The 56,182-nt window shown below is 67.2% G+C and carries 52 protein-coding genes (2 of these 52 running past the window's edge); 34 read left to right on the top strand and 18 right to left on the bottom strand.

Going from position 1 to position 56,182, the window contains the following annotated elements; genetic code table 11:
• Together ACSQ2H_RS23170 and ACSQ2H_RS23165 are read right to left on the bottom strand one after the other, a co-directional pair.
• Positions 1–1,113: the 5' portion of a PQQ-dependent sugar dehydrogenase gene (locus ACSQ2H_RS23170; protein ID WP_436063805.1), read on the bottom strand. 198 nt of this gene lie to the left of the window's left edge; only the first 1,113 of its 1,311 coding nucleotides appear in the window; the start codon lies at positions 1,111–1,113; its stop codon lies off the left edge, out of view.
• A complete protein-coding gene (locus ACSQ2H_RS23165; RefSeq protein WP_436063804.1) occupies positions 1,110–1,610 on the bottom strand; it encodes a DUF2231 domain-containing protein in 501 nt (166 codons plus the stop codon). The genes ACSQ2H_RS23170 and ACSQ2H_RS23165 overlap by 4 nt, the downstream gene beginning before the upstream one ends.
• 83 nt (positions 1,611–1,693) lie before the next feature.
• On the opposite strand from ACSQ2H_RS23165, the gene ACSQ2H_RS23160 reads away from it, so the two are divergent.
• The 3 genes from ACSQ2H_RS23160 (at position 1,694) to ACSQ2H_RS23150 (ending at position 3,113) form a co-directional block, all read left to right on the top strand.
• Positions 1,694–2,146, top strand: coding sequence for a DUF4126 domain-containing protein (locus ACSQ2H_RS23160; protein ID WP_436063803.1), 453 nt, complete (start codon positions 1,694–1,696; stop codon positions 2,144–2,146).
• Between the two features lie 112 nt (positions 2,147–2,258).
• Positions 2,259–2,522, top strand: a complete 264-nt coding sequence (locus tag ACSQ2H_RS23155) for a DksA/TraR family C4-type zinc finger protein (protein ID WP_436063802.1) — start codon at positions 2,259–2,261, stop codon at positions 2,520–2,522.
• 18 nt (positions 2,523–2,540) lie between these two features.
• Positions 2,541–3,113 (top strand): alpha-ketoglutarate-dependent dioxygenase AlkB, encoded by a 573-nt coding sequence (locus ACSQ2H_RS23150; RefSeq protein ID WP_436063801.1) that lies wholly within the window; start codon positions 2,541–2,543, stop codon positions 3,111–3,113.
• A gap of 84 nt (positions 3,114–3,197) precedes the next feature.
• Here ACSQ2H_RS23150 and ACSQ2H_RS23145 read toward each other — a convergent pair whose 3' ends face one another.
• Together ACSQ2H_RS23145 and ACSQ2H_RS23140 are read right to left on the bottom strand one after the other, a co-directional pair.
• Positions 3,198–3,959: a hypothetical protein gene (locus ACSQ2H_RS23145; protein ID WP_436063800.1), complete on the bottom strand. Its 762-nt coding sequence runs from the start codon at positions 3,957–3,959 to the stop codon at positions 3,198–3,200.
• Positions 3,960–4,005: 46 nt separating this feature from the next.
• Positions 4,006–4,350 (bottom strand): hypothetical protein, encoded by a 345-nt coding sequence (locus ACSQ2H_RS23140; protein ID WP_436063799.1) that lies wholly within the window; start codon positions 4,348–4,350, stop codon positions 4,006–4,008.
• Positions 4,351–5,082: 732 nt separating this feature from the next.
• Here ACSQ2H_RS23140 and ACSQ2H_RS23135 point away from each other — a divergent pair.
• Positions 5,083–5,643, top strand: coding sequence for a DUF2239 family protein (locus tag ACSQ2H_RS23135; RefSeq protein ID WP_436063798.1), 561 nt, complete (start codon positions 5,083–5,085; stop codon positions 5,641–5,643).
• Positions 5,644–6,078: 435 nt separating this feature from the next.
• Here ACSQ2H_RS23135 and ACSQ2H_RS23130 read toward each other — a convergent pair whose 3' ends face one another.
• Both ACSQ2H_RS23130 and ACSQ2H_RS23125 read right to left on the bottom strand, forming a co-directional pair.
• The gene (locus tag ACSQ2H_RS23130) at positions 6,079–7,275 is read right to left on the bottom strand and encodes a zinc-dependent alcohol dehydrogenase (protein ID WP_436063797.1); all 1,197 of its coding nucleotides are present in this window, start codon (positions 7,273–7,275) and stop codon (positions 6,079–6,081) included.
• Entirely contained in the window at positions 7,272–7,856 is a 585-nt protein-coding gene (locus tag ACSQ2H_RS23125) for an SRPBCC family protein (protein ID WP_436063796.1), read from the bottom strand. Before ACSQ2H_RS23125 ends, ACSQ2H_RS23130 begins: the two co-directional genes overlap by 4 nt.
• Before the next feature lie 241 nt (positions 7,857–8,097).
• On the opposite strand from ACSQ2H_RS23125, the gene ACSQ2H_RS23120 reads away from it, so the two are divergent.
• The 3 genes from ACSQ2H_RS23120 (at position 8,098) to ACSQ2H_RS23110 (ending at position 11,819) form a co-directional block, all read left to right on the top strand.
• Positions 8,098–8,514 carry a DUF6766 family protein gene (locus ACSQ2H_RS23120; protein WP_436063795.1) on the top strand — a complete coding sequence of 139 codons (417 nt, stop codon included), beginning with the start codon at positions 8,098–8,100 and terminating at the stop codon, positions 8,512–8,514.
• 389 nt (positions 8,515–8,903) lie between these two features.
• On the top strand, positions 8,904–11,021 hold the full coding sequence (locus ACSQ2H_RS23115; RefSeq protein WP_436063794.1) for a glycoside hydrolase family 65 protein: 2,118 nt from the start codon (positions 8,904–8,906) through the stop codon (positions 11,019–11,021).
• A gap of 186 nt (positions 11,022–11,207) precedes the next feature.
• Positions 11,208–11,819, top strand: coding sequence for an isochorismatase family cysteine hydrolase (locus ACSQ2H_RS23110; protein ID WP_436063793.1), 612 nt, complete (start codon positions 11,208–11,210; stop codon positions 11,817–11,819).
• Here ACSQ2H_RS23110 and ACSQ2H_RS23105 read toward each other — a convergent pair.
• The 4 genes from ACSQ2H_RS23105 to ACSQ2H_RS23090 form a co-directional block, all read right to left on the bottom strand.
• On the bottom strand, positions 11,816–12,751 hold the full coding sequence (locus tag ACSQ2H_RS23105; protein WP_436063792.1) for an NAD(P)/FAD-dependent oxidoreductase: 936 nt from the start codon (positions 12,749–12,751) through the stop codon (positions 11,816–11,818). The two genes, ACSQ2H_RS23110 and ACSQ2H_RS23105, sit on opposite strands and share 4 nt — an antisense overlap.
• Before the next feature lies 1 nt (position 12,752).
• Positions 12,753–14,861, bottom strand: coding sequence for a catalase (locus tag ACSQ2H_RS23100; protein WP_436063791.1), 2,109 nt, complete (start codon positions 14,859–14,861; stop codon positions 12,753–12,755).
• Positions 14,862–15,056: 195 nt separating this feature from the next.
• The gene (locus ACSQ2H_RS23095; RefSeq protein ID WP_436063790.1) at positions 15,057–16,289 is read right to left on the bottom strand and encodes a DUF6880 family protein; all 1,233 of its coding nucleotides are present in this window, start codon (positions 16,287–16,289) and stop codon (positions 15,057–15,059) included.
• Complete coding sequence (locus ACSQ2H_RS23090; protein ID WP_436063789.1) at positions 16,286–17,095, bottom strand: exodeoxyribonuclease III; 810 nt, start codon at positions 17,093–17,095, stop codon at positions 16,286–16,288. The genes ACSQ2H_RS23095 and ACSQ2H_RS23090 overlap by 4 nt, the downstream gene beginning before the upstream one ends.
• 341 nt (positions 17,096–17,436) lie before the next feature.
• On the opposite strand from ACSQ2H_RS23090, the gene ACSQ2H_RS23085 reads away from it, so the two are divergent.
• The 9 genes from ACSQ2H_RS23085 to ACSQ2H_RS23045 all read left to right on the top strand — a co-directional run bounded on the left by ACSQ2H_RS23085 (position 17,437) and on the right by ACSQ2H_RS23045 (position 28,217).
• Positions 17,437–19,359 carry a methyl-accepting chemotaxis protein gene (locus ACSQ2H_RS23085; RefSeq protein WP_436063788.1) on the top strand — a complete coding sequence of 641 codons (1,923 nt, stop codon included), beginning with the start codon at positions 17,437–17,439 and terminating at the stop codon, positions 19,357–19,359.
• A gap of 2 nt (positions 19,360–19,361) precedes the next feature.
• Positions 19,362–20,759 carry a chemotaxis protein CheW gene (locus tag ACSQ2H_RS23080; RefSeq protein ID WP_436063787.1) on the top strand — a complete coding sequence of 466 codons (1,398 nt, stop codon included), beginning with the start codon at positions 19,362–19,364 and terminating at the stop codon, positions 20,757–20,759.
• On the top strand, positions 20,756–21,847 hold the full coding sequence (gene cheB / locus ACSQ2H_RS23075) for a chemotaxis-specific protein-glutamate methyltransferase CheB (protein ID WP_436063786.1): 1,092 nt from the start codon (positions 20,756–20,758) through the stop codon (positions 21,845–21,847). Before ACSQ2H_RS23080 ends, cheB begins: the two co-directional genes overlap by 4 nt.
• Positions 21,844–22,686: a CheR family methyltransferase gene (locus ACSQ2H_RS23070; protein ID WP_436063785.1), complete on the top strand. Its 843-nt coding sequence runs from the start codon at positions 21,844–21,846 to the stop codon at positions 22,684–22,686. The genes cheB and ACSQ2H_RS23070 overlap by 4 nt, the downstream gene beginning before the upstream one ends.
• Before the next feature lies 1 nt (position 22,687).
• Positions 22,688–24,592 carry a chemotaxis protein CheA gene (locus ACSQ2H_RS23065; protein WP_436063784.1) on the top strand — a complete coding sequence of 635 codons (1,905 nt, stop codon included), beginning with the start codon at positions 22,688–22,690 and terminating at the stop codon, positions 24,590–24,592.
• Positions 24,589–24,855 (top strand): hypothetical protein, encoded by a 267-nt coding sequence (locus ACSQ2H_RS23060; RefSeq protein WP_436063783.1) that lies wholly within the window; start codon positions 24,589–24,591, stop codon positions 24,853–24,855. The genes ACSQ2H_RS23065 and ACSQ2H_RS23060 overlap by 4 nt, the downstream gene beginning before the upstream one ends.
• A 5-nt stretch (positions 24,856–24,860) precedes the next feature.
• Positions 24,861–25,256, top strand: a complete 396-nt coding sequence (locus tag ACSQ2H_RS23055) for a response regulator transcription factor (RefSeq protein WP_436063782.1) — start codon at positions 24,861–24,863, stop codon at positions 25,254–25,256.
• A complete protein-coding gene (locus ACSQ2H_RS23050; protein ID WP_436063838.1) occupies positions 25,256–25,906 on the top strand; it encodes a chemotaxis protein CheX in 651 nt (216 codons plus the stop codon). Before ACSQ2H_RS23055 ends, ACSQ2H_RS23050 begins: the two co-directional genes overlap by 1 nt.
• Positions 25,907–26,015: 109 nt before the next feature.
• The gene (locus ACSQ2H_RS23045) at positions 26,016–28,217 is read left to right on the top strand and encodes a PAS domain-containing protein (protein WP_436063781.1); all 2,202 of its coding nucleotides are present in this window, start codon (positions 26,016–26,018) and stop codon (positions 28,215–28,217) included.
• A gap of 162 nt (positions 28,218–28,379) precedes the next feature.
• Here the strand turns inward: ACSQ2H_RS23045 and ACSQ2H_RS23040 are convergent, their stop codons facing one another.
• Positions 28,380–29,318 (bottom strand): universal stress protein, encoded by a 939-nt coding sequence (locus tag ACSQ2H_RS23040; RefSeq protein ID WP_436063780.1) that lies wholly within the window; start codon positions 29,316–29,318, stop codon positions 28,380–28,382.
• Positions 29,319–29,588: 270 nt separating this feature from the next.
• On the opposite strand from ACSQ2H_RS23040, the gene ACSQ2H_RS23035 reads away from it, so the two are divergent.
• From ACSQ2H_RS23035 to ACSQ2H_RS23015, 5 genes are all read left to right on the top strand, one after another.
• Positions 29,589–32,771: a DEAD/DEAH box helicase gene (locus ACSQ2H_RS23035; RefSeq protein ID WP_436063779.1), complete on the top strand. Its 3,183-nt coding sequence runs from the start codon at positions 29,589–29,591 to the stop codon at positions 32,769–32,771.
• 381 nt (positions 32,772–33,152) lie between these two features.
• Positions 33,153–33,470 (top strand): hypothetical protein, encoded by a 318-nt coding sequence (locus tag ACSQ2H_RS23030; RefSeq protein ID WP_436063778.1) that lies wholly within the window; start codon positions 33,153–33,155, stop codon positions 33,468–33,470.
• A complete protein-coding gene (locus tag ACSQ2H_RS23025; RefSeq protein ID WP_436063777.1) occupies positions 33,427–34,617 on the top strand; it encodes an SDR family oxidoreductase in 1,191 nt (396 codons plus the stop codon). Before ACSQ2H_RS23030 ends, ACSQ2H_RS23025 begins: the two co-directional genes overlap by 44 nt.
• 121 nt (positions 34,618–34,738) lie before the next feature.
• A complete protein-coding gene (locus ACSQ2H_RS23020) occupies positions 34,739–35,113 on the top strand; it encodes a sensory rhodopsin transducer (RefSeq protein WP_436063776.1) in 375 nt (124 codons plus the stop codon).
• Positions 35,114–35,180: 67 nt separating this feature from the next.
• A complete protein-coding gene (locus ACSQ2H_RS23015) occupies positions 35,181–37,016 on the top strand; it encodes a glycoside hydrolase family 15 protein (protein ID WP_436063775.1) in 1,836 nt (611 codons plus the stop codon).
• On the opposite strand, the gene ACSQ2H_RS23010 is transcribed toward ACSQ2H_RS23015, so the two are convergent.
• Together ACSQ2H_RS23010 and ACSQ2H_RS23005 are read right to left on the bottom strand one after the other, a co-directional pair.
• Positions 36,982–37,428: a TIGR02588 family protein gene (locus ACSQ2H_RS23010; protein WP_436063774.1), complete on the bottom strand. Its 447-nt coding sequence runs from the start codon at positions 37,426–37,428 to the stop codon at positions 36,982–36,984. The two genes, ACSQ2H_RS23015 and ACSQ2H_RS23010, sit on opposite strands and share 35 nt — an antisense overlap.
• A complete protein-coding gene (locus ACSQ2H_RS23005; protein WP_436063773.1) occupies positions 37,428–38,249 on the bottom strand; it encodes a TIGR02587 family membrane protein in 822 nt (273 codons plus the stop codon). The genes ACSQ2H_RS23010 and ACSQ2H_RS23005 overlap by 1 nt, the downstream gene beginning before the upstream one ends.
• Positions 38,250–38,411: 162 nt before the next feature.
• On the opposite strand from ACSQ2H_RS23005, the gene ACSQ2H_RS23000 reads away from it, so the two are divergent.
• From ACSQ2H_RS23000 to ACSQ2H_RS22980, 5 genes are all read left to right on the top strand, one after another.
• The gene (locus ACSQ2H_RS23000) at positions 38,412–39,407 is read left to right on the top strand and encodes a methyltransferase (protein ID WP_436063772.1); all 996 of its coding nucleotides are present in this window, start codon (positions 38,412–38,414) and stop codon (positions 39,405–39,407) included.
• Positions 39,408–39,627: 220 nt separating this feature from the next.
• Positions 39,628–39,807: a hypothetical protein gene (locus tag ACSQ2H_RS22995; protein ID WP_436063771.1), complete on the top strand. Its 180-nt coding sequence runs from the start codon at positions 39,628–39,630 to the stop codon at positions 39,805–39,807.
• On the top strand, positions 39,808–42,534 hold the full coding sequence (gene cphA, locus ACSQ2H_RS22990; protein ID WP_436063770.1) for a cyanophycin synthetase: 2,727 nt from the start codon (positions 39,808–39,810) through the stop codon (positions 42,532–42,534).
• Between the two features lie 172 nt (positions 42,535–42,706).
• Positions 42,707–43,636 carry an iron-containing redox enzyme family protein gene (locus ACSQ2H_RS22985; RefSeq protein WP_436063769.1) on the top strand — a complete coding sequence of 310 codons (930 nt, stop codon included), beginning with the start codon at positions 42,707–42,709 and terminating at the stop codon, positions 43,634–43,636.
• A gap of 141 nt (positions 43,637–43,777) precedes the next feature.
• Positions 43,778–44,044 carry a DUF2171 domain-containing protein gene (locus ACSQ2H_RS22980; RefSeq protein ID WP_436063768.1) on the top strand — a complete coding sequence of 89 codons (267 nt, stop codon included), beginning with the start codon at positions 43,778–43,780 and terminating at the stop codon, positions 44,042–44,044.
• 55 nt (positions 44,045–44,099) lie between these two features.
• Here ACSQ2H_RS22980 and ligD read toward each other — a convergent pair whose 3' ends face one another.
• On the bottom strand, positions 44,100–46,721 hold the full coding sequence (ligD, locus tag ACSQ2H_RS22975; protein WP_436063767.1) for a DNA ligase D: 2,622 nt from the start codon (positions 46,719–46,721) through the stop codon (positions 44,100–44,102).
• A 116-nt stretch (positions 46,722–46,837) separates the two neighbouring features.
• Between ligD and ACSQ2H_RS22970 the strand changes: the two genes are divergently transcribed.
• Entirely contained in the window at positions 46,838–47,080 is a 243-nt protein-coding gene (locus ACSQ2H_RS22970) for a DUF5961 family protein (protein WP_436063766.1), read from the top strand.
• A gap of 68 nt (positions 47,081–47,148) precedes the next feature.
• Positions 47,149–48,021, top strand: coding sequence for a Ku protein (locus ACSQ2H_RS22965; RefSeq protein ID WP_436063765.1), 873 nt, complete (start codon positions 47,149–47,151; stop codon positions 48,019–48,021).
• Here the strand turns inward: ACSQ2H_RS22965 and ACSQ2H_RS22960 are convergent, their stop codons facing one another.
• From ACSQ2H_RS22960 to ACSQ2H_RS22950, 3 genes are all read right to left on the bottom strand, one after another.
• Positions 48,022–48,564 (bottom strand): hypothetical protein, encoded by a 543-nt coding sequence (locus ACSQ2H_RS22960; RefSeq protein ID WP_436063764.1) that lies wholly within the window; start codon positions 48,562–48,564, stop codon positions 48,022–48,024.
• Position 48,565: 1 nt separating this feature from the next.
• Complete coding sequence (locus ACSQ2H_RS22955; RefSeq protein WP_436063763.1) at positions 48,566–48,745, bottom strand: hypothetical protein; 180 nt, start codon at positions 48,743–48,745, stop codon at positions 48,566–48,568.
• A gap of 89 nt (positions 48,746–48,834) precedes the next feature.
• Positions 48,835–51,570 carry a PAS domain S-box protein gene (locus tag ACSQ2H_RS22950; RefSeq protein WP_436063762.1) on the bottom strand — a complete coding sequence of 912 codons (2,736 nt, stop codon included), beginning with the start codon at positions 51,568–51,570 and terminating at the stop codon, positions 48,835–48,837.
• A 489-nt stretch (positions 51,571–52,059) separates the two neighbouring features.
• Between ACSQ2H_RS22950 and ACSQ2H_RS22945 the strand changes: the two genes are divergently transcribed.
• The 5 genes from ACSQ2H_RS22945 to ACSQ2H_RS22925 all read left to right on the top strand — a co-directional run bounded on the left by ACSQ2H_RS22945 (position 52,060) and on the right by ACSQ2H_RS22925 (position 54,680).
• A complete protein-coding gene (locus ACSQ2H_RS22945) occupies positions 52,060–52,659 on the top strand; it encodes a hypothetical protein (RefSeq protein ID WP_436063761.1) in 600 nt (199 codons plus the stop codon).
• Entirely contained in the window at positions 52,659–53,048 is a 390-nt protein-coding gene (locus ACSQ2H_RS22940) for a phage holin family protein (RefSeq protein ID WP_436063760.1), read from the top strand. The genes ACSQ2H_RS22945 and ACSQ2H_RS22940 overlap by 1 nt, the downstream gene beginning before the upstream one ends.
• Positions 53,045–53,893, top strand: a complete 849-nt coding sequence (locus ACSQ2H_RS22935; RefSeq protein ID WP_436063759.1) for a DUF3618 domain-containing protein — start codon at positions 53,045–53,047, stop codon at positions 53,891–53,893. Before ACSQ2H_RS22940 ends, ACSQ2H_RS22935 begins: the two co-directional genes overlap by 4 nt.
• 189 nt (positions 53,894–54,082) lie before the next feature.
• Complete coding sequence (locus tag ACSQ2H_RS22930; protein WP_436063758.1) at positions 54,083–54,358, top strand: HU family DNA-binding protein; 276 nt, start codon at positions 54,083–54,085, stop codon at positions 54,356–54,358.
• 145 nt (positions 54,359–54,503) lie between these two features.
• Entirely contained in the window at positions 54,504–54,680 is a 177-nt protein-coding gene (locus ACSQ2H_RS22925) for a hypothetical protein (protein WP_436063757.1), read from the top strand.
• A gap of 52 nt (positions 54,681–54,732) precedes the next feature.
• Here ACSQ2H_RS22925 and ACSQ2H_RS22920 read toward each other — a convergent pair whose 3' ends face one another.
• The gene (locus ACSQ2H_RS22920; RefSeq protein ID WP_436063756.1) at positions 54,733–55,206 is read right to left on the bottom strand and encodes a hypothetical protein; all 474 of its coding nucleotides are present in this window, start codon (positions 55,204–55,206) and stop codon (positions 54,733–54,735) included.
• 59 nt (positions 55,207–55,265) lie between these two features.
• On the opposite strand from ACSQ2H_RS22920, the gene ACSQ2H_RS22915 reads away from it, so the two are divergent.
• Positions 55,266–56,182: the 5' portion of a histidine phosphatase family protein gene (locus tag ACSQ2H_RS22915; RefSeq protein WP_436063755.1), read on the top strand. It continues 97 nt past the right edge of the window; the window shows 917 of its 1,014 coding nt (coding positions 1–917); the start codon lies at positions 55,266–55,268; the stop codon falls past the right edge of the window.

The raw sequence follows: 56,182 nt of genomic DNA, 5'->3' as shown, positions 1-56,182 counted from the left end.
CACGACCTTGTAGCCAGCCAGATCCTGGCGGTTCCAACTTCCATGCTGGCCGACGAAGGCGCCCTGCGTGAAGTTTCCGCCGAACCCGCCGTCGACGGCGAAACTCAGTCCGAGCGCGGCGACGTGCGAGCCCAGCGCGTAGTCGGGGGTCACCGCCGTGGCGACCAGGTCAGGCTTCTGGGGATGCACCCGCGGATCGACGTTGCGGCCCCAGTAGCTGTAGGGCCAGCCGTAGAATGCGCCTCCCCGGACCGAAGTCAGGTAGTCGGGTACGAGTTGAGGCCCAAGCTCGTCGCGTTCGTTGACCACCGCCCAGAGCGCGCCGCTGACCGGCTCGATGGCCAGGGCGGTCGGATTGCGGATGCCGGTTGCGATGGTGCGGCGCGCACCTGATGCGCGGTCGACTTCCCAGACGACCGCCCGCTCCTCTTCCACCGCCATTCCGCGTTCGCCGACATTGCTGTTGGAGCCGATGCCGACATAGAGCCGCGCGCCGTCGGCGCTGGCCACCAACGACTTCGTCCAATGGTGATTGAGTTGGGAGGGAAGCTCTGTCAGTTCCTCGCCCGCCGCCGAGATTTTGGTCTGGCCGTCCTGGTAAGGAAACCGCAGCAGCGCATCCTGGTTGGCGACGTACAGGGACCCATCGACGAGGGCGAGACCATAAGGGGCGTTCAGGTTGTCGATGAAGACGGAGCGCAGCTCGGCCCGGCCATCGCCATCGGCGTCCCGCAGGAGCGTGATGCGATCGCCTCCCTTCGCCTTGGTCTTTCCCAGGCTCTTGATGTAGCCGGCGATGACGTCCTTGGGGCGCAGCTTCGGCGCCGCCCCCCCTGAACCTTCGGCGACCAGAATGTCGCCGTTGGGCAGGACGAGCATCTGCCGCGGAATACGAAGGTCGCTGGCCAGCGGCGCGACGGTGAAGCCGGCTGGAACAGTCGGTAGACGCCCGTCCCACGGCGTCGGCCTGGCGATCTTCATCGGCGGCAGCAGGGTCTCGTCAATGCCCGGCAATTGGGGGCGCGGGCCGGTCTGGGCCAACTCGCCGTCGTTGCGCCCGCAGGCGCTCAACATCAGCACTGCGGCGAGCGTCGCCGTGAGGGCGCCTCTCATGCGCGCCTCCCGGCCGGTAGCGACGAGTAGCCCAGCCATGCCGCGATCACCGCGGCCAGAGCCGAAATCGATGAAAGCGTCACGCCGGTCGCGCCGACCGCGCTCCAGCCGTCGCGGCTATGTTGGAAGGCGTTGATCAGCCCGGAGCCCAACATGACCAGGACCGCAACGAGGTACAGCGCGCTTCGCGCCCGGCCGGCCCGCCGAAAGACCAGCAGCCCGGCCAGCGCCCAGATCAGCACCAGGGCGCCGACCACCAGGGCGCCGGTGATCAGCCAGGCCGAGAAATTGGACCATTGCAGCTCGGCGGTCCGCAGGTAAGCGATGTCGGTGGCGAGCGCGGCGGTGAATAACGCCAATGGAAAGGCGAGCAGCATCGCGTGCAGCGGGTGCAGCGCCGTCTTCCTCCCAGGCTCGGAACTGTAAGTCTGCCGCATCAGGCCTCCCTCAAGCGCCTGAAGCCAATTCCCGGGCCGCCATTCGGTTTCACCGGCCATCCACGCAGCGCTCGGCGCGGGATCGGCCCTGGGATCGAAAGACCCGCCCGGAGGTTACGGTTCGACCTTCAGGAGACACACCCGTGCTGCGTTCATTTCTCATCGGCCTGGTGGCCGGATCCCGCTCTCTCACCCCCCTGGCCACGGTCAGCGACGCCGCACGGCGCGGCGCCCTGCCCTCCGACAACGGCGCGCCCAGCTGGCTGGGACACCCTGCGGTCGCGGCGGCCGTCAAGCTGCTGGCCGCCGGCGAAATCTGGGGCGATAAGCTCGCCTCCGCGCCTGATCGGATCGTGCCCGCCGGCATCGCCGCACGTCTTGTGACCGGCGGGCTGGCCGGGGCGGCCCTCGCCCCGCGTCGTCACGCGGCGCTAGGCGCCTTTCTTGGCGCATCGGCCGCGGTCGGCGCGGCCTATCTGACGTTCAATGCGCGGATGGCCGCCATGCGGCGCGCGGGCCAGACCTCGACCGGGCTCGTAGAGGATGCGCTCACCCTAGGCGCCGCCCAGGCGATCACCCAAACCGCGCGTCGCTGAATAGGTGAGAAGCCGCCAGAGGCGGCTTCTTGCGCCCGGCGCGTCACCGATTGAAACGGATCCAACTATCCCTATCTAACCGACTGAGATTGCAAATTATTCTGGAGACTTCATGGCCAACGGCTGGGCGCAGGACGGCGCCGTGCTCGACCAAATCATGGACACCGTGACGGACGGGGTGTCGACTGCGCGCGCCCGAATGCCCTCTGGCGAGGGCACACCCGTCTGCGTGGATTGCGGAGACGAAATACCGATCTCCCGGCGCCAGGCCCTGCCGGGGGCCCGAACCTGCGTGGCCTGCCAATCAGAGCGCGATGGACGCGTTGTCCTCGTCGGCATCAATCGTCGCGGCAGCAAGGACAGCCAGCTGCGCTAGCGCGCGGGGCATATGTCTATGCAGCCGAGCCTGTTCGACCTGCCCCAAGCTTCGCCCCCGGAGCTTCCGCCAGGCCTTCGCTATCAGCCAGAAGTCGTGACCGCGGGGCAGGAGCGCGCCCTGAGGGCCGAAATCGAGCGATTGCCGTTCGCACCGTTCGAGTTTCAGGGATATCTCGGCCATCGGCGCGTCGTCTCATTCGGCTGGCGCTATAACTTTTCTCGCCGCCGCCTTGAGCGGGCAGCGCCTATCCCTGACTTTCTGCTAAGTCTGCGAGACGACGTCGCCCGCTTCACGGGACATGGTCCCGAGGCCTTCGAACAGGCGCTGGTTCTGGAATACCGGCCAGGCGCAGGAATCGGATGGCACCGCGACCGGCCGCAATTTGGCGACGTCGCCGGCGTTTCGTTGCTGGCGCCCTGCCCGTTCCGCCTGCGGCGTCGGCGAGGCGCCGGCTGGGACCGCGCGACGCTCCAGGCCGCGCCCCGCTCGGCTTACCTGCTCAGCGGCGCCGCGCGCAGCGAGTGGGAGCACTCCATTCCACCGGTTACAGCTCTGCGGTACTCGGTGACGTTCCGAACCATGAGCTAAGCCGAACGAAGCGCCGCGCAGCAGGGAGAGCCCGCGCGGCGCCTCGCCAGCCAAGCTAAGGCAAGGCTGGGCCTTCGCTGGTCCTTAGACCGGCCGGTTCAGGCCAGCCCCGCCGATCGGACGCGGGGCGTCCAGTCCGTCATCGCCGCTCCTGTCCGTAGGCTCCATGCCACCGAAAGACCGGGTTTCGCCGAGATAGCGGGCCCGCTCGCGAGCGATCTCTTCCACGCCGTAGGGGTCCGCGCTGGCGTCGAACTGCGACCAGCCGCTCTGGCGGTAGATGTCGCCGCGCGACGCGGCGGTGACGCCGCGCTGCCCATCCAGGATCGCCTCGACCTGCGGAACCTCGGCGTCATGCGCGCGCACGCTCACCAGGGTGCCGCCGCGTCGCACGCCCTCCGAGTACACATTGGCCTCGTCATCCGAGTGACCAGCTTCCTTGAGCATGCCCAGAAGCCCGCCGGTCGCGCCGCCGGCCGCGGCGCCGACCGCCGCGCCGAGCGCGGTCGAGGCCAGCCAACCCGCGGCCACCACCGGGCCGAGGCCAGGGATGGCGAGCATTCCGAGCCCGGCCAGCAGACCGGCGCCGCCGCCCAGCAGGCCGCCCGTCGTGGCGCCCTTGCCGGCGCCCTCGGCCACGTCGTTCTCGCCGTCGCCGTTGCGATCGCCAAGCGCACCGGCTCGCTCGCCCGCGCCCCCGGCATGCCGGTGGCCTTCATGCCAGTTGTCGGCATTGTTGGAGACGATGCTGATCTTGTCCTCGTCGATCCCGGCGCGTTCGAGGTCGCCGACCGCGGCGAGCGCCAGGGTGTGATTGTCGAAGAGGCGGGTAATCGTCTTACTCATCTGAGTTCAGTCCCTGATTGCATTGTACGGATGTGCGACAGGCCGATCAGGACGCGCTGACGGCGCCCTTGTAGTCGACCGAGACCTTGGTCTGGACGCCGTCCTTGGCGGCGGTCCCCGACCAGACGCCGTTGGCGTCCTGCGTGAGCGCCCCCACACCGGTGTAGCCCGCCGCTTCGATCGCGCTGCGGGCCTGAGCTTCGGTGAAGGAATTGGCGCCCGGCGTCAGAGTGGCGGCGTCCTGGGTCGGCGTCGTGTCCACCGCTTCGTTGCGGGGGGCTTCCGAACTGGACACCACCGGACCCTCGGTGCGGTCGGCTTCGGTGGATTTTTGGCCGCAAGCGGCCAGTAGCGTCGCGACAGCCGCGACGCCCACTATCGTCTTGATCATGTTAGGTTCTCACACTTGCGTGGCAGTGAAAGACCTGAGGCGGGCCCTGGTTCCAGCGCCACCAGTGGGTTTCCGATCACGCGGCCTTTTAACCGGCGCCACGCACCGACGCCCCGCCCCGCTCTGGCGCATGGGCAGTCGCCGCAGCAGCTTAAGTGTGGCGCAGGACCCGCGCGAGTTCCGCAAGAGCGAGGTGCTCGCGCCAGGCTGCCGAGTCCGCCCAGGCCGCGATCCGTCATCCCGCCGCGCGCCCCTGGTCAGCAAGCGGAATGACGGGCTTTGCGAGTTCGCTGCTCAGTCGGTGCTGGTGTTGTGGCCGACCCTGGCCGGACCTCCCGCTGCAATCCACGGCTGAGTTCGGCCACGCGATCAGGATCGGGCGAACAAAGGGGAGCGGCCACGGCCGTGAGATCCTCGAGCGCCTTTTTCCCGAATTGGCGTTTCAGCACGCCGGACGCTTCGGCCACCCGCTCCTGCTCCGACAAAGGTGGCCGATTGAACACCCAGGCGAACGCCCACGACGAGTGAAACCACGGCCACGCCGGAGTTCGTTGTGCCCAGATGGGAATACGACCCTTCGCGGGTCAAGGCGGCGCGCAAACCCGATCTGCACGATCCCCTGCGACCTGGAAGCTCTAGTTCAGTCCGTTCGCGGGCTCTCTCCTTTTATCCGGGTAGATTGACAAGCTGGGCCCCCTGGTCGAAGGCCTGATCACCACAACGAGGCCCGCCATGACGTCGACCTATACCGCGTTTGTTGGAACCGGCCGTCTGGCGGCAGGCGATCTGGAGACCGTAGCGCTCGCGGCGCACCAGGTCCGCGACAGCCAGCGCGAGATGCCTATCGTCTTCGAAGACGCCAGCGGGAGCGTGGTCGATCTGGACCTGCGCGGCGACGCGCGGGACGTCGTTCAGCGGCTCCGCACCTCCGCACCGGCCCCCACCGATGGGCCTCGCGGGCGGGGTCGCCCCAAGCTCGGCGTGACGGCGCGCGAAATCACACTCTTGCCGAGGCACTGGAGCTGGCTCCAGGAGCAGCCTGGCGGCGCATCAGCAGCGCTGAGGCGGCTTGTGGAGCAGGCTCAGCAGGACGGCGCCGAAACTGACAAGGCTCGCCGGGCCCAGACGGCGACCTACCGCGTAATGCACGCGCTCGCAGGCCACCTACCGGGGTATGAGGACGCCCTGCGCGCCCTCTACGCCGGCGATGCTGACGCATTCAACAACCGCCTTGCCGCTTGGCCGAACGACATCGCCGGATATGTTCGAGGTCTCGCCAAAGCCGCGCTCTAAAGCTCCAACGAAGATTGGCCTTTCCGGTAGCGCTCCAAACAGCTGACCAGGTCGCGTCGCTGCCCGCGGAACGCCATCCCGCTCCACGAGCGGGGGCCGCCGCCCAAGCCGGCGCCGCCTCAAGGACGTCGAAGCGACACGGGCGACTAAAGCGCCCGAGGTCAGGAACACAGCTCTGCGAAAACGCCTTCTAGGATCGAGACTGTTCGACGAGGCACGAGAACGAACCTCCAGATCGTCCTCGCTGGCGCTTGCGCGGCGGTATTCGGCGGCGGCCGGTGCAGCACGAACTGCGGTCGGCAGCCCTGGCGGCACGATGGGAGGCGAACGCGGCCGACCAGCAAACCGGCCCGTCCCGACCTTCCGGCCGCGCGAGCGCTCCGCGTCGCCTGCGCGCTATTGCTGACGACGCAAACCGTCCCGCGCAGCAGTTGATCAGTTCGCTGTGCTACCCGGCTCCCAGTTTGGCTTGAGCACGACCTTGGTCGTCTCGTTCTGTTCCTCTTTGAACATCTTGTAGCCTAACGGGGCCTCTTCCAGCGGGAGCCGGTGACTGATCAGGAAGGTGGTGTCTATCCGCCCCTCACCGATCATCTCCAGCAGCGGCTGCAGGTAGCGCTGCACGTGCGTCTGACCAGTCCGGATCTGCAGGCCCTTCTGCATCATGGCGCCGATGGGGATCTTGTCGCCCATCCCGCCGTAAACGCCAGGGATAGAGACGCGCCCGCCCTTGCGGCAGGCGAGCAACACCTCGCGCAGCACATGCGGCCGGTCCGTGCCCAGCCGCGTGACGGCTTTGACCGCATCGATGCTGTTGTCGAGGGTAAAGCCGTGGCTCTCCATCCCGACGGCGTCGATGCAGGCGTCCGGGCCAATGCCGCCGGTCATTTCCATCAACGCTTCGCGAACTTTGACGTCATGGTAGTCGATGACCTCGGCTCCCATTGACCGGGCCAGTTCCAGCCGATGCGGATAGTGGTCTATCGCGATGACGCGATGTGCGCCCATGAGCAGCGCGCTCTGGATGGAGAACAGCCCGACCGGACCGCACCCCCAGACGGCCACGGTGTCGCCGGGCTGGATTTCACAGTTTTCAGCCGCCATCCAGCCCGTCGGAAGAATGTCCGAGAGGAACAGCACCTTGTCGTCCTCCAGCCCGTCGGGAATGACGATCGGGCCGATGTCCGAGAACGGCACCCGCACATACTCCGCCTGGCCGCCGGGATAGCCGCCGGTCATGTGCGAGTAGCCGAACAGCCCGCTCATCGACTGGCCATAGGCGACTTCAGAGATGTCGGCCTTGTCAGCCGGATTGGAGTTGTCACAGGCGGAGAACTGCTGCTGTCCGCAGTGGAAACACTTGCCGCATGCGATGACGAACGGCACCACAACGCGTTGGCCTTTCTGAAGCGTCGTGGACCGACCGACCTCCACCACTTCTCCCATGAATTCATGGCCAAGGATGTCCCCCGGCTTCATGGTTGGGATGAAGCTGTCATAGAGGTGCAGGTCGGAGCCGCAGATCGCCGTCGAGGTGATCTTGATGATCGCGTCGCGCGGATTGACGATCTCGGGATCGGGCGTCGTCTCCATCCGGACGTCGTGTTTGCCGTGCCAGGTCAGAGCCCTCATGACGTGGCCTCCTCGTCGCGCCGGTTTCGCGAGGTCGCGACCTCGCCGGTTTCAAGGAACTGCTTGAGGCGTCGCAGATCCCGCCGGGCCTGGATCTTGGGCTCCTCCTGGAACAGCTTGGCGATCATCTGCCCAAGCCGGCCGGCCGGGGCCTCGTAGGCGATGGTCGCGGTGACGACGGTGCCGCGCCCTGGCGGGGCGTCGCGAAATTCGACGCGGCCTGCATTCTTGACCTCGGCGTCCTCGACAGAAGACCAGGCGATCAGCTCACCTGGGACGTCTTCATTCAGCAGCGCGTCCCACTCGACCGTGTCGCCTCCCGGCGCCTGCACCACCCAGTGCGAGCGCCGGTCGTCTTCGATGCGCACAGCCTCGATGTTCTCCATGAAAGACGGGAAGTTCTGGAAATCCCGCCAGAAGGCATAGACCTGCTCACGCGGAAGATTCACCGTGATCGAGCGCCCGACCACGGCGGCGTGATCCCAGCCGAGCGCTTCTGCCGTCTCCTTGGCCAACTCGCTCTGATCGACATGGGCGGTCAGTGGCGCATCACTGCGTATGTGTTCGGTCTGCGACGTCATCTGCGTCTCCTGCTGATGCGGAAGCCCGGCTCGTCGCCGTCCGGCGCAGTACACGCCCGCCTTCCGCCCGACATAAACTTCAAATGATGCCAAGGGTTCAGATAATTTTGCGCATTTCTACGCGCGTAATAAGTATCTCCAAGGTCTAGATTGCAACAAATGTTAATCTAGCGCGACCCACTAGAACCAATCTTCGCCCGACGTGTTCAAACTGAAGATTACTTTCAGGGCGAGAACTCCCATGAAAAAGTACGCTTACGGGTGGTTGACCGCAATCTTCTTCCTGGTTTCGATCGCGGGCCACTGGGTGTTCGGCTGGTACGCCTACCTGGATGAGCAGTCCGCGCTCCACGCGGCGCCGGCGGTGTCTGGCTACGCAGTGGAGATGGCGCGCGACACGTTTGAAAACTGGCAGTCGGAATTCCTGCAGTTGATCTGGCAGGTCGTCGGCTTGGCCTACTTCCTCTACGTCGGCTCGCCCGCTTCCAAGGAGAACGACGATCGCAGCGAAGCCAAGCTCGACGAACTGATCAAGCTGATGGACACCAAGGGCGGGCAGGCCCGGATCGACAAGATCGACCGCCGCTTCCTGCGCCACGGCGGTCATGCAAGGCCTCACGACCACGACGTCGCCTATCCGGGCGGCGCGGGCGATTGAGACGCACGCCTGAGGCGTGCCTGGAGAGCGCCCGCCCGCACCGCGGTGAGTTGCGCACGGGCGCCGCTGCGCCATCCCACGCCGCTTAACATTTGATATTTCTGAAATTCTTGAGCCTGAGCAGCGGAACGAAGCGTCGCGGGATTCCGTTGGCCCTCCACTCCGATCCCGATCGTCAGGAAGCCCATGAGCTTGACCGCCGGTCCGACCGCCTCGCTTTCACGCTCGACCCCACCGGATCACGCGGCGCCCGCGGACGCCTTGTCCGGGACTTATCCGTCCCTCCGCAGTCGTGACGCTTGGGCCGCGCGCGTTACGTGCTTGTTCGGCGCCTCCACGATCCTGCGCGAACGGACGCTTGGTCCGGCGAACCGCAAAGGAGCCTGCTGATGTCCACGCCCATCAGCCCTACGCCCTGCAAGGGGCCGCTCGGCGGCGACCTTCCGGCTTTTGTCTCCAACGGCCTTGTGGGCCTGAGGGTTCGCGATGTGCCGATGATCTCCGGGATGTCGATGCTGGCCGGCTTTTGCGGCGAACACCCGATCCGCAAGATCGAAGCGGCGGCCGCCACACCTTATCCGCTGTTTACTGAGATCACAGTCAATGGCGCGGTGCTGTCAGCTGTGGGCGGCGGTCTGGAGCCGCTCGAGCAATCTTACGACTTTTCGAACGGCGAGCTGACCAGCCGATTGCGCCTCGTTGCAGCAGACGCGGTCCTGGCGCTCACGGTCACCACCTTCGCCAGTCGCCCCGACCCCGCCGTCGTCTGCCAGGAAATCCAGATAGAGGTCGAGAAAGGCCCCGCCGAGCTAGAGCTTTCGGCCGGGCTCGATGGAGGGGGCATCGAGGGCCGCGCCATCGCCCAGCTTCGCGATCTGCCAGGAGAGGATCAGTCGCCCTTGGACGGCTGTCTGCACTGGGAGGGCGCGGGCGCCCTGTCCTCATGCGGGGTGGCGTATTGCACCGAGTTGCTGGGCGCCGAGGCCGAGCGCGACCGCCCTTCGATGCAGAACACGCGGCTGGCCACCTCCTACAAGCTTAGGCTGGACGCGGGGCAGGCGGTCACTTTGCGTCAGATCGCCGCCCTGATCCCAAGCGTCACGCACCATCGTCCCGACCAGCAGGCGGTGCGCCATGTCTGCCTGGCCGCGAAGAAAGGGTTCGACGCGCTTCGTCGAGCGAACCGTGACGAGTGGGCGGAGCTCTGGAAGGGCCGCGTCGTGATCCACGGGGCTGACGAGCAATGCCAGAGGCTGGCCGACGCCGCCTTCTTCTATCTGATGAGCTCGACCCATGCGGGATCGCCAGCCTCAACCTCGATGTTCGGCTTGGCCGCCTGGCGCACCTATAACTATTACTACGGCCAGGTGATGTGGGACGTAGAGACCTTCTGCCTGCCGCTGATCACGCTGATCCAGCCGGAGGCGGCCCGGAGCCTGCTCGCGTTCCGCTACAGGACGCTCGAGAGCGCCGAAAACAACGCACGCGTTCACGGTCGTGCGGGAGCCCAGTATCCTTGGCAGAGCGGCCCTGTGAACGGCCAGGAGTCGGGTCCCCTGCCGGGCAGGGCGTCCTGGTACGAAGACCACGTCTCGGCCGACATCGCGATCGCCTTCATCGCGTTCTGCAGGATGACCAGCGACGAGGTCTTCAAGCGGCAGAAGGCGTGGCCGGTCGTCTCCGCCGTCGCCGACTGGCTATGCGACCGGGCCGAACCGACGGCGCGGGGCTTTGAGATCTTCAAATCAATGGGCGTGGCTGAACGCGCCGAGGCGGTCGACAATCCGGCCTACATGAACCTCACCGCTAGACTTGCCCTCGAAGGCGCCCTGGAGATGGCGGGAGACCTTGGCCTGCCGCCGGGCCGCGCCTGGCAGGAGGTCGCCGAAGGCCTTGTTCTCCCGCTCGACGATGGCAAACTGGTGGGCCACGACGACTTCGATCCGGACGGCGAGAAGGCGGCGACGCCAGATCCGCTCACTGCGCTCTACCCGCTAGGTATGGAGCTGGCGAGCGATGTCGCCGCCGCAACCCTCGCCTACTACCTGTCACGGGCCGAGGAGTATGTCGGCTCCCCCATGCTCTCGGCCCTGTATGGCGTATGGGCTTGCCAGGCCGACGATCCAGACCTCAGCCTGCGTATGCTTTCGGAAGGTTACGGCGCCTTCGACGCGGGACGCTTCAATCAGATTCTCGAATACCGCCCCGACCGGTTCCCCGATCAACCACGGGCCGGGCCCTTCTTCGCGAATATGGGCGGCTTTCTCGGTTCTATCGTCTTCGGTTTCTGCGGCTTGGAGCTCGGCCTGGGGGTTCCTCGCCGGCGCCCGGCCGGCCCTGTCCTGCTTCCGAGAGGCTGGGAGAGCATCGAGATTGAACGGCTGTGGCTTCGCGGCGCGCCCCATCGCCTGGTCGCCCGGGCCGGGTCGCCAGCGCAGCTCATCCCGGTCGCGGAAACGGGCGCCCCGGCCGACCATGAACCTCAGGAGATCGGCCGACGCGCCTGACGCGCCGCCGCGTCCGCTCGTGCGCTCGACGGCCTAGGAAATCCAGCATGTCCCCGTTCCGCACCGCCGCCCCCATCGAAACCGCAATCTGGACCATGACCAGGGAAGCTTCCCGTCAGCCGTCTTCGCGCCGCCAGACGAGCGCGGCGCGATCAGATGTCAGCTCCACGGAGAGGACCGTTTAAAATGGCGTCGGCGGCCAGCGAACATGCAGCCCACGCCGGTCCTGCGCCCGGCGCGACCGCGCTTCTGATCGTCGATATGGTCAACGACTTCGACTTCCCGGACGGGGACGAGCTGCTGGCCCGAGCCCAGACAATCACCTCGTCCATACTTGCCTTGCGCAACGAGGCCGACCGGCTGGGCGTCCCCACCTTCTACGTCAACGACAACTATGGCCATTGGCGCTCCGAGCGCTCCGCCATTGTCGAAGCCTGCGCGCGCGAGCCACGGGCCCGGGACCTTGTCTTGCGAATGGCGCCCCGAGACCACGACTACTTCGTGATCAAGCCGAGGTTCTCCGGGTTCTACGCGACAAACCTGCCCGTGCTGCTGCCCCAGCTCGGCGTTTCACATCTGGTGCTGACAGGGGTCGCCGCCGACATTTGCGTACTCTTCACGGCCGCGGACGCGCATATGCGCGACTATCGACTTTGGATTCCCGAAGATGCGGTGGCGAGCGACAATGACGAGCGGAAGGCCTGGGCGCTCCGCATCATGAGCAACAGCATGGGCGCAGACACTTCCTCGACCGAGGCGCTGAGCCTGCAGGCCTGGGGCTCGCACCCCTCGCCCTAACCTGCCGCCGCGGCGCGTAGGTGGTTGTGCGCCGTCGTCGCCGCGATTGCGCCATGCCCGACCGCGACGCTGACCTGGTCCAGCGCCTCGACGACATCGCCGGCCGCGAACAGGCCTTTGATGCTGGTCTGCTGGCGTGCGTCGGTCGGCACGCATCCAGCTGCGGTGACCTGGGCGCCCAGATGCTTCACCAGTTCCGAGCGCGGCGCGCAGCCGAGGGCGGGATAGAGGATGTCGAACTCCAGGGCCGCGCCATGCTGCAGAACCACACGCATGCAGCCTGGAGCGGGCTGAAGCGTCGCGATCGGCTCCGCCACCACGCCTATGCCAGCCTCGCGCAATTCGCCGCGCTGAGCAGGTTCGAGCTCCATGCTTGTGCGGGTCAGCAGGGTCACATCGCTGCTGAATCCCCGCAGAAACAGCGCCTCCTTCGCGCCGTGTCGATCAGCGCCCAGCACCGCAATACGCTTGCCGGTCGCTTCGAAGCCGTCGCAGATCGGGCAGTATCTCAACGTGCCCGCCGCCATGGCGGCTTCGTGAGCGTCAGGGTCGAGCTCGACCTCGAAGAGCCGCACGCCGCTCGCAAGGATGACCGTTCTGGCCTTAAGGTCCATCTCAGGGACCAGAAACCTCGCGCCGTCGCGGACGAGACGCGAAACGCGCCCCGCCCGCAGCTCGGCGCCGTACCGCTCGGCCTGCTCCGTCAGCCGTCCGATCAGTTCGGGGCCGGCTATTCCCTGGGGAAAGCCGGGTACGTTATGCGCCAGCGGAATGCGCTGGGCGCGACTTTCCCCGTCGTGGACCACGACGACACGGCGGCGATACCGCGCAAGATAGGTCGCCGCCGTCAGTCCGGCCGGCCCGGCGCCGATGACAAGGCAATCGATCACCGCGCCGCTTGCAGCATGCAGACGCGGCGTTGCGCGAAACACCTCACGGCCGCGCCGCCACGACCTGTGCGTCGAGATCCGTCAGCGGCTCCCGCGTCCACAGCCGCAGGGGGCGGCAGGCTTGGACGAACCCCGCCACGTCGGCCGGATCGTCCAACGGCAAAACGCCTGCATCGATGTCCTCTGCAGCGACGCCAGCCTTCTCCAGCAGCGGCAGGGCGAAGGCGTTGAAGCCGATGAACTTGCAGTGGGCGAAGGCGTCGCTGACGAAGTCCTTCGACGGCTTGTCGAGGGTCAGCACCTGGGCCCATTCAGCCGAAATCAGCACCGCCACCGCGTCGTAGAGCACGGACGGGCCGCCATCGATCTTCTGATGGGCGGCGACCGGCGTTCCGTCATCGAGTACGACGCCGGCGATCTGCGGCGCGACCACCTCGACCACCGCGCCTTCCGCAGCCGCAGCTTCGGAGAGGGCGGCGAACACGGCCGCGCTCGCCCCGTCGGTCAGGAGGACGCCAAGCTTGCGGCCCTTCAGGCCCGGATGTGGGCGCTTGACGATGCTGAGCGCGTCCGACGGCGGCAGGTCCATGATCGGCGCCGACGCCGGCGGCGCGGGATCGGGCAGCTGCGCCAGGCCAAGGCCCGTGGCGACTTTCTGCGCGAGTTCCGCGTCGATGTTCAGAAGATGGGCGACCATCCGCTCGCGGATGTCCGGACGCTCGCACTTGGACAGTTCGAACGTCAGGGCGTCGGCGATGTGCTTCTGCTCGATCGGCGCCTGGCTCACATAGAACTGCCGCGCCTGGCTGTAGTGGTCGGCGAACGACGCAGGCCGCACCTGCAGCTTTTGCCCCGCCTCATCGGCCGCAAAGTGCCGATAGCCGCGGTCTGGGCTCTCACGAGGCCCCTGGCCCCAGCTGTTGGGCTCGTAGTTGGCGCGAGTGGTCGGATTGACCATCGCCATGTGCCCGTCCTGCTGGAACGTCGCGAACGGACACTTCGGCGCGTTGATCGGCAGGTGCGTGAAGTTGGGGCCGCCCAGGCGCTTCAACTGGGTGTCCAGATACGAAAAGTTCCGACCCTGAAGCAGCGGGTCATTCGTAAAGCCGATGCCAGGGACGACATTCTGCGTGCAGAACGCCACCTGCTCGGTCTCGGCGAAAAAGTTGTCCACCGTGCGGTCGAGAACCAGACGCCCCACGATGCGCACCGGGACCAGCTCCTCGGGGATGAGTTTCGTGGCGTCCAGCACGTCGAACTCGAAGGACTCCACGAAGGCCTCGTCGAACAATTGGACGCCGAGCTCCCACTCCGGAGCATCCCCCATCTCGATCGCATTCCAGAGGTCGCGCCGATGGAAGTCGGGATCGGCGCCGTTTATCTTCACCGCTTCGTTCCAAAGCACCGACTGCAGGCCAAGCTTCGGCTTCCAGTGGAACTTGACGAAGGTCGAGCGTCCCTCGGCGTCGATGAACCGGAAGGTGTGGACGCCAAAGCCTTCCATGAATCGGAAAGAGCGCGGGATCGCGCGATCCGACATGGTCCACATGATCATGTGCATGGACTCAGGGGTCAGCGAGATGAAGTCCCAGAAGTTGTCGTGCGCCGTCTGGGCCTGCGGAAAGCCACGATCGGGTTCCTGCTTGGCGGCGTGAACCACGTCCGGGAACTTCATGGCGTCCTGGATGAAGAACACCGGGATGTTGTTGCCCACCAGATCCCAGTTGCCCTCCTTGGTATAGAACTTGGTGGCGAAGCCGCGGACATCGCGGGCCAGATCGAACGAGCCCTTGTTGCCCGCAACTGTCGAAAACCGGACGAACACCGGCGTGCGCTCGCCGACGCGCTGGAAGATGTCGGCCCGCGTGACATCCGCAAGCGACGCGGTCGTCTCGAAGTAGCCATGGACCCCGAACCCCCGCGCGTGGACCACGCGTTCAGGGATCCGTTCATGGTCGAAATGGAAGATCTTCTCGCGGAAGTGAAAGTCCTCGAGCAGGGCGGGACCACGCTCGCCCACCCTCAACGTGTTTTGGTCATCGGCGACAGGCACGCCCTGCTGTGTCGTCAGCACGGCCTCGCTTCCCTCAGCCGTCTGATGCGTTTCTCCGCCCGTGCCCGGATTGCGCGCGTCATAAATCTTGTCGACCATGAAATACTCCCGCTCAGATGCGGGAGTGAAACCTTCGCGGGGTCATGTGGTTCACGCCTTAACAACAGAATTCCCGGCCCGCCCCCGCATAGAGAAGGCCGAGTTGCCAACATATGTTAAGGGCGGCCCAAGATCGATACTCAGGCGGGCTGCGATAACCCGCAGAACCCGGTCCCTCCCGCCTACCGCCGCGTTTCACGCGTCGATAGCTTCCGCCTCCGCCGTCAGCCGGTCGCATCCCTTGAAGTCGCGCCGCCGAAACGCAGACGCGGCCGAGCGCCTGAGCAGCAGCAAGGCCGCCTGCGAATGCCTTCGGCGCAGCTTGCCTGCCCATAACTCCGCCGTATCCGGGTCGAGATCGATCTCGCCCTGACGCTGTTCCACCATGCCCGCGGCTGCTGGAAGCGACGGCCAGGTGATCAGGAAGCCAAGGCCGGTCTGAAAATCGGCGAACCCCGCGGCCAGCTCCATCGCCTTGCCCTCGGCCTCGACGTCATCGAAATCGTCCAGGCGCGCCAGGTAGGTCTTCAGGCGATCGACCGACATGGTTCGCTCAAACGAGGCCCACCGGGCCGCCTGAGCCGCGTCCGCCTGGCCGGAGGCTTGCAGGTAGTCGATCCAGGCGCTCTCCCAGTCGATATCGACGCCCCGCTTGGGCTGAACCGCGCTTTTCAGGAGTTGTCCCGCCTCGTCGACGCGTTGGGCCGCGAGCAGCCTCTGGGCGATCTCCGCGGCGACGCCAGGCGTCTTCAGCGCCTCTGCCGTATAGGTCGCCATCAGGGCGTCGAGTTCCCCGGCGGCGTCCGCCAGCTGCCTTATCAGCGTGATCCATCCCGGGGTCGCCCCGCGATGCTCGGCGAGCTGGCGCAGCGCCTCGCCAGCCAAGTCGCTGGAACCGCTCTCCAGCAGTCCCGGCAGCCACGCTTTCCACCCTACGGGATTCGCCTTCAGGCTCTCGACCAGCGCCAGCGCCGCCGGGCCGGCCGCCGCTCGCGCCAGCAGCGGTCCCAGGTCCTGCGCCGCCCGCCCAAAGACCTGCGACAGCTCATCCTCCCGCTCACGGTAGCGGAGGTTCGCCTGGCGCGCTGTGTCGATGAACCGCAACAGGCGCTCGGCCGCCGCGTCCGGATCAAGGGGGGCCAGTCGCAGTGCGACCAGCGCGCGCAGGGCGTCGAGATCGCGAATGAACGCCGGCCGCTGGCGCCAGGTGATCTTGCCGCGGCTGGTCTCGAACGCCGTCAGCCGCTTGTCGATCTCCCCGGCCAGCGGGCCAGGCCCCTGCTCAGCGGCCAGTTCCATGCGCAGACGCCGCTTCAGGTCCGGCCGGCTTTCCGCAACCTCAAACATCAGCTCGGCCAGGCGCCCGGCTCCGAGCGTCGCCAGGCTCTCAGGCGTAACCTTCCGCAGCTTTCCGGATGGTCGCTTCACTTGCCCGACCTCGGTTTTCGCGGACCTCGCCTTGCAGGCGCCAGCTCGATCCAGGCGGGCGCGTGATCGCTTGCTCCTTCACGCCCGCGAACGGCCTTGTCGACACCGGCGCCGATGAGGCGATCAGCAAGCCGGGGCGAGAGCAACAGGTGGTCCAGTCGCAACCCCTTGTCGTTTTCCCAACGACGGCGGATGTAGGCCCAGAACGTCCAAAGCGGACCGCTGGGATGGACGGCCCGCAGGCCATCGACCCAGCCGTCTCCCAAAATCTGCGCGAAGCTCTCGCGAGCCCGCGGATCGACCAGGGCGTCCCCCTGCCAATGGTTGGGCTGGTAGATGTCGGACTCGGTCGGGGCGACATTGAAGTCCCCCGCAAGGATCACCGGGACCTGCGCGGCCAGCAGACTGGCCGCATGCCGCCGCAGACGCTCCATCCAGGCGAGCTTGTAGTTGAACTTGGGCCCCGGATTAGGGTTGCCGTTCGGCAGGTAGATCGAGGCCACCAGGACGCCGTCGATCGCAGCCTCGATGTAGCGGGCCTGAGTGTCGTCGTCGCCGCCCGGCAGGGTCCTTCTGACGAGCACCGGCTCGCCGGATCGGGAAAGGATCGCGACGCCGTTCCAGGTGCGCTGACCCGCCAGCACGGCATGATAGCCCGCGGCGTTGATCGCCACGTGCGGGAATGCGGCCTCCTCCGTCTTGAGCTCCTGCAGACACACGACGTCCGGCCGCGCGACATCAAGCCAAGCCAGCAGATTCTCCAGCCTGCGGTTCACATTGTTGATGTTGAAGGTCGCCACCTTCACCTGCCGCCCTCCCCCGCATCGCAATATCGGGCCAGCCCTGCAGCCGCTCGCACAGCAAACGGCCAAAGGCCTCGGACGATCCCCGCCTAGCGCCGGCGGCGGCTGCGGGCTGCGTGCGAAGGGCAAGACCAGCCTGCGACATCTCTGGTCGCGCATGCGCCGGTGGAGCGGGATATAACATAGGTTAGGGACTCGGACCGCACGGGGCGGCTAGGGCTGACCTCTGCCAAGAATCCGAAACCACGGCCAGGGAACCAGGCTCAAGCTTGACCGTTAGCTGCGCCTTGACGGGACGCCCCAACGGCCCGCGGTTCGGCTCATCCGTCGTTCAGGAGACACCAATGGCGCTGGTAAAAAGGTCGGCACTCGCAAACCGGCGCGGCGCCCCCGAAGCGCTTGACGTTTCTGCGCGGAAGGACGCGAAGCCTCGCACCCCAGGGCGATCTTCCCAACGGAGCGCCAAGGATGGCGGACTGTCCCAGCGCCTGGCCGCCGCGACCCAGGAACTCGCGAGCGGATTGAGCGAGGCCGCCGCCGCCGCCGAACAACTCCAGCGGGCCATGCAGGCGATATCCGACGGCGCTGAGCAGGCGGCGAGCGCGGCCCATCAATCGCTGGCCTCCGTGAGCGCAATGGCCGCCAGCTTCTCGCAATCGCGCAACCTGGCCGAACGCAACCTCGCCAGCGTCGCCTTTCTCGAAACTGAACTGATCCAGGCCGCCACCCAGACGGAGGCGTCGGTGCTTGCGATCGAGGCCAACGCCGCCCGACAGCTGAAGTCGGTGACTCTGATCGCAGACCTCGAGGGGTTGGCCGCCTCGGTCGCCGCGCTCAGCGGGAAGGTGGGCGATCTTGCCGACCAGACCAATCTGCTCGCCCTCAACGCGGCCATCGAAGCGGCGCGGGCCGGGGAGCAGGGTCGAGGGTTCTCGGTCCTTGCCGACGAGGTGCGGGACCTGGCCGTCATTTCCGAACGTCGTGCGGCCGAGGTCAGATCGCATGCCGAGCGCATCGGCTCAGAGGTCAAGCAGGTGGGGGACCGCCTGCGAAGCGCCGCGCGTCTGGCGCAGGACGAGGCGAGCCGGGGGCGCAGGGCGTCCCAGGTCCTGGTGAGCCTGCGCGCGGAACTTCGCGGCCTCACGGAGGCCAGCCAGTCGATTTTGACGGCCGCGCTCGAAGCCGATCGCGCGGCGCGCGAAGCCCTGCTGGGCGCGCAGAGCATTTCAAGTGCAGCAGAGGAGCAGGCGGCGGCCGCGGCCGAGGCGCAAAGGTCGGTGGCCCAGCAAAGCACGGCGCTCGACCAGGGACGACAGACGTCTGAAGGTCTCGCCGAGATGGCCGACGCCGTGGGAGGCGACCAGGCTGAGGCCCAGGCACATGAGATTTCTGCCGCAGCCGAAGAGTTGTCGGCCACGGTGCAGCAACTTGCGGGCGGAGCGGCGGAGATCCTCGTGGCCGTCGATCAGATCGGGCGGGGCGCTCAGGCGCAGTCGTCGGCCACGCAGGAAGCGGCCGCGGCTATGGACCAGATCGCCCGCTCGACCGAACTGGTCGCCGACGCCGCGGCGCAATCGCTCGAAGCGGCCAAGCGCACCGGCTCGGGCCTGGCTGAGAATCGCCAGGCTCTCGACGCCTTGGCCGCCGGCGTGTCGACCTCCACCATCGAGACGCTCGCCGTGGTCGACCTCATTCAGGATCTACAAGGCTCGGCCCGGCAGATCGAGCGCACGGTGGACGCGCTGGGTCTGCTGGCGGTGCAGACCGGAACCCTGGCGGTCAGCGGGTCGGTAGAGGCCGCCCGCGCAGGGGAACAGGGCGGCGGGTTCGCAACGGTTTCGGCCGACATCCGGTCGTTGGCCCGAGCGGCAGGCGGCGACGCTGAAGCGGCCAAGGACCTGATCCGCAACGTACAGGCGCTGATCGTTCAGGTGCTCCGCGACCTCGATCAGATTGCGGCGAACGGCGAGGCAGAGGTCCAGAAGAACGGACAGCTGGCCGATCGGCTGGCGAGCGTGGCCAACGCGGCTGGCGAGGTGCGTGGCGCCGGTGCGGAAATTACTCGCGGGGCGCAGGCCGTCAAAGGCGGCGTCGCAGAGGTGCTGAAGGGCGTGCAGGACGTCGCGTCGGTGGCGGAGGCGTCGAGCGCCGCGGCCGCGCAGGCTGCGGCCGCGGCGCGCCAGCAATCGCGCGGCGCCGACGATCTCGCCGCCGCGGTCGAGGAAATGGCTCTCCTGGCCGACGAATTGGCCAAGACGCGGGCCTGACCTTGCCGAACGGCGCGCCCTACCTGCAACTCATGGCCGGTGAAGCGGAAATCTACGCTTCCGCCTTGGCCGTGCGCGAAGTCGGCCGTGTCCCCCCGGTCACCCGCGTGCCTAACAGCGGCGCCATGCTGGAGGGACTGGCGAACGTGCGGGGACAGGCCGTCCCGATCGTGTCCCTGCCACGCTGGCTAGGCTCGCCCCGCGCGGCATCGACTCAGAAATTCGTCCTGCTCTCACAGCCGCAGCCGCTTGGCCTGATCGTCGACGGGATCGGGCAGATAACAGAGCTGCCGCATGTTGCGGGCGCGGCGCGTCCGGCCTTGCTGAGGCGGGGTGCCGATGACCTGTTGCACCCGCTTGATCTTGGCCTTGCGGCGGAAAGTCCGCGGGGCGGAGCCTCCGATCAGCGCGATACGCCGCGCCAGCTGCGTTCGATGGCGCGGCGCGAGGAGCGAACGGCTCTGATCACCTTCCTGATTGGCGGGCGCACCTACGGCTTTGCGCTTGCCGAGACGCTTCACGTCACGCCGCTGCCGGACGACGTGCTGCCGCCGCCTGGAGCAGACCCGGCGGCGTTAGGCGTCACGGAATGGCGCGAACGGTTGCTGCCGATCATGAACCTGGGACGACTGCTCGGCCTGGAGCCTGGCCCCGCCCGTTGGGTCCTGGTCGTGAGCTGCCGCGGACGCCCCCTCGGCCTGGCCGTAGAGACGCTGGGGCCGGTCGTCAGGCTGGAGAGCTCGAGATTGGACAGGGTTCCGGCCGCCATCAACCGCGGCTCGGCCGAAGCCCAGGTCAGCGCCATCGCAAGGCCGCCGGGCGGCGGCCTGATCGCCGTGCTGTCGACGGCGCAGCTGTTCGACGCCGACCGCCTCGCCGCTATGAGCGGGCAGCCCGAGCAATTTCGCGGGCAAGCGGCCGCCCAGAGCGCGCACGCAGCGTACCTGCTCTTTCGCCTCGGGGACGAAACCTACGGGCTATCGCTCGAAGGGGTTGAGGGCGTGGCGGCCTGTCCCACCTCGCTGTCGCGCGTGCCCGGCGCGCCTGACTTCGTTCTCGGTCTCATCGATCACCGGGGAGAGGCTTTGCCGGTCATCGACCAGCGGGCCCGCCTTGCGGTCCCGTCGGCCGTCCCCCAGGCGGCTTGCGGCGCGCTCATCCTGACCCGCCTCGCGGGGCGCTTGGCCGGACTTCGTGTCGACGCGGTGCTGGGCGTCAGGCAAATCGAAACCTCCCTCATCGAGGGGGCGGCGGAAGGCGCCGGGGCCAGCACCGGCTTCACGAAAGTCAGCTGCGCCGAGGACGGCCATTTGGTCCTGCTCGCCAGCCCCGATGACCTGCTGGCGGCCGCTGAGCGTGACCTGCTGAAGCGCCACCTGACCGGATCGGCAGCCTCATGATCCGGCTCCTCGTCGTCGACGATTCAGCCCTTATGCGGCGGCTGCTTGCGGACCTCTTCTCGGAGGATGGCGGGTTTGAAGTCACTCTGTGCCGTGATGGGCAGGAGGCGCTCCGCAGTCTTGAGGATGTGCAGCCGCAGGTGGTGGTGCTCGACATCACCATGCCAGGGATGGACGGCCTAGCCTGCCTCAACCAGATCATGCTGCGCCGGCCCTGCCCAGTCGTGATGTTCTCGTCATTGACCTCAGACGGAGCCGATCAGACCCTCCAGGCGCTGGCGCTCGGCGCTGTCGACTATATGGCCAAGCCTTCGGGGGCGGTCTCGCTCAAACTCGACGAGTTTGGACCTGCGCTCATCGAGAAGGTGCGGGCAGCGGCTGGCACTCAGGTGTCCCGCGCGCGCAGGCTGAGGGAACGTCTCGCGCTCTCGGCGCCGCCGGCCGGATCGCCGCGGCGGAACGATCCGGCGACGAGGAAGACGGCGCCACGGACCGGCGGCGCTGCCGGAGAGCCGCCCTGCATTGTGCTGGTGGGCGCATCGACCGGCGGTCCGCCAGCCCTCGACGCCCTGCTCACCCCCCTGCCCGCCGACTTCCCCAGTCCGATCGTCGTGGCCCAGCATATGCCCGCGGCCTTCACCGGGCCGTTGGCGCACCGGCTGGACCGGATCTGCGCGCTCAAGGTGCTCGAAGTGGCCGCGCCGGAGCGGCTCGAACCAGGCTACGTCTATGTGGCGCGCGGCGAGGCCGACATCGTCATCACGCGCCGTCGCGCGGGTTTGTTCGCGCTGCCGGCCCCCGCGAGCGGCGCCTACCGATGGCACCCCAGCGTCGACCGGATGGTCGCCAGCGCAATGGAGCGAGCTCCAGCGGCGGACCTGCTTGGAATTCTCCTCACCGGGATGGGCGTCGACGGCGCCAGCGAAATGGCGCGGCTACGCGCCGAAGGCGGAACCACCCTCGCCGAAGCCGAGGATACGGCCGTCGTCTGGGGCATGCCGGGCGAGCTGGTGCGCAGAGGCGGGGCCGAGGTCGTTGCACCGTTGGACGAGATTGCGCCCTGGCTGATGGAACGGGTGCGCTCATGAGCGCTCAGCCCGCCGCGCCGACGATCTCGAGCGACGACCTCGATTTCCTCAGCGCGTTCCTCTACCAGCAGACCGGCATGACCTTCGGGGACGCCAAGCGCTACTATATCGAGCGGCGGCTTCGCGAGCGGGTTGATCGGAGCGACGCGGCGTCGGTGTCCGCCTATCTGGCGAGGCTTCGCCACGACGCCGACGAGCGCGAGCGCATTATCAGCGCCTGCACGGTCAATGAGACGTACTTCTTCCGCGAGATCTATCAGCTGGAGGCGCTCAGCAGCGCTCTGCTCCCAGCAATCAGCCAGAAGCGTCGGCCTGGAGAACGCATCAGAATCTGGTCGCTGCCCTGCTCCACAGGCGAGGAGCCTTATTCCATCGCCATCTGGCTGCTCGAGCACTGGGGCATGGTCGATGCGTACAATGTTGAAATTGTCGGTTCGGACGTGGATCGTCAGGCGATCGCTGCTGCGCGGAGCGGCCGGTATGGAGCGCGGTCGCTGGCGCGGCTGCCGGACAAGGTCGCCGCCGAATACTTCGAGCCGGAGGTTGGCGGCAGTCGCCGCATCATCGAGGATCTCCGCGAATCCGTGACCTTCACGCCCGCCAATCTGGTGGACGCCGCCAGCATGCGCAGTCACGGTCGCTTCGACGTGATCTTCTGCCGCAACGTCCTCATCTATTTCGACGATGCGGCGCGCAGCCTGGCGGCCGATCATCTCTACGAAGCTCTCGCTCCCGGCGGCTTTCTCTGCCTGGGGCACAGCGAGTCCATGGGGCGGATCGACCCGCGGTTCTCAGTCGTTCGCCTCGACAACGCGATCGTCTATCAGCGGCAGGTCTGAGATGGACGAACTCCTCGAACAGTTTCTGATCGAAGGCCCCGATCAAGTCGCAGAAGCGGTCGAGGCCTTGCTCGCTCTCGAACGCACGCCCAATGACGCGGGCGCGCTCGATCGGGCGTTCCGCGCGGTGCACACGCTCAAGGGGTCCACCGGGCTTTTCGACCTGCCCGCCATGGCCGCCACCCTTCACGCCGCCGAGGACGTCCTGGCCGACCTGCGCAGCGGCCGCCGCACCAGCGAGCGCCCGCTGATCGACGCCTTGATGGGGGCCTTGAACAGGTGCGAGTCCTGGATGTCGGAGCTGGCCGCCGGCGCAACGGCGGCGTCTCTGGAAGACGCACAAGACGTGCTGGCCGCTCTTACGGCGCGCGCGCCCGTGAAAGTGCGCGTGGAGGCCGCACCAACGCAGGCTGCGCCAGATTGGGCCCGCGCCTTCGCCGCGCGCGCTGCGCCTGGCGCTCGACAGGTCACCGTCCTCAGCTATCGGCCCGACGCGCAGGCGTTCTACCGCGGCGAAGACCCATTAGCGCTCGCCGCAGCCACGCCCGGCCTGACTCTGATTGAATTCGAGCCTGGCGCCGCCGCGCCGGACATCGCCTACGACCCCTATTCGTGCCGCCTTGAGTTTCGCCTCGCCTCCAGCGCCGATATCGCCACGGTCCGCGAGGTGTTTCAGCCTGCCGTCGGACAGTTCGAGCTGTTCGAGGTCAAGGCGCCGGAACGTCAGTCTACGCGAACGGCGGCCCGCTTTCAGCGGATCGACCAGTCTCGCATCGACACCCTGCTCGGCGCCTCCCAGGACCTGACGGCTTGCAGCGCTGAGCTCGGGACGTTGTCGCGACGGCTCGAAGATGTCGGCGCTGCGGAAGCCGGCGAGATCGCCGCACAATCGGCCGCGCTCACACGCGCCGTCGGTCGTTTGCAGGACGAGATCATGTCGCTGCGCATGGCGCCGATTGGACCGCTGCTGCGACGCTACCGACGTCTGGCGCGCGAACTCGCCGCCGAGCTGGGCAAGCCTGTCGAAGTCGAGCTCGAGGACGGCGGCCTGGAGGCCGACAGGGACATCATCGACGGGCTCGCCGAGCCCCTGACGCATGTTGTTCGCAACGCCATGAGCCACGGCATTGAGCGGACGAGGGACCGCGTGGCCTCGGGCAAGTCCGCCACCGCCCGGCTGACGCTGACCGCCCGCCGCGTCGGCGCGCGGCTGGTGCTGCGGGTGATCGACGACGGCGGCGGCCTTGACCTTGGTGCGATCCGCCGCAAGGCGGCCGAGCGGAACCTGGCCTCGGCGTCGGCCCTGGCCGAGATGAGCGACGACGAGGCGGCCGATTTGGTCTTCCTGCCCGGGTTTTCGACCGCCGAGGGGGTGAGCGCGCTCTCAGGTCGTGGGGTGGGCATGGACGCGGTCAGGAGCGCCCTGATCGCGATGGGCGGCGAGGCGCACCTTCAAAATCGCCCTGGGCTTGGGGTGGAGGTCGTGATGAGCGTCCCATTCCGCATGGCGATGAGCAGCATTGTGGTGGTGCGCGCCGGCTCTGAGCGGTTCGGCGTGCTGCTGGACCAGATCCAGGAAACGATCCTTCTTGCGCCTGGCGATGTTCATCCGATCCGGGCAGGCTACGCCATCGATTGGCGCGGCCAGACCACGCCCCTGCTTTCCCTTGCCGAATTGGTCCAAGACCCTTCCCCGCCTGACCTTGGCCAAGCCCGCCGCGCGTTGGTCCTACCGACGCCCGATGGAGCGGCGGCCCTCGCAGTCCAACAGGTTCTGGAGCGCCGCGACGTCATCTTGCGACCACTGAGCGGATTGCTCGCCCACACAACTGGAGTGGCCGGGAGCACAACGCTGGAAGATGGCCGGCTGCTGCTTGTGCTCGATCTGGAGGCCCTGGTGCGATGAGCGTGCGCCTTGATGAGGACGTGATCCGGCTTGAGGGTGATTGCCCCGTTGACGACGCCGAACCCCTCGCGGCGCTGCTTGACGCCTCGCCCGGCCGCCCCGTCGACGTGACCGGCTGCGGCCGCCTGCACAGCGCCGTGGCTCAGGCGCTGCTCCATCTTGGCCCCGTCCTTCAGGGCGAGGCCGCCCACCCATTCACGCGCGACCATCTGATCCCGGCTCTGAGGGCCGCGCGTAACGCCCAAAGCCCTGCCCGAGAGTAGAACTGATGACTGATGAAACCTCTATCCATCCGACCGTCCTGATCGTCGACGACAGCAAGCTCGCCCGGATAGTCGTCGGGAAAGCCGTCGCGGCGGTGCAACCCGAGTGGAAACGCATCGAGGCCGGCAACGCCGATGAAGCGCAGGCGTTGTTGGACCTTGGCGGCGTCGACGTGGTGATCCTGGATTTCAACATGCCCGGGCGAAATGGTTTGGAACTGGCCGAGCTCATCCGCGCCCGGCATCCCGAAATGCCGATCGCCCTGGCGACGGCCAATGTGCAGGACGAGATCATCGCCCGCGCGCGGGCGGCCAACGCCAGCTTTGTCGCCAAGCCGATCACCGAAGACGGTTTGGCGGGTTTCCTGAACGGCGCCGCGCTCAAGTTGCGGCGCCGGTGATGGCCGACCCCGTTCAACTCACCGAACTTGAGCACGACGCTCTCACCGAGCTCGTCAACATCGGCGTCGGCCGCGCGGCCGCTTCCCTGCGAGGCATGGTCGGAGACCAGGTCCTGCTATCGGTGCCGTCGGTCGAAATCGTCAGCCGGATGGCGGCTGTGACTCTGATCCGCGAGCGCGAGAGCGAAGAACTGGTCGCCGTGCGCCAGAATTTCGACGGGGCCTTCTCCGGTCGCGCCATGCTCATTTTCCCGCAGGCCAACAGCCTGGAGCTGGTCAAGGCGGTGACCGGCGACGAACTGGACCACGCCGAGATGCGCGCGCTTGAGCTTGAGGCGCTCGCCGAGACCGGCAACGTCGTGCTGAACGGCTGTCTGGCGACCATGGCCAATCTGCTGCGCCGCCCTCTGACCATGTCGCTTCCGGAGGTCGTGCGCGGCGACGGCCGGCTGTTCTTCGAAATTGAACAGACGACCACAGACGATGCGATCGTGCTGTTTCTATACATCAATTTCACAATCAGCGGCCGCGACATCCGCGGCTACATCGCCATGTTGATGGATGTCCCTTCTTTGAGCGCCCTGAAGGTCTTGATCGGCGAGTTCATCGCCAGCGTGATGGCCGCCGACGACCTGGGCGAGTTGTCCTGACGTGAGCAAGTTTCAGATCCTGTCGGCGATTCCTGCGCCGGTCCTGCAGGCCCTCGAGGCGCTGCCAGCCCCCGCCCTCGAGGCGCTTTCGGGATCCTGGTGTTGGGACGTGCGGGCCTCGCGCCTGCATGCCGACGCGCGTTTCGCCCAGCTATGCGGCCTCTCCGCGGACGAGGCGGCCGCCGGGCTGCCGACGGCGGCTTTCTTCTCCGCAATCCATCCCGACGACGCCCTGCGTATCAAGATCGCCGTGGCGGGCGTGATGCAGGGCGCTGATTTCTTCGCCAAAGAGTACCGGGTCGGCGACGCGACCTCCGGCTACCGCTGGGTCGCCGCGCGCGGCGCGGCCGATCGTGATGAGCACCATCGCCCGCTGCGCTTCAGCGGGGTTGTGACGGACATCACCGAACAGAAGCGGGTGCAGGAGCGGCTGAGGGTCGCTCAATCGGCCGGAGGTGTCGGGACATTCGAGTACAAGGCCGGCTTCGGCACTGTCGAGGTCTCGAAGGAATTCTGCCGGCTGCTGGGGCTCTCGCCGACAGACGCCCTGCCCGTGAAGACCGTGAACGGAGCGGTCATTCAAGGCGGTGAACTGATTGAACTGGCGCGCCGCCAGCTGGGTGAGCTCGAACAGGCCGAATTTCTGATTGTCCGGCCCGACAACGGCGAGCAACGCTGGATCGCCCGACGCGCCGAAGTCGTCGATGACGACTTCGGCGAAGGCGAGCGCATGGTGGGGGTGATCCACGACATCACCGAGTTCAAGCGTGTGGAAAGCGAGCTGCGCCGGCTTACGGCGTCGCTCACCGACCGGGTGGACGCGCGGACGCGCGAACGCGACCAGGTATGGAACCTCAGCCAGGACCTGCTTTTCGTCGCCGGGCGGGACGGCAAGTTCCGATCGGTGAACCCCGCCTGGACGGCGATGCTCGGTTTTTCGACCGAGGACCTGGTCGGAGCTCCGGTGCATGCCCTGATCCATCCCGACGATCTTCCGGCCATGCGCGAGCGAATGGCGCGCGCCGCGCGCGGCGAGTCGATAGGCGAGTTCGAGTGCCGCGTCCGCTCCCGCGACGGCACGTTCGGCTGGTTCAGCTGGACCACCACGCTGGCCGGCTCCGTCGTCCATGCCGCCGGCCGAGACGTTAGCAAGCGCAAGGCGCTGGAGGAGCAGCTGCGCCAGAGCCAGAAGATGGAAGCCGTCGGCCAGCTCACCGGCGGACTGGCCCATGACTTCAACAACATGCTGACCGGAATCCTCGGCGGCATCGACATGGTGCGCCGCCGGCTGCAGGCCGGACGCGTGAACGACGTAGAGCGCTATCTCGATGCGGCAAGCACCTCTGGCCAGCGCGCCGCAGCGCTCACTCACAGGCTTCTGGCCTTTTCCCGCCGTCAGAGCCTGCACAACGCGCCGGTCGATGTGGGGGACCTGGCCACCTCGATGGCGGACCTTCTACGCCGCACGCTCGGAGAGCAGATCACGCTGAAGCTCTCGATGGACGCTGACCTTCCGCTGGCCCTGGCCGACGCCAACCAGCTGGAAAGCGCCATACTCAACCTGGCGATCAACGCCCGCGACGCGATGCCAGGCGGGGGATCGCTGACCATCGCGGCGCGCGCGGTCGCGCTGGAAGCTGCCGATCTGGCCCACAGCGACCATGCTGCGCCGGGCGACTATGTCGAGATCAGCGTCGCCGACACTGGCGCAGGCATGTCACGCGAGGTGCTGGCCAAGGTCTTCGACCCATTCTTCACCACCAAGCCGATCGGCCAGGGTACAGGCCTTGGCCTGTCGATGATCTACGGATTCCTGCAGCAGTCTCACGGCCATATCCGGGTGGAGAGCCGGCTGGGTGAAGGCTCCATGTTCCGGCTCTACTTGCCCGTTCATGCGGGCGAGGCGTCCCTTCAGGACGAGATTGAGCAGGCGGCTCCGGCCGGCGCTGGCCAATCGGTCCTGGTGATCGAGGACGACGCCTCGGTCCGCCTGCTGGTGATGCAGTTGCTCGAAGAGCTTGGCTACGAGGCGATCGAGACCACTGGCGCGCGCGAGGCCCTGCCGCTGCTGCAGTCGAATGCGCGGATCGACCTGGTCGTCACGGACGTTGGCCTGCCGGGCCTCAATGGCCGCCAGCTCGCCGAAATCGCCCGCGAGTCGCGGCCCGAGCTGCCGATCCTGTTCATGACCGCCTACGCCGCGCCGGCGCTCGATCAGAACGAGTTCCTGGACGAGGGCATGGCGATTATCTCCAAGCCGTTCGGCCTTGACCAGCTTGCGCAACGCATCGCCGCGATGCTCGCGGGCTGAGCCTCCCGCGGGCGCTCTCGGCGGGGCCAACCGGGCGGCTCTACATGGCGCGTTCGGTTGGCAGATGGGCAGCAACAGCTGACGGCCAGCAGGCGAGAGCCTCATCGACCCTGCTAAGGCGCTGAAGGCCGGCCCGTCCGAGGGCTTTCAGCGGCCTTTAGGCTAAACGTCCGGAACCAGCAGAACGTCGCTGACCAGGCATTCTAGCGCATCCTTGACCACCGAGCCGAGCAAAAGTTCAGCGATCAGCCCGCGGCCGCCCGTCGTCATGATCACCAGATCGGCCCCGACCCGCGCGGCGTGTTCGCACAGCACCCGCGCAGGCGCGCCATGCTTGATCACCAGGGCCGGCGCGCCGCCCTCTCGTTGGACGGGCAGGGCGGCAGCGAACGCCTCCAGCTCCTTCTCTGCGGCCTGGCCGGCCTCCGCCTTAAAGGCGGCGCTGTCTTCCACCAGTCCGGCCATGGGCGCGTCGAACGCGTGCAGATACGAGTAGATCGGCTCGGGGAACAAGCCGGCCGCTGCCGCGTGACCCGCGCGGGACGCCTCGCTGAGATCCGTGGCGAACACGGCCTGGCGATAGGGCCCCTGCGTCCGACCGCGGACGACCAAGATGGGGGTGGCGGTGCGTCGCAGCACGCGGTCGAGAGTTTCACCAAGTTCAAGCAGGCTGTAGGGCGAGCGCCGCGCCGCCCCCATGACGATCAGGTCGCACGCCGTCGACGCGGCGGTTTCGTCGATCCGTTTGGCCGCATCGCCGTCCTCAAGCAGGATTTCGATCTGCTCGGCCTGATCGCCGATCTCCTGGCGCAGCCGGCGACGAATGTCCGCCACCGGATCGGCCTCTCGCAGCCAGCTGCGAGGACCATCCGTCATTACCTCGTCCTCGGTGCTCCGCACGTGCAGAACCAGGAGCTGGGCGTTCCATTGCTGACGGATTTGAAGGGCGCGCTCGAGCGCGCGGTCTCCGTCGGGGCCGAGGTCGGTGGCCAGCAGGACCCGGCGAGGCGTCGTCACAGGGCTGGTCATGCCGATTGTCTCCTTCGCTTTGAGCGCGGGTGGTCGCGCGGCTTGACCGTGGGTGACGCCTGAGCGCCGCAAAGGTTCGCAGGAAGGCGATCACAGTCTCGCCAGCGCAGCAGCCGACGCCCCGTGCGCGCGCCGTCGGGCGAAGTTCCTGGCTGACGTCGGGAACACGAGGCTCATGCGCGAGTTTGGCCATCCTCCGCGGAGGGCGAGACGGCGATGGCCAGGGCGAAAGACATACTTCAAACGGCGTCTGGAACTGCGCTTCATCCCGGGCCGAGGCGCGCGAGCAGCTCTGGTCAGCACCGCCCCCGCCAACCCCCCACCGCATTCCTCGCCCAGGCCTTGGTCGCCCCGATCCTGTCGATGGGGCGTGAGGGTCTCGTCTATGTTGCGTCGAGCGAGCGGCGAGCCGAGGAAATCGCCAGGGCGTTGCGAAGTTTCGCGCCTTCCGTCAGCACGCTACATCTGCCCGCCTGGGACTGCCTGCCTTATGACCGCGCCTCGCCGTCCCGTGAAATCATGGGCCGACGCATGGACGTTCTGGCGCGGCTGGAACAGACTGACGAAGGCCCACGCGCGCTCATCGTCAGCCCCGAGACGCTGCTTCAGCGCGTCCCGCCCGCCTCCGCCATCCGCGCCGGACGCCTGATGATCACCTGCGGGCAGGTCCTGCCCCGGGCGGAGCTCGAAGCCTTCGCCCGACGCACCGGCTACGTCTTCGACGAGCGTATCGATGAACCGGGTGAGATCGCCATCTTCGGCGAGGTCGCGGATGTGTTTCCACCTGCCCTCGAAGGGCCGGTCCGGATCCGTTTCGGTGATCGGGACAAGGTGGTCGAAATCGCAGACTTTGATCCCCTCACCCAGCGTTCCTCTGAACCCTTGCAGGAACTTAGCCTGGGACCGGCATCGGAACTGGTGCTCGCGAGCGGCTGCGAGCGCGCCCCCGGGCAGGAACACCTGGCGCCGGCGACTTACGGCAAGTCCATGCGCCCGGTGCTGTCGCTGCTGCCGGCCGCCGCCGTCGCCCTGGATCGCGATGCGGTTCGTCGCCTGACCGACCTTGAGGCGCTGATCAGCGAGGCCCACCTGGCGCAGCAGAACCTGGGCCAGGCCAGGCCGCCGCCGCCCTCTGCACTCTACCTCAGCACGCGCTCGGTCTCGGCGGCCCTGGCCCGGCGCAAGCGCGTGGAGATCAACAGCGACGGCGTGGAGGCCGCGCCGAACTTTGCGCTGTCGCTCGATCCTGCCCGCGCCTTTGCTGACCAGGTGCGCGTGTGGCTGGCCGCCGGACGCAAGGTGGTTCTGACCGGCCTGCCCCACGAGCAACGGCCTATGCTTCGCGCCCTTGAGCGGCGTCTGGAGCAAGAGGTGACCTGCAAGGACGATTGGGAGGAAGTGTCCCAGACGCCCGCCGAGGATCTGCTTTTCGTGCCCGCCGACCTTGAGAGCGGTTTTGACGCGCCCGGCCAGGCGTTGTGCGTGGTCGCGGCCTCCGATCTGCTAGGGGATCGCTTGAACCCGCGGGACGACCAACGGGCCCTGTTGGCCGATCCTGACCTGCGACCCGGTGACCTCGCCATCCATGAAGACCATGGGCTGGGCAAGGTGGTCGGCCTCGAGCGGGTCAGCATCGACGGCGTCGAGCGCGAGGCGCTGCGGCTGTCCTACTTCGGCGACGCAGGCCTTCTCGTGCCCATCGAGGACCTGGACAAGGTCTGGCGTTACGGCGGCGACCCTGAAGTCGTGGGTCTCGACCGCCTGCATACGGACGCCTGGACGAGACGACGGGCCGAGATCAGCCGCGATATCGACGACGTCGCCGCACATCTCGTCGCCCTGACGAAGGAGCGGCAGGCGATCAAGGGCCTGAAGATAAAGCCGCCCCGCGCCGGCTATGCCCGGTTCGCCGCCCGTTTTCCCTTCCCGGAGACGGCGGACCAGAGCGCGGCGATCGAAGCGGTGCTCAGCGACATGGCTTCCGGGAGAGTGATGCAGCGCCTGGTCTGCGGCGACGTAGGCTTTGGCAAGACCGAGGTGGCGATGCGAGCGGCGGCGGCGGCCGCCCTCGCCGGTCATCAAGTTGCGCTTATCGCCCCCACGACCGTGCTGGCACGCCAGCATTTCGAAAGCCTCCGCCGCAGGTTCGCCGGGACCGGCGTGGACATCGGCCAGCTTTCGCGGCTCACCTCCGCGGCCGAGGCCGAGGCCGTGAAGGCAGGACTGGCGGACGGTTCGGTCGGCGTCGTCGTCGGCACACATGCTCTGGCCGTTCCGGGGATTCGGTTCAGGGATCTGGGCCTGTTGATCATTGACGAGGAGCAGCGCTTCGGCGCCCGGCTGAAAGCCGATCTGGCCGCCCTTGCGCCTGACGCGCATCGCCTGACCATGACCGCCACGCCGATACCTCGCACGCTGCAGCTGGCGATGGTCGGGCTGCAGGACGTGAGCGTGATCGCAACGCCCCCTGCCCGGCGCCGCCCCATCCGGACGTTTCTGGCGCCCTTCGACCCAGCCACCCTGCGAACCGCGCTGCTGCGTGAACGGGCCCGTGGGGGCCAGAGCTTCGTGGTCGTGCCGCGGATTTCGGACATCCAGCCCCTGGCGGATCAACTCGCAAGGCTCTGCCCCGAGCTCACTGTCCGGGTCGCGCATGGCGATCTTCCCGCCCAGGCCGTCGACGACGCCATGATCGCATTTTCGTCCGGCGAAGGCGACATTCTGCTGGCCACCAGCATCATCGAGAGCGGCCTCGACGTTCCCCGCGCCAACACGATGCTCGTCTGCCGCGCCGATCTGTTCGGATTAGCGCAGCTGCATCAGTTGCGAGGCCGGGTCGGTCGAGGGCGCGCCCAAGGCGTCGCCTATCTGTTTCATGATCCCGTCGAACCGCTTGGAGAGGCCGCCCGGGCGCGGCTCGGTACGCTTGAAGCGTTTGACCGGCTCGGATCGGGCTTGGCCATCAGCGCGCAGGACCTGGAGGCCCGTGGCGCCGGCGATCTGGCGGGCGAAGAGCAGGCCGGACACGTCCGGCTGATCGGCACGGCGCTTTATCAGCGCCTGCTGGCGGCGGCGGTTCGCGCCGCAAAGGGGGAGCCCGCCGCGATCAAAGCGCGGCCGGCCATCAATGTCGGCCTGACCGGCGTCCTGACCCAGTCCTACATTCCCGACGAGACAGTGCGGCTCAATCTCTACGCCCGCCTGGCGCGGATGGAGCACGTTCAGGAGGTCGCCGCCTTTGAGGAGGAACTGGAAGACCGCTTCGGCCCCCCTTCGCCTGAGGTCCTGGACCTGCTGGCGCTCACCCGTTTACGCACACTGGCTGCAGCCGCCGGCGTCGCTCGGATCGACGCCGGGCCCAAGGCGATCGCGCTGAGGTTCCAGGGTCCTGTCCCGCCGGCGCCCGCCGGTTTCTCCGACCTGGACGCAGGCGAAGATCGGATGCTCTGGCCCCGTGTTGGGGGGGACGATGGCGAGACGGCACGGAACCTGTCAGAGCTGCTCGAGGCGCTGCGCGCTCCTTAGGGCGGTCGCGCCAGCAGAACCTTTTGCGAGCCATGACGGCGGCATGCTAAAGTATTCCACGCTGGCGGACGTTCATTTCGTCAGCCGTTCCCGGGAACGATAGCCCTCACTTCAAGGTTATTGACAGGTCCGGAACAACGCCCCCCCTGTGATGCCGGACCTCCCGAGCGATCTGGCCGCCTCATTCCCGTGAGGCGGCCTTTCGTTTGTTGGTTTCACAGCCCCATGGTCCGCGCAAATCGACAGTATGTGACAACGGCATGCGCAGCCCTGCCGATTTACTGATTTAACATTTGATAGGGCCGCCATTTTTCCGCGCCTGAGGGAACGGCTACTGCCGTGCGGGGTTGGAAATCTCAGCAAACCGGCAAGGAGAACGCGATGCTTGGCGGATGGGAGACTGCATTCGGCTTCGGAGCGCTGGCGCTGCTCATTACGCTGGCCTACGGCGTCTATCACACCCGGCACGTCAGCAGGGGCGCAGAGCGCGCCGCGGAGGCTGGTGCAAAGCGGCTGTACGACGACCCGCGCGAGAGCGACGCCCCGCCTGCTGGGGCCCGCCGGCATTCAGCCCCGCTGCTCATTTGGCTCATGGCCGGATTGCTCGCCATTTGGTTGGTCGCCATCGCGGCCATGCAGGCGACGGGCGTCGTGAATGTCGATCCGATGGACGGGCCGGCTTCGGCAACAGCGCAGTAGTGCTCGCCACGCACGCCGGCCCGCTCGCTGGCCGCCGGAGCTTGGCGGCGGGCGTCGTTCAACCCGTAGACTTTCGAGCCGCTCTCGCAAGCGGAAGGGGATTTTGTTGAGCCGAACACGTCAAGACCTCCAGGGCGGCAAGCGCCGCGAGGTGGTTGTGATCACGGGCGCTTCGGCCGGAGTCGGGCGGGCCGTCGCACGAAGGTTTGCACGTACCGGCGCTTGCATCGGGCTTATCGCCAGGGGAACCACAGCTCTGGAAGCCACCGCCGCGGAGGTCCGCGAACTTGGCGGGGAGGCATTGGTCCTGCCGCTTGATGTTGCAGACGCCGCGGCGGTGGACGCCGCCGCAGCCGCGGTGGAGGCGCGTTTTGGTCCGATCGACATCTGGGTCAACGGCGCATTCGCCGGCATGCTGGCGCGGTTTGTCGACATGGACCCGCTGGAATTTCGCCGCATCACCGAGGTCACCTTTCTTGGCCAGGTGCATGGCGTGCGGGCGGCGCTCGCCAGGATGACGCCCCGAAATCGGGGCGTCATCGTGCTGGTGGGCTCAGCCCTCGCCTACCGGGGCATTCCCCTGCAATCGGCCTATTGCGCGGCCAAGCATGCCCTGCAGGGCTTCCAGGACAGCGTGCGGGCCGAACTTCTGGAGGCTGGCAGCAGCGTGAAGCTCACCATGGTGCAGCTGCCAGGCGTCAATACGCCCCAGTTCGACTGGATCCGCACAACCATGCCCAGGGCCCCCAAGCCGGCGAGCCCGCCCTACCAGCCCGAGGTCGCTGCGCAGGCCATCTGCTTCGCCGCCCGCCATCCGCGCAAGGAATTGGTGGTCGGCGCGCCCAGTTGGCAGGCGATCCTCGGTGACCGCATCGCCTCGCCCTGGCTTGACCGCTATCTCGCCGCGACCGGCGTCAGCGGCCAGCAGGACGAAAAGGTCCTCGCCGCCGGCCGTCAGGACAACCTGTATCGCCCGATCGAAGGCGACCGCGGCGCTCATGGCCGCTTCGACGCCATCGCGCGCGAGCACAGCCCATTGCTCTGGGCGAGCATGCACCGGGCTCCGGCGGTGCTTGCGCTCTGCGCGGCGGCCGGAGCGCTCGCCTGGCTGGGCGGGCGGGCGCGGCGAGCGGGCGGGAGGCCTTGAAGGCCAGGTGAGTCTCCCAGGCAGTGATGCGAACTGATCCAGGAGCGTGCTGCTTGGTCCTGTCGCGCCAGGACCCGCCACCGACTTCTGCACATGGACCGACCACGAGGAGGACAGCGACTTGGGACAGCCGATCGGACGGCGGACCTGGGTGATCGCCGAGGGCTACATCCCCACGACGAGCCATGGCCCGGCCCCGGAAATGACCAGCCATGAGACCGCCTGCATCCTGAACGCCGGCGATGCTGACGCGCAGATCGAGATCGTTCTGTTCTACACCGACCGGGAGCCGGTCGGTCCTTACCGGCCGGTCGTGCCTGCCCGGCGCACGAGGCATGTGCGGTTCAACGATTTAGCCGATCCCGAACCGGCGCCCCGGGGGGTCGAGTACGCTTGCGTCATCGCCGCCGACCAGCCCGTCGTCGTCCAGCACACCCGCCTGGATTCGCGCCAGGCTGAGAATGCGCTGATGACCACCGTGGCCTGTTCGCAATGACCGCGGCGCAAACAGTGCTGGGCTGTGGGCCGGATCGGACGGCGCCGCCAGCCCTAAGGATCGTTGAGTGAGTTCGGCGATCGAAGACTACGGCCTGATCGGAGACGGGCGCACCGCGGCCCTGGTCAGCCGTTCGGGCGCCATCGACTGGCTCTGCCTGCCGCAGTTCGATTCCCCGGCCTGCTTCGCCGCCCTGCTCGGCGACGAGCAGAACGGCGCCTGGTCGATCGCCCCCCTTCATGACGCCCCCCAGGTGGCCCGCCGCTATCTGGGCGACACCCTGGTGCTGGAGACCGTGTTCACCACTCCCGACGGACAGATCGCGCTCATCGACTTCATGAGCATGGACGATCAGCGCCAGACCCTCGTGCGGTTGGTCGAAGGTCGCGCGGGCGTGGTCGAGGTCCGCTCCGACATAAGGCTCCGCTTCGAACACGGCCGTGTCAGCCCTCTCGTGCGATCGGGAGCCGCTCGGGAGGTGGTTGCAATGGTCGGGCCGCTCGCCGTCGTGGTCCGCGCCGAGCGCGACCTCGATTGCGGCCACGGCCGGCTGACCTCCAGCTTCGGATTGGCCGCTGGCGAGCGCGTCTGTTTCGAGATGACGTCGTTTCGCGCCACAGGTGAGCCGCCACCGCCATGCGATCCCGACGCTGCGCTTGCGGCTACGACGGAATGGTGGCGCGAGTGGAGCTCTCGGCACACCTATCAAGGACCTCACCAAGCCGAAGTGGTTCGCTCGCTGATCACGTTGAAGGCGCTCGCGCACCGCGACACCGGCGCATTGGTCGCCGCCCCCACGCTGGGGCTGCCCGAGTGGCCGGCCGGCCCGCGCAACTGGGACTACCGGTTCTGCTGGCTTCGTGACGCCACCTTCACGCTGCTCGTGTTCCTCGACGCGGGTATGGCCGAGGAGGCCGGCGCATGGGTCAAGTGGCTGCGCCGGGTGGCAGGCGGCGAACCTGTCGACCTGCAGCCGGTATACGCAGCCAGCGGCACACGACTGTACGGCGAAGTCGAAGCAGACTGGCTGAGCGGTCACGGGGGCGCAAAGCCTGTGCGGATCGGCAACGCCGCAGACGTGCAGCTGCAGCTCGACATCTACGGCGAGGTGATCGACACGCTTTACTTCGCGCGAACGCGCGGCGTCGACGGCGACGGCGACGCCGAGGCGCTCGTTCGTCTGCTGGCGGCCCGCCTCGAGGAGATCTGGCGCGAGCCGGACGCGGGCATCTGGGAAATCCGCTGCGAGGGACGCCGGCACGTCTATTCGGCGGTGATGTGCTGGGTCGCCTTCGACCGCGCGGCCCGCTGGCTTGGTGCGTCCGATTCCGACGCGCAAGCCCGCTACAGCGCTCTGGCCGAGGAGGTGAAGGCCGAGGTGCTGGAGAAGGGCTTTGACGTCGCCCGCAACACGTTCGTCCAAGCCTATGGATCGAGCGCCTGCGATGCGAGCAACCTGCGACTGCCGCTGGTCGGCTTCTTGCCCGCTGACGATCCGCGCATCGTCGGCACTGTCGAGGCCATCGAACGCGACCTGCTCAAGGACGGCTTTGTTCTGCGCTACCTGCCCGAGGCGGCGCCGGACGGCGTCGAGGGGCCGGAAGGGGCGTTCCTCGTCTGCACCCTGTGGCTGGCGGACGTCTATATCCTACAGGGTCGCCACGCCGAGGCGGCCGCCCTGCTCGACCGAGTCTGCGGCGCGGCAAATGACCTGGGTTTGCTCGCCGAGCAGATCCAGCCCGGAACCGGCCGGCTGCTCGGCAACTTTCCGCAGGCGCTATCCCACCTGGCGGTTGTCGATACCGCACTCGATCTGCGTGAAGGCGGCGGTCCGGTTCAGGACCGTCTCGCCCGGGACGAGCCGCGGCTCAGGGATCGGCGTATCCCTTCGCCGTCAGGGTGAGCGCGCCTTGGCGCGGATCCTCTCGGAAGAAGAGCCCGCCTGTCCGCGCCGATCCGGCGGGGACATAGTCGAAGGTGGCGCCCGCGGTGTCTGGTTCGCCCCCTGAGCTCAGTTCGCCTTCCACCTCCACCTGGGCCGCGGGCCGATCTCCGCCGTTTTCGACCCGGAACTCGACGAGGTGGCCGCCCTCAACGGCTCTGACCGCCAGTGCTGAAACCTTGAGATCTGGCGGCGCGTCACGACCGCTGAGCGCATCCCAGAGGAGAAAGCCCAGCGTTGCGAACAGCAGCAGCGCGCCAAGCGTCGCCGAGCCCCATTCAAGCGCCGGGGTCGAGCCAGATTCCGCGGCCGCGGGCTTGGTCGCAGCGCGCCCTTTTTGTGGGGCCTTACGCGAGGGACGAGGAGGGGCCATCAGATCACCAGTCGAGCCGTGGCGCAGCCCAGGGCCGCTGGAAAGGCGAGCACAACGATCATGGCCAGGGCCTCGTGCGCCGAGACCCCATCGAGGCGCCCGAGCGTCCACAGCGTGTAGAGGCTGACCAGCAGCGCAAGCCCATAGCCGGGAATGCTGAAGAGGACGAACGCCCTGAGCGCGCCGCCCTGGCCGCGGCGCAGATCCTGACCGGGCAGGCCGAGCTGATAGACCACGCCATGCAGGACAAGGACCGAGAGCAGCACCAGCAGCAGGCTGCGCACGGGGCCCATCTGCTGGGCGATGAGCGGCACCTCTTCGGTGGGGGCGATGTTAAAAGCGAGGAACAGCGCGCCCACCATCATCGTGAACAGCTCCGCCAGATACCCGGACGGGCGCTGGGTCTCCTCGCGGTCCACGCCCATGTCCGCGAACTGCTTGCCTGCGAGCAGCGCGCCGATGGCCCCCGGGATCGCGCACAACACGATCTTGCCGACTGTCTCGCCGGGCGCGTGGGACAGCCGCAAAGCCCCGAACAGCGCCAAAACCGAAGCGGCCAGCGCCACGCCGATGGCGAAGGCGGCGAGGGCGTCGAGGATCTCATCCTTCCACCGGAAGGTCGGCTCGAACCCTGCAAAGTACGAAAGGCCCACCAGCACGGGCATGGTCATCACCAACAGAATGACCAGCCGCGTGCGGTCCATGGCCAGGCCCAGTTGCCACATCTCCATCGTCATCAGCAGCGGCAATGCAAACAGCAGCGCCCCGCCGAGCCCCAGGCCCAGAGACCGCGCGTACCTGCGCTCGGCGTCGAGATTCAAGCCGCCTCCCCGTCTCACCGCTGCGCTGCCAGCGCAGCTTGCTTCGCGCCTAGCAATTCCTGGGAGGCAGATCGGTTTCATCGCCCCGCGCCAGCCAGCACCGGGTCGCGAAACTCTGAAATCACCGCTCAAGGAGCCGTCGGGAACGGCGCAGGGGCCGGAGTGTTTGAACCTCCGGCCTGCGGCCCGTCCGCAAACGCCGCAACAGCTGGGAGGTCGCCGGTCTTGGGTTCACTCGACGAAGCCTTCGCGCGCGGCGCGCTCGAACTGCTCAGCGACCTTCAGGCGGCCGACTATCGGTTCATCACGCCTGGCGTCGGCACGATCGGCTACAATCGGCGCCGGAGAGCCGAACGCACGCCGAGCCTTGCCGACCTGTTCGGGTGGAACCTCGAGTTCGACCCGGCGCAGGTGGAGATCCCGCAGTTCGCACGGTGGGCGCAGGCCGGCCTCTTCGATCAGGGTCGCCTCTGGAAGAGCCGCCTGCGGGTGTCCTGGCTGCGAGGACGCCTCTACGCCCACTCAAGCTTCCCCACCACCGCGCGCGACACGGTGTTTCTTGGCCCCGACAGTTATCGGTTCGCGCGGATCATCGCCCAGCAGACGCCGCCCCGCCCTCCAGCCCGCGTTCTTGATATGGGCTGTGGTGCCGGGGTTGGCGCCCTGGTCGCCGCCGATCTCTGGCCGGACGCGGAAGTCGTCGCCCGAGACATCAACCCGGCCGCGCTGGACCTGACAAAGATCAACGCCGCGGCCGCGGGCCGCCGGGTGCGTCATAGCCTTGGCGGCGACCTGCCGAAGGACCTCGCGCCGTTCGATCTGATCATCGCCAATCCGCCGTTTATCGCCGACCCGTCCGCCCGCATCTATCGCGACGGCGGCGGCATGCTCGGTCTGGAAACGACGATGCGCTGGGCTGATCAGGCCGCCCAGATACTCGGTCCGGACGGCGCACTGCTGGTCTACGCCGCCACGCCGATCGAGGACGGGGGCGCCGACCCCCTCCGAGCACATCTGTTAGACAGCTTCCCGGTCGACGCCTGGCGGCTCGACTATGAGGAAGTCGATCCGGACGTATTCGCAGGGCTGCTCGGCAAGGGCGCCTACGTCGCAAGCGAGAGGATCGCGGCCGTCAGCTTCACGCTTCGGCGTCGCTGAGCCTTTGGAGCGACGGGCGCCGCGCCGTTCGCGGCGGCTCAGCTGGACGGCGAAGACAATCCAACGCGCAGCCTAGCTCTAGCTTAAAACGTCTAATTACTCAGTAATTTCAGACAACGCTTTACATATGTTAGTATTGCTCAAGAAAATTTCGCGATCAGAGTAAAAACGACGCAACGACCGACTGATTGCATCGTTACCGGCCCCACGGAGGACCGGTATGAGCTTTGCAACCACGTCGGCGCGTTTCAGCATCAGGGAAGTGGGGTCGACCTGGCTCTGGGAGACCTTCGATGAAAAGGGACGCCCGCGCCAAACCGGACACGCGCAGACCCGCCGCCTGGCCGCCGCCTGGGTGATCTTTGCGCGCACGGGCATCACGCCGTCGGAGGCCACGTAGATGCGTGTGCTTGAGACAGCCGTTTATCGCGGGCCTCATCTCTACAGCGCCACCCCGATGGTCCGCATCCAGCTCGACCTCGGCAGGTTCGAAGAGCTGCCCACCGACCGCTTGCCAGGGTTTGCTGACCGGCTGCTGGAGCTGCTGCCGGGCCTGGCCAGGCATGGATGCAGCCGCGGGCGCCCAGGAGGTTTCGTCGAACGCCTGCAGGAAGGCACTTGGCTTGGCCATGTGATCGAACACGTCGCCCTGGAACTGCAGGACCTGGCCGGCGCCAGCGTCAGCCGGGGCAAGACGCGGTCGGTCCGCGGCCGGCCTGGCGTCTACAATATCATGTTCGCCTACCGCCTCGAGCATCTCGCCAGGGCGGCCGGTCGCGTCGCGATCGAACTGGTGCACGGCCTGGCGGGCGACGACGGCGACGTCGTGGAGGGCCTGGACGCCGTCCATCCGCCCTTGCCCGGCGACGAACGACTGAAGCTTGCGGCGCTCAACGCCATCCGTCGCCGAGACGGCCTGGGCCCGACCACCCAGTCTCTCGTCGACGAAGCCGAACGGCTCGGCGTGCCGTGGGCGCGCCTGGACGACCAGAGCCTGATCCGCTTCGGGCATGGCAAGCGCCAACGACTGATGCGGGCCAGCATTTCGGGTCTCACCTCGCACATTGCGGTTCAAACGGCCGGCGACAAGGCGCTCACCAAGCAGCTGCTGGCGGCCGGCTCGGTCCCCGTGCCGCACGGAGGGGTGGTCCGCAAAGCCGACGAAGCCGTCGAACTCGCCGCGTCGATCGGGGGCGAAGTGGTCATCAAGCCGCTGGATGGCAATCACGGACGCGGCGTCAGCGTCGGAGTCAGCGGAGAGCGCGCGGTTCGCGCGGCCTTCGAGCAGGCCGCAGCGGTCAGCCGCAGGGTCATTGTCGAGCGGCGGGTGACCGGCGCCGACTACCGGCTGCTGGTGATCGGCGGCGAGCTGGCCGCCGTTTCGGAACGTGCTCCGGCCCAGGTCGTCGGCGATGGGCTGAGCACCGTGCGACGGCTGGTGGCGAACCTCAACGAAGATCCGCGGCGCGGAGACGGCCACGAGAAGGTCCTCACCAAGGTGGTGCTCGACGCCGAACTGGAGCGCGTCCTCGCCGCCGCCGGCCTGACGCTCGACGACGTGCCTGCGCTCGGGGCGCGGGTGCTGCTGCGCGAGACGGCAAACCTGTCTCGGGGCGGAGAAGCTATCGACAGAACCGACGTAATCCATCCGGAGAACCGCTGGATCGCCGAGCGGACCGCGGCCTTGATCGGGCTCGACATCGCCGGCCTCGACATCATCACCCCGGACATCACGCTGCCCATCGCCTCCACGGGCGGCGCCGTGGTCGAGGTCAATGCGGCCCCGGGCTTCCGCATGCACCTGCAGCCCTCGGCCGGAACTCCGCGCCCGGTGGCCCGCAAGGTGCTGCAGCATCTGTTTCCCGCCCCGGCCGACGCGCGCGTGCCCATCACCGCCGTCACGGGGACGAACGGCAAATCCACGACCGTACGGATGATCGCCCACATACTGGCCAAGGCCGGCCGCAGCGTCGGCATGACGACAACCAGCGGCGTCTATGTCGGCGGCCGCCTGCTGAAGGCGGCGGACGCCAGCGGGCCTCGCAGCGCCCGCCAGGTTCTGGCGGACCCCACGATCGACGCCGCTGTCCTGGAAACCGCTCGCGGCGGAATCCTGCGGGAGGGCCTGGGCTTCGCCTTGGCCGACGTCGGCGTGGTGCTGAACGTCACCGAAGACCACCTTGGGCTGAAAGGCGTGGACAGCCTGGCCGACCTCGCCGGGGTGAAGTCGATCGTCGTCGAGCAGGTGCGGCGTCGCGGCGCCAGCGTGCTGAACGCCGATGACCGACACACCCTCGGCATGGCCCGCCACGCGCGTGGCAGGGTCATTTACTTCACCATGCGCGGCGGTCCCGATCTGCCGGGCCTCCTGCAGAAACACCTGGCTGAAGGCGGCTGCATCGCTGCCCTGGAACCCTCGATCCGAGGCGGCATGATGGTGCTCCTCGATGGCGCGCGACGACTCCCGTTGCTCGAGGCTCATGATCTGCCCGCCACGCTGGGCGGCGCGGCGCGTTTCAACATCCAGAACGCCCTGGCCGCGGCCGCGGCCGCCTACGGACAGGGTGTCGGGCCGATCGAAATCGGTCAGGCCCTCCGTAGCTTCGAGAGCTCGTTCGAGCGGAATCCCGGCCGCCTTAACCTCACGCGCGCCACCGGCTTCACCACCCTGCTCGACTATGCCCATAACCCGGCGGCGCTGCGTGCCCTGGGCGAAGTTGTGGGGATTCTGGCCCAGGACCACGACCGCACGATCGGAGTCGTGAGCACCCCCGGCGACCGCCGCGACGAAGACATTCGCGAGATGGGCGCCATCGCCGCGCGGGTGTTCGACCAGTTGATCTTCCGCGAGAGGCCCGACGGACGCGGTCGTCCGGCCGGCGACGTGCTGCGGCTGCTCAGCGAAGGCGCGGCGAGCACCGGCCGCTCGGGTGAAGATATTGTTCGCACCCTCGATGAGATCGCCGCAGCGCAGCACGCCCTGGAAAGCGCAGGTCCGCGTGACCTCGTCGTGCTGATGCCGACGAAAGTCGACGCCGTCTGGGCGCAGGTGCTGGAGTTCGCCCGCTCGCACAGCGCCCCGGCGGCTCAGCCAAGCTCGCAGGTCGAGGCTCGCCCCTATGCCTGACGCCCCCTCCCATTCACGGGCGCGGCGCCGCGCCTCCCCTATCGACGGCGCTGACCGCGGCCGGTCGACGGCTTCGTCGCCGAACAGAGCTCAGGACCGACAGGGTGGCTGTTCGCGCGCGAGGCCTCGGACCAGCAGCGGTCCCGCCTATTCCAAGCCATAGGAGATCCCCATGCTCGCCGGACTTCAACTGGCCCATCTTGGGCTTACGGCCGACTTTTCCGACGCCCAGCTGCTTCACGAGTCCCTGGCGTACTGGAACCACGAACGCCTGGCGCTCGCCACGCCGACCGAGGACTGGGCTGCGCGCATCCGGCGCGACGCCGAGATGCAGATCGTCGAGGGCGGCTTCATCGAGGCCTTCCGGGCCTTCGTGGCGCCGGAGGTGCAGCACGTGCCTACGACCGGCCCCGAATTCATCGCCTGGTTCGAACAGCTCAAGGAATCGGGCCCGGGCCAGTGGGATCCGCTGTTTGACTGGCTGGCCGGCCAGGCCTCCATGGATCAGCTGAGGTGGTTCCTCACCCAGGAGGCCGCAGGTGAAGCCGGGTTTGACGACCTCGTCGCCATGACACAGGTCAAGCTTCCCGCCCGGCCGAAACTCGAGCTTGCCCGCAACTATTGGGACGAGATGGGCCGCGGCCACGAGGGGGGCATGCACGGCCCGATGCTGGACCGAACGGTCAAGGCTCTGGGACTGACGCCCAGCATCGAGGGCACGGTGTGGCAATCGCTGGCGCTCGCCAACACCATGACCGCTCTGGCCGCCAACCGCCGCTACGTCTACCAGTCGATCGGCGCGCTGGGAGTTGTCGAGCTGACCGCACCGACCCGTGTGGCGCTGGTGGCGGATGGCCTTAAGCGCCTGGGGGTCAGGGCCGAGGCCAGGAAGTACTTCGTCCTGCACGCCCACCTCGACGTCGAGCACTCCAAGGCCTGGAACGCCGAAGCGCTGCTGCCGCTGGTCGAGGCCGATCCCGCCTGCGCGCGGTCCATCGCCGAAGGGGCTTTGATGCGGCTGCACTGCGGTCACGAGTGCTTCGAGACCTACCGGGCCTATCTCTGGGCGCAGTCTCTGCCGAAGCTGCACGCGGCTGAATAGCAGGCTTCGCCGAAGTCCCTGCGGTCGCCAGCGGTCGGAGGCGCAAACGCCGGTCGCCGCTCACGGAGGCAGGTCAGCTTCCGCCGGAACACCCGAGAGGCGGCTTAGTTGACCTTAGGCCCAATCGAAAAGGAACTGGCCATGACCGATCTCTCGGCGATCAAGGAACATACGGAAGTCATCGGCGCGGACGGCGTTCATCTCGGCACTGTGGACCGGGTCGAAGGCGACAGGATCAAGCTGACCCGCGCCGACAGCGGCTCCCACGGCGACCATCACCACTATATTTCGGCGGGCCTCATCGCCTCGATCGAAGGCCAGCAGGTGCGACTCTCGGCCCGCGGCGACAATGCAGCGCTGCTGGAGGAGGAAGAGGGCGGCGAAGCGATCGCCGACCGTAACCCCTGAAGAGGAACCCGCCTCGCCAACCCGTAGAACCACTAGCGCTCCGGCGCCGAGCGACTCACACCTTCCCGAGCCGCTCGATGGCGACAGCCAGCGGACGCTCGCCGTCGCAATAGTCCGCCCAGGCCTTGAGCTTGCGCAAAAGCGCGGGAACCGTGCGCAGCGTATAGGCTCCAGGATCTAGGCCGCGCCGGACCTGGCCCCAGGAGAGCGGCATCGAGACCGGCGCTCCGGGCCTGCCGCGCGGCGACAGGGGGGCGACCGCGGTCGCCATCCGATCGTTGCGCAAATAGTCGAGGAAGATGCGGCCGCCACGATCCTTCTTGGCCATGCTGATCAGGTAGCGATCGGGCGAGTCCGCGGCCATGGCCTTGCAGACATCGCGCGCGAACGCCTTGGCGACATCCCAGCTCAAGCCCTCGGCCAGAAGGGGGGTGACCACGTGCAGCCCCTTTCCGCCGGTCGTTTTGCAGAAGCTGATCAGGCCAAGTTCCTCTAGCCTGTCCCGGATCTCGCGGGCGCCATCGATGACCCGCTCAAAGGGCACGTCGGGCGCGGGATCGAGGTCGAAAACCAGGCGGCCTGGTTGTTCGGGCGAGAACGGCTCGCTGTTCCAGGGGTGCAGCTCCAGCGCGCCCGTCTGCGCGGCCGCCACCAGCGCCTCGACCCGGTCGAACTGAATATAGGGCTTTCTGTCGCCCCAGACTTCGACCTCGGTGATCAGCGAGGACTGACCTTTGCCGCTGTGCCGCTGGAAGAACTTCTGCGCGCCATCAATCCCGTCGGGCATGCGGATCATTGAGCAGGGTCGGCCCTTCACGTGGGCCAGCATCCATTCGCCGACCGCCTCATAGTACTGGGCCAGGTCGAGTTTGGTCGCCGGCCTGCCATCGCCGGCGTCAGGCCACAGCGGCTTATCCGCGTTTGAGATGGTCACTCCCATCACCACGCTCGCCCCGCGCGGCATGACGGTTCCCGATCTGACCATCGCGGGGGCAGGTTGCGCCAGGTCGGTCGTCGCCGCAGAGGCCGGTTCGACCGTGTCGACCTCGAACGCCGGTTTGTCCTCCCGCAGGCCCTTGAAGGACGCTTGGCGCAGCGTCCCGTCGCCCGTGAATCCGGCGTACTGGATCTCGGCGACTAGTTGGGGCTTCACCCAGTGGACGCTCGCCCCCCGCTTAGGAGCGGTCTTTCCCTTGAAGGGGCTGGTCTTCGTCTCAAGCGCCTTCAGCTTCGGCATCAGCTTGCTGACCACGTCGCGGCTGAAGCCAGTTCCGATCCGGCCGACGTGGGCGAGCTCGCCGTCCCGGTAGACGCCGGCGATCAGGGACCGGAAATTCTCGCCGGTCGTCGTCCAGCCGCCGATCACCACCTCGTGCCCGGCGCGGCACTTCGACTTGCTCCAGCTTTCGCTGCGCCCGGACTGGTAGGGCGCATCGAGCCGTTTGGAGACGATGCCTTCCAGATCCATCCGGCAGGCCGACAGCAGCACCGCGTCGCCCGCGGTAATGAAGTGATCAACGTAGCGGACGATCGCCGGGGCCCCGGCGACATGGTCCTGAAGCCTGGCCTTGCGGTCGCTGAGCGGCAGGCTCCTCAGGTCGGCCTTGCCCACGCCAAGCAGGTCGAAGACGAAGAACACCAGGTTGGCGGTCCGTCCGTCGGCGATGGCGGCCTGCAAGGCCGCAAAGTCCGGCGCGCCTGTGTCGTCGAGGGCGCAGACCTCTCCGTCGATGATCCCGTCCTCGAGGCCTTTTCCCGCGGCGACGATTTCCGGGAACTTCGCCGACCAGTCGAGGCCCTTGCGGGTGCGCAGGGTCGCCTTCCCTCCGACCGTGCGCAGCTGCATGCGGTAGCCGTCGAATTTGATCTCGTGCGCCCATCCCGGCCCCGTCGGCGGCTTCTCGACCAGTTTGGCCAGTTGCGGCTCGACGAATTCCGGTAGAGCGGGCAGCGACTTCGGCCTGGCCGCGCCGCGCTTGCCGCCGCCAGGCAGGATCAGCCCGGTTGCGGCGCCGCCCTCGCGGTTGCTTCGCCAGACTGCGCCGGCGGGTGCGCCCTTGGCGGTCATGAAGGGCGTTGCGGACCGGCCCTTGCCGGCGGCGATCTCAGCCATGGTGCGGCCCGATGCGACCGACCTGTCCTGGTCGGTCGGACCGGACGCCTCGCCCTCGACCGCCCCCTCGTCGCGATGCTTGATCAGCAGCCAGCTGGCCCTGCCGCGGCTATCGCGCCGGGTCCGCACGAGCACCCAGGAGCCATGCATCCGCTCGCCCTCCATGACGAACTTCAGCTCGCCCTTGGCCAGCGCCGCCGCGATCTTCTCAAAGCCCTTCTCAGGCGCCCAGTAGCCGCGGTCCCACAGCATCACCGTGCCGCCGCCGTACTGGCCCTTGGGGATCGTGCCTTCGAAGTCCCCGTAGTCGAGAGGGTGGTCCTCGACTTCCATCGCCATGCGGCGAACCTTCGGATCGAGCGAAGGGCCTTTGGGAACGGCCCAGGACCGAAACGTGCCCTCGGACTCCAGGCGCAGGTCAAAATGCAGATGGCTGGCCGCATGCTTCTGGATCACGAAGCGCAGGGCGTCCGAGGGCGCGACCTTGGCGTCCTTCCCCGAGGGCTCCGCCGTCGCGCTGAAATCGCGCATTTCCTGGTATTTGACGAGCCTGCTCTGCGCCATCTTCCGCCCTGCTGTGGACCAAGGTTCGCCCGATCAACGAGCAGCATCGCTTGTCGATCCGCGGGACTCATCGAATCCATTTCAGGCGTCGGGCGTTGTCTTCGACGGAGAGCCACATGATCGATGCCAAACGCGAAACCCGCGCCTTCCGCGTCCACGCCCGTCACGTTGATGCGCATCACGCGCGCACGCTTGAGGAGCCCTCATTCGAGGCCGCCGCGGTGGCCTACCTGGAGGACCTGCACGACCTGGCCGGCGATGGAGACGAGATCAGCGTGATCGTGCAGGAGGTTGAAACCGGCCATCAGCATTGCTTCCGCTTCGATCTCGACAGCGGCGAAACCTCGTCCTGCAGCTGAGGCGAACGAATCACTTCGCGGGTCGTTGAGTCCCCACGGCGCGTAGCTCCGCCGCCTGGAGACCCACAATGGCCTATCGTCCGACCTGGCAAGGACACCTGAAACTCTCGCTCGTCACCTGCCCGGTCGCGCTCTACACCGCGACCAACTCCGCCGGCGACGTCCACTTCAACCTGATCAATCCCAAGACCAACAACCGCATCAAGATGATCACGACCGACCCCGACACCGGGCCGATCGAGCGCTCGGAGCTGGTCAAGGGCTACGAAATCTCCAAGGGCGAGTATGTCCTGCTGACCCAGGACGAGATCAATTCGGTCAAGCTCGAGAGCACCAAGACCATCGAGATCGAGCGGTTCGTCGCCGCCGAGAACATCGACCGCCTCTACTGGGACAACCCCTACTATCTCGCCCCCGACGGGAAGCTGGCGCAGGAAGCTTTCGGGGTGATCCGCACGGCCATGGAGAAATCCGGCCAGATCGCGATCGGCCGAGTGGTGATCGGGACGCGCGAGCGCATCCTCGCCCTTGAGCCGCGGGACAACGGCATTCTGGCCTATACGATCCGCAGCGATGCGGAGGTCCGCAAGCCCGATGAGATTTTCGGAAGCATCAGCGACAAGGCGGCGGACCCGGCGATGATTTCGATCGCCGAGAAGATCATCGAGCAGCAGGAGGGGCCGTTCGACCCCAGCCAATTCGTGGACCGCTATGAAGAGGCCCTGAAGGCGCTGATCGAAGAGAAGAAGAAGGGGCACAAGCCCGCCAAGGTCGCAGAGCCCGATGACACCAATGTCGTCGACCTGATGTCCGCCCTCCGCGCCAGTCTGGGAGGTCGCACCAAGGCCCCCGCCAGTACCAAGAAGCCGGCCGCGAGGGCCCCCGCCAAAAAGGCGCCGGCCAAGGCTTCGGCCCGCCCGCGCGCCCGCAAGGCGGGGTAGTCAGCCGCGCCCGCCCGCCTTGCGGAATTCGGTGCGCGCCGCCACCACCTGGGCGGTGGCGGCCTTGCGAGCGGCGACATAGGCGTTCTGCGCCGCCGAGATGCGCGCCTCGAGGTCAGCCCTTTCTTTCCGGAACACGGCTTCCTCGGCCTTGCGCCGCTCATCGAGGGTCTTAAGCGCCTTCTCGGCGGCGTCGAGTTTGGACCGGTCGGCCTGCGGTCGGGCAGGAGCTGGTGGCTTGGCCGCCTGCGCCTTCTGCGGTTTGCTCTTCGGCGCATCCGGCAGTTTCGGGAGACCTGCCGGCTCAAGCCCGAACGGCTCTCCAGAGCCGATCGCCCGCCGCAACGGCGTCCCCGGATGCGCCGTGGCTGCGGCGATCGCGGCCTCGTCGTTCGTCACGCGCGCCTCGCCGCTCGCAAACAGGTCCTGTCGGGTGCCCCAGGCGCGCAGCGCCGCGGTTTTGCTCGGAACCGCCACGACCGTGTCGTAGAAGCCGAACTGGGCCTGAAACACCTTGAGCCTTCGAGCCGGCGTCTTGGCCACTCTAGTTTGCGCGGCGGTCGCCGCGGTCGCCCTGCCCCTTTGCGGCGTCGCTCTTGGCCTTCTGCCGGGCGTCGGCGGACAGTGAGGCGCCCTTTTCGACGGATGTCTTGATGCGCCCCTTCTCGTCGCGGCGGATGTAGCGCTTGTCCCCGTTCGGGGCGATCTCTTCACGCTTGGACATGATTTCTCCTGTCCAATCTGAATCCGTGCCGCCGCCGTGGGTTCCGGGCGAAGAGCTGTCCTCAGCTTCGGGCAGGCCCTTCGCCGCCGTCAGGCAGCCGGTCGGTCGCGGATGGACCTCCTCAGGACTCTGGTCAGGTCCTCAATGGAATACGGCTTATGGAGCAACTCAAAGCCATGGCGGCTCTCCTGCGCCAACACATGGCTGTAGCCGCTGGCCAATATGACCGGAACGGTCGGAAACTGACGTCTGATCTCCTGGCCAAGCTCCACGCCGTTCATGCCGGGCATCACCACGTCTGAAAAGACAGCCGCGAACCGGCCTTTTTCCTCTCTCAGGATCTTCAGCGCCGCCTCGGCGCCGGGGGCCCAGGTCGTTTCAAAGCCGAGCTCGGCAAGCAGTTCGGTGGAGAAGGCCCCGACCTGCTCGTTGTCCTCGACGACCAGGATATGCCCGCGCCCCTCGACCTCGTCGGTATCGTTGTCGAGTTCGGCGATGGAGCTGGTCTGCTCGGTTGTGCGAGGCAGGTAGAGGGTGAATGTCGTGCCGGCGCCTAGGCGGCTGACCACATCCACCTCGCCGCCGGACTGCTTGGCGAAGCCGTAAACCTGACTCAGGCCAAGGCCAGTGCCCTTTCCCACCTCCTTGGTCGTGAAAAAGGGCTCAAAAATCTGCCCTAGCTTGTCGGACGCAATTCCGGCTCCGGTGTCACGAACCTTCACCGCAACAAAGTCCCCGGTGGCCTCGCCATGGCCCCGGATGCGGGGAATCTTCGCCGCAAGCTGGAGAGAGATCCGAAGTTCGCCCGCCCCGTCCATCGCATCGCGGGCGTTCACCGCCATGTTCACCAGCGCGGTCTCGAACTGGATCGGGTCGGCTTCGACAAAGCACGTTGCACAGTCGGTTCGCGTGACGAGGGTCACTCTCGAACCCACGACCGTCGCCAGCATGTCGCGGATAGCTTCAATCCGCGCTCCAACGTCGAAGACCTCGGGTCGCAGGGCCTGGCGGCGCGAAAACGCCAGCAGCTGTCCCGTGAGCTTGGCCGCTCGCTCGGCGGTTTCGAAGATGGCCTCGACATATCGTTCGCGCCGAGCCTCGGGCAGGGACGGCCGGCGCAGCATCTCGGCCGCGCCACGGATGACGGTCAGCAGGTTGTTGAAGTCGTGGGCGACGCCCCCGGTCAGCTGGCCTATGGCTTCCAGCTTCTGACTCTGGCGCAGGGCCTCCTCGGTCCGAAGCCTTGCCGAGACCTCCTCATGCACCCGGTGCTCGAGCGTCTCGTTGAGCTGCCTCAGATAGGCCTGCGCTTCCTTGTGCCGGGTGAGGTCGTGCATGGCGCCGACCATCCGCAAGGGCGTCCCATCGTCGTCTCTGAGCACCGTCCCGCGGTCGACGACATCGGCGTAGGATTCGTCGCGGCGCCGAAAGCGGTACTCCGCCGCCCAACTCGCCTCCCCGCCCGCGACAACGTCCTCGATCGTGGCGATGACCCGGTCACGATCATCAGGATGGACGTGACCCTTCCACCATTGGCTCGTCGGTTCGATATCGGCAGGCCGGTAGCCGAACAGCGGCTCGACCGCCTCATTCCAGTCGATGCGGTCGCTAACCAGATCCCAGTCCCAGATCGCGTCCTTGGTGGCGCGGACCGCTAACCGAAACCGCTCCTCGGCGTCCCGGATCTCAAGCTCGGAACGACGCCGCTCGGTCTCGTCGCGTGCGATCTTGAAGTAGCCGACCTCTTCCCGCCCCTCGGTCTTCATCAGGTGCAGGCTGCCGCTGAGAAAGACGCGACCGCCGTCCTTGCGAAGATGCCAGCGGACGTCCGGCGCTGCGCCGTCGCGCCGGGCCAGGCCGGTCTCTTCTTCGGGAACGCCGGCGGCCCGATCTTCCGGCGTAAAGAGGATGTCCGCCGAGCGCCCCACGATATCCTCCGCCTCGAAACCGAGGATGCGGGTCGCGCCGGGCGACCAGCTCGTCACCCGGCGCTCGGGATCCGTCGTCAGGATCACGTAGTCGATCGCGGTGTCGACGATCAGCTGCAGACGCCGCTCCCTGTCGCGGAGCGCTTCCTCGGCTTCCCGGCGTTCTGTGACGTCGAGGACGAATTCGACGACCTCGCTGGTGCTGACCCGCCGGGCGGCGAACCGCCCCCACCAGCGAGTTCCGTCTTTCCGAAAGTACTGCTTTTCGTAGGGGATCGACTCTCTGGTCGTCTCCACCTGGGAAATGGCCCGTTCGACCAGGGGCCAGTACTCCGGAGGCGTCAGGTGTCGCCAGCTTCTCCCGACAAGGTCCTCACGGACGTAGCCGCCCATGTTGAGGAAGGCGTCATTGACCTCGATCAGCCGGAACTCCGGGTCCCAATAAACGATGCCGACGGTGCTGATCTTCAGGCTGCTGCGAACCCGCTGCTCGGCCCGGATGCGGTCGGTGACGTCCGAGCCCTGCACGAAGATCCCCATCACCGCGCCGCTTCGGTCGGTGATGGGCTGCAAGACCAGGTCCACAAGCCGCTCATCTCCCGGCGCTCCAGAACCTGGCGCTGGAAACGGCACGGGTGCGCGCCGGATGGACGAGCCCGAGCTGTAGGCTTCGTCGAGCGCCTCAAGGGCCTGCCGGGCCAGTGATGGAGGTAGAATGTCGGCGACCTTTCGCCCGGCAAGCTCCATGTCCCCGAACAAGGATCGGAAGGCGGCGTTGGCGAGCACGATCTGATGTTCGGGTTCTCGCAGCAGCGCCATCAGGCTGGGCGCCTGTTCGAACATGCGCGCGAGGCGTTCGCGTTCCTGATCCAGCTCCGCCTTCGAGAACGGTCGCAAGCTCTCCATTCCTTGAGAACGCGCTGGAGCCCCCAAGTATTCCGCGGGGGATCGCTCGCCCGGCGTGTTTCTAGGGACACTGGCCGCGAACGACGATGAACGTGTCGCAGCTTTGTCGTCCGGCGCAGCCGAGGACCACATCCTGGAAGGCAAGGGCTCGGGCCGATCTCAGCCCGGGATCGGCATCCTTTCGACCGGTGCCCCACCTGCTTCCACTCGCCCGGCTGCTGAGCGAACACCTCCTGGGAAACCCTTCCGGTCTCGGCCCCCGGTCGACGCAACTTCACAAGTTCGGGTTCGGGCAAAAAAAGCTGCATTTCCCAAGCGACGCCATAGGAACCCAACCCCCTGTGATCGCTTGAGAAGTGTCCAACAAGGGACCTGCGAGCATGAACAGCATCATCTATCTGGTCGGACTAGTCGTCGTCGTTCTCGCGGTCCTGTCATTCCTGGGTCTGACCTAGGGTCGGCCCCCCGGAGGAGAAGGCGATGTCGAGTATTTATCCGGAAACGGGCGCGGGCGGCGGCGCTCCAAATCAGGACGATCGAAACGAGGCCCGAGGCCAGGTCGCTGAAGCGCGTGAGAAGCTCGGGGAGGCCGGCGCGGCTGTCCGCGGTGAGGCCGCGCATTTCGCCGAGCGCACCAAAGAGCAGGTCTCTGAAAAGGTGGAGGAGAAGACGTCCGAAGTGGCGGACGCGCTCGGCGTGTTCGCCGACGCGATCCGACAGGCCGGGGATGAACTGGGCAGGCAGGACCAGACCTTCGCAGCTCAGCTCGCCGGCCAGGCAGCGGATGGGTTGCAGTCGTTTACGCGCACCCTCGCCGGCAAGAGCCCCGAGCAGATGTTGCATTCGGCCCGTGAACTTGGCCGCACCAACCCGACGGCCTTCGTGGCCGGCGCGGTCCTGGCCGGCCTGGCGATCGGGCGGTTCGCCCGCAGCTCGGCGCATCACGACAACGCCACACCGGCGGCGACGCCTCAGTCCGAAGCCAGGACGTTTGAGGCGAGCGCCGGCGTCGACGAGACCAGTTCGCTCGAACAGGAAGCCTTTCCTCCGGACAACGCCCCCAGCAGGGAGACGCAATGATGGCCGAACCTGAAACCAGGTCCCTCCCGCAACTGCTCGGCGATCTCTCGAGCGACCTCACCGGGCTCCTGCGCAAGGAGTCGGAACTTGTGCGCGCCGAGGTCTCCGAAAAGCTGGCGCAACTCGTCAAGGCGTCCGGCGAAATGGCGGCCGGCGCCATCTGCCTGATGGTGGCGCTGCTGATCCTGCTGCAGGCCGTGGTGATTGCTTTAGCCAAGGTCGTCGGCGCCGGATGGGCCTCGCTCATCGTCGGCACGGCCGTGGCCGTGCTCGGCCTCATTCTCGTGCGGGCCGGCGCCAAGTCCGCCGCCCCCCGTCAGCTCACGCCCGAGCGCAGCCTCCGCCAGGTGGAGAAGGACGCTCAACTCGCCAAGGAACAGGTGACATGACCCGGTCTTCCGAAGACATCGAACGTGAAGTGGAATCCGCGCGCGACGACCTTGACCGGACGGTCGATGCGCTGAAGGAAAAGATGAGCCCGGGGCAGATGATCGACGAGATCAGCCGAAGCTTCAAAGGCGGCGGCGCCGGCGAGATGATGGGCAATCTCGGCGCCCAGGTTCGTGAGAATCCTATGGCGCTAGCCATGATCGGCGCTGGGATGGCCTGGCTGATGATGGGCAAGAGCACCCACCCGTCAGGCGACGGCGCAGCCACCGCCTATCAGAGCGGTCAACCGACGCCGTATGATGCGAGCCCTCCGTCCACCGGCCTTTCGGAGGCCGCTGGCGGTGTCGCCGATAAGGTCGGCCACGCCGCAGCGAGCGCCAAGGACGCCTTGGCCGGCGCGGCGTCCAAAACCAAAGACGCCCTTGGCGACGCTGCCGATCATGCAGTGGCCGGCGCGCACGGACTGGGTGACCAGGCGGGGGCCGCCGGTCGCAAGGCGGCTCGCACCTTCGAGGACATCCTGCAGCAGGAGCCGCTGATCATCGGGGCGCTGGGCCTGGCGGTCGGGGTGGCTGTGGGCGCGGCTTTGCCCTCGACCCCGCTCGAGGACAGGACCTTCGGAGCGGCAAGGGACGACCTGATGAAGGCAGGGGGCGATAAGCTCGTGGCGGCGGCCAGCAACCTGCGCGCTTCCGGCGAGGCCGCTCTGGAAGCGGCGAAGGCCGAAGCCGACAACCAAGGGCTTTCAGGCGAAGGCGGATCCCTGGTGGAGAAGGCGGAAGCTGTCGTCCGATCCAGCGTCGACGCGGCCAAGGATGAACTCGGAGCCTCCAGGCCGGTCTGAACCCCGCCCGCGCGCCCTGGTCTGGCTTGACGAGCGCGCGCTAAGCCCTCAGCGGCGCCCGAACGCACTGCAGCACGCCCGCCTGCGCCAGCAGGCGGGCGTGCTTATGCGCGGAGCCAACTTCCATGGACACTGCGCCCTGGCGCGTCGATGGTTCGCTGATCGAATGATTCCGAGTGGAGCGACTGAATGAACATCACCGATCTGGCCGAGCGCCTCGCCGCCGACGGCAAGCTCACCAAGGCCCAGGCCCGCGACGCTGTCGACAGCCTGCTGGGCGCTGTGCGTGACGCCCTCGTAAAAGGCGACGAAGTCAATCTGCCGGGCTTTGGCAAATTCAAGGTCCAGGACAGGCCCGCGCGGACCGGCCGCAACCCGGCTACTGGCGCGGCCATCGACATCGCCGCCTCCAAGAAGGTTGGCTTCACCGCCGCCAAGGCGCTCAAGGACGCGGTCGCCGGGTGACGCGAGGGAGGGTCGTGTCGGACGTGAACGTCACGACTTCTCCCGCCCCCGCTCACTTCTGGTCAATGCGCCGCGATGACCTTGGACGCCCTCGGAACCGACCTTCTCAGGCGGGGTTGAGTTTGAAGTACCGAGGAGATTCCTGATGAGCGAAGAAACCGACAACCGCGAACGCGAAGGCGCCGCCGCCCCCCAGCCCAAGGGCGACGATCAACTGAAGCCAACCCCGGTCGATCCGAAGAAGGATGATCGCGGCGGGCTGGCGACTGGGGTCGACACCGGCGCGATCCAGCCCGGCAAGACCGGCGACGCCAAAATCTGAAAAACGCGAGAGGCCGGGCGGTCGGATCCCCCCGCCGCCCGGCCATGGCGCGTCAGGCCAAGCTCCGCCTCGCGCTCATGACGAGGTCAGGGTCGGCCGGCGCCTTGTGAGGATAAGGACCCGCCCTCCTCACCAGTTCCACCAGGTGAGACATGAGTTCCGGACCCGCCTCGACCTGGGTGACCGGCGAGAGCAGCCCCACGGCCCGAGCGGCGTCAGCAAAGCGGCGGCCGTGGATCTCGTCTTCTGGCAGAATGGCGTGAAGCAGTTCGTGAACGAGCACCGCAGCGACTAGCACCGGATTGTCGATGAACGGCGAGATGGTGATGTGGCGGAAGCCGTCACGGTCGGCCCAGGTATGACAGACTCCCAGAACGCGCCGGCTGCTCGACAATGAACCGACACCCAGGCGGATCCGCAGAGGTATCTCCAACCCGCGAGCCTCGAACCAGGGCCGAAGCATCACCGCCAGGTTAGTGAGCCACTGCTCGCGATAGGCCGTGTGTTGGACGCGGCCACCATCCACTAGGCGCAGGCTCCGCGGTATCACCGGCCCCTCCGCGCCACGCCACAGCCGTCTGCAACATGCCGCTGACCAAGTCGCGGCGCCCGCGCCTGCCGACCTCCCGATGTCACACCCGCTGCGCTCATCGCCGTCCTCGCCATGCCGCGAAGGAAAGCCAGACGCTGGCTCGCAGTTCCACCACGCTGGGCAAATCGCGAACAAAAATAAGGTGTTACTATCCTATGTTAAACAACCTCCGCCTTGTCGCAACGGCGCGTCCTGGCGACGGATTGGTCGGAGCCATCAGGCTCCTGCCGCGTTGGGGCAAAATGCAGTCCAGCTGGCCCAAGCGTTTATGGATCGTCAGGCACGGAGAAAGCGCAGGCAACGTGGCCCGCGACGCGGCGCATGCCGCCGGCGCCTCGCGCATATTCATCGAAGAGCGTGACGTCGACGTGCCGTTGAGCGAACGCGGCCAGGAACAGGCCCGAGCACTCGGCGACTGGTTCGCGGCGAACCGCGAGCCAGAGCGCCCCAACATCGTTCTGACCTCACCCTATGTGCGGGCGCGCAGCACCGCGGCGCTCGCCGCAGAACGCGGAGGCTTCCAGTCGACGCGCTGCCACCGGGTGATCGACGAGCGGTTGCGCGAGCGTGAATTCGGCGTGCTTGACCGCCTCACCTCCGCCGGGATCGCCGAACTCTTTCCCGAACAGGCCGAGGCCCGCCGGGTGATGGGGAAGTTTTATCACCGTCCGCCTGGCGGCGAGAGCTGGTGCGACGTCATTCTGCGCCTTCGCAGCATGCTCGACACGATCGGCCTGCACTATGGCGGCTGCAACGTCCTGATCGTCGCCCACCAGGTCGTGGTGCTTTGCTTGCGCTACCTGATCGAAAACCTCACCGAAGAGGAGATCCTGGCGATCGACGCACGTGGTGACGTCGTCAATTGCGGGGTGACGGAGTATGGGTTCGATCCCGACGCCGGGCCGGACGG

The organism is Phenylobacterium sp. LjRoot97, from assembly GCF_964254345.1.
Taxonomy (GTDB): Bacteria; Pseudomonadota; Alphaproteobacteria; order Caulobacterales; family Caulobacteraceae; genus Phenylobacterium.
The sequence above is the reverse complement of the archived record's forward strand: the minus strand, read 5'-3'. Positions and strand labels throughout refer to the sequence as shown.

What these genes read in the sequence shown, in the direction of transcription:
- ACSQ2H_RS23165 (WP_436063804.1), bottom strand. Translation starts at nt 1,610, where the DNA reads ATGGCCGGTGAAACCGAATGGCGGCCCGGGAATTGGCTTCAGGCGCTT.
- ACSQ2H_RS23155 (WP_436063802.1), top strand. Translation starts at nt 2,259, where the DNA reads ATGGCCAACGGCTGGGCGCAGGACGGCGCCGTGCTCGACCAAATCATG.
- ACSQ2H_RS23150 (WP_436063801.1), top strand. Translation starts at nt 2,541, where the DNA reads ATGCAGCCGAGCCTGTTCGACCTGCCCCAAGCTTCGCCCCCGGAGCTT.
- ACSQ2H_RS23145 (WP_436063800.1), bottom strand. Translation starts at nt 3,959, where the DNA reads ATGAGTAAGACGATTACCCGCCTCTTCGACAATCACACCCTGGCGCTC.
- ACSQ2H_RS23140 (WP_436063799.1), bottom strand. Translation starts at nt 4,350, where the DNA reads ATGATCAAGACGATAGTGGGCGTCGCGGCTGTCGCGACGCTACTGGCC.
- ACSQ2H_RS23135 (WP_436063798.1), top strand. Translation starts at nt 5,083, where the DNA reads ATGACGTCGACCTATACCGCGTTTGTTGGAACCGGCCGTCTGGCGGCA.
- ACSQ2H_RS23130 (WP_436063797.1), bottom strand. Translation starts at nt 7,275, where the DNA reads ATGAGGGCTCTGACCTGGCACGGCAAACACGACGTCCGGATGGAGACG.
- ACSQ2H_RS23125 (WP_436063796.1), bottom strand. Translation starts at nt 7,856, where the DNA reads ATGACGTCGCAGACCGAACACATACGCAGTGATGCGCCACTGACCGCC.
- ACSQ2H_RS23120 (WP_436063795.1), top strand. Translation starts at nt 8,098, where the DNA reads ATGAAAAAGTACGCTTACGGGTGGTTGACCGCAATCTTCTTCCTGGTT.
- ACSQ2H_RS23115 (WP_436063794.1), top strand. Translation starts at nt 8,904, where the DNA reads ATGTCCACGCCCATCAGCCCTACGCCCTGCAAGGGGCCGCTCGGCGGC.
- ACSQ2H_RS23110 (WP_436063793.1), top strand. Translation starts at nt 11,208, where the DNA reads ATGGCGTCGGCGGCCAGCGAACATGCAGCCCACGCCGGTCCTGCGCCC.
- ACSQ2H_RS23100 (WP_436063791.1), bottom strand. Translation starts at nt 14,861, where the DNA reads ATGGTCGACAAGATTTATGACGCGCGCAATCCGGGCACGGGCGGAGAA.
- ACSQ2H_RS23085 (WP_436063788.1), top strand. Translation starts at nt 17,437, where the DNA reads ATGGCGCTGGTAAAAAGGTCGGCACTCGCAAACCGGCGCGGCGCCCCC.
- cheB (WP_436063786.1), top strand. Translation starts at nt 20,756, where the DNA reads ATGATCCGGCTCCTCGTCGTCGACGATTCAGCCCTTATGCGGCGGCTG.
- ACSQ2H_RS23070 (WP_436063785.1), top strand. Translation starts at nt 21,844, where the DNA reads ATGAGCGCTCAGCCCGCCGCGCCGACGATCTCGAGCGACGACCTCGAT.
- ACSQ2H_RS23065 (WP_436063784.1), top strand. Translation starts at nt 22,688, where the DNA reads ATGGACGAACTCCTCGAACAGTTTCTGATCGAAGGCCCCGATCAAGTC.
- ACSQ2H_RS23060 (WP_436063783.1), top strand. Translation starts at nt 24,589, where the DNA reads ATGAGCGTGCGCCTTGATGAGGACGTGATCCGGCTTGAGGGTGATTGC.
- ACSQ2H_RS23055 (WP_436063782.1), top strand. Translation starts at nt 24,861, where the DNA reads ATGACTGATGAAACCTCTATCCATCCGACCGTCCTGATCGTCGACGAC.
- ACSQ2H_RS23050 (WP_436063838.1), top strand. Translation starts at nt 25,256, where the DNA reads ATGGCCGACCCCGTTCAACTCACCGAACTTGAGCACGACGCTCTCACC.
- ACSQ2H_RS23030 (WP_436063778.1), top strand. Translation starts at nt 33,153, where the DNA reads ATGCTTGGCGGATGGGAGACTGCATTCGGCTTCGGAGCGCTGGCGCTG.
- ACSQ2H_RS23025 (WP_436063777.1), top strand. Translation starts at nt 33,427, where the DNA reads ATGTCGATCCGATGGACGGGCCGGCTTCGGCAACAGCGCAGTAGTGCT.
- ACSQ2H_RS23010 (WP_436063774.1), bottom strand. Translation starts at nt 37,428, where the DNA reads ATGGCCCCTCCTCGTCCCTCGCGTAAGGCCCCACAAAAAGGGCGCGCT.
- ACSQ2H_RS22995 (WP_436063771.1), top strand. Translation starts at nt 39,628, where the DNA reads ATGAGCTTTGCAACCACGTCGGCGCGTTTCAGCATCAGGGAAGTGGGG.
- cphA (WP_436063770.1), top strand. Translation starts at nt 39,808, where the DNA reads ATGCGTGTGCTTGAGACAGCCGTTTATCGCGGGCCTCATCTCTACAGC.
- ACSQ2H_RS22985 (WP_436063769.1), top strand. Translation starts at nt 42,707, where the DNA reads ATGCTCGCCGGACTTCAACTGGCCCATCTTGGGCTTACGGCCGACTTT.
- ACSQ2H_RS22980 (WP_436063768.1), top strand. Translation starts at nt 43,778, where the DNA reads ATGACCGATCTCTCGGCGATCAAGGAACATACGGAAGTCATCGGCGCG.
- ligD (WP_436063767.1), bottom strand. Translation starts at nt 46,721, where the DNA reads ATGGCGCAGAGCAGGCTCGTCAAATACCAGGAAATGCGCGATTTCAGC.
- ACSQ2H_RS22970 (WP_436063766.1), top strand. Translation starts at nt 46,838, where the DNA reads ATGATCGATGCCAAACGCGAAACCCGCGCCTTCCGCGTCCACGCCCGT.
- ACSQ2H_RS22965 (WP_436063765.1), top strand. Translation starts at nt 47,149, where the DNA reads ATGGCCTATCGTCCGACCTGGCAAGGACACCTGAAACTCTCGCTCGTC.
- ACSQ2H_RS22955 (WP_436063763.1), bottom strand. Translation starts at nt 48,745, where the DNA reads ATGTCCAAGCGTGAAGAGATCGCCCCGAACGGGGACAAGCGCTACATC.
- ACSQ2H_RS22945 (WP_436063761.1), top strand. Translation starts at nt 52,060, where the DNA reads ATGTCGAGTATTTATCCGGAAACGGGCGCGGGCGGCGGCGCTCCAAAT.
- ACSQ2H_RS22940 (WP_436063760.1), top strand. Translation starts at nt 52,659, where the DNA reads ATGGCCGAACCTGAAACCAGGTCCCTCCCGCAACTGCTCGGCGATCTC.
- ACSQ2H_RS22935 (WP_436063759.1), top strand. Translation starts at nt 53,045, where the DNA reads ATGACCCGGTCTTCCGAAGACATCGAACGTGAAGTGGAATCCGCGCGC.
- ACSQ2H_RS22930 (WP_436063758.1), top strand. Translation starts at nt 54,083, where the DNA reads ATGAACATCACCGATCTGGCCGAGCGCCTCGCCGCCGACGGCAAGCTC.
- ACSQ2H_RS22925 (WP_436063757.1), top strand. Translation starts at nt 54,504, where the DNA reads ATGAGCGAAGAAACCGACAACCGCGAACGCGAAGGCGCCGCCGCCCCC.